Here is a 57,671-nt window from a genome sequence, read left to right on the forward strand (position 1 = left end):
TCGCCGTGACCGCCGGCCTGCCGGTGGCCGGACCCGCGCAGGCCGCACCGGCGGTGAACCACACCAACCCGCTGGTCAACCAGCGTGCCGATCCGCACATCGTCAAGCACACCGACGGCTACTACTACATGACCGCGACGGTGCCGGAGTACGACCGGATCGTGCTCCGGCGGGCCACCACCCTCCAGGGACTGGCCGGCGCCGCGGAGACGACGATCTGGCGCCGGCACACCAGCGGAGAGATGGGCGCCCACATCTGGGCGCCGGAGATCCACTTCATAGACGGCAAGTGGTACGTCTACTTCGCCGCCGGACGCACCGACGACGTCTGGCGGATCCGGATGTACGTGCTGGAGAACGCGAGCGCGAACCCGCTGTCCGGCTCGTGGACCGAACGCGGCCGGATCACCACGCCGTGGGACACGTTCAGCCTGGACGCCTCCACGTTCGTCGTGAACGGGGTGCGGTACCTGACCTGGGCCCAGCAGGAACCCGGCATCTCCACCAACTCCAACGTCTACCTCGCCCGGATGGGCGCCAACCCGTGGCAGATCACCGGCACGGTGACCCGGCTGGTGGTGCCGACGTACGACTGGGAGACCCGGGGTTACCGGGTGGCCGAGGGCCCGACGGTGATCCAGCGCAACGGCCGGGTGTTCCTCACCTACTCGGCGAGCGCCACCGACGCCAACTACTGCCTCGGCATGCTGACCGCGTCCGCCGGCGCGAACCTGCTCGACGCCGCCGCCTGGAGCAAGAGCCCGACCCCGGTGTTCGCCAGCAGCGCCGCCACCGGCCAGTACGGCCCCGGACACAACTCCTTCACCGTCTCCGAGGACGGGCAGAGCGACATCCTGGTCTACCACGACCGCAACTACCGGGACATCAGCGGCGACCCGCTCAACGACCCGAACCGGCGGACCCGGATCCAGAAGCTGTACTGGAACGCCGACGGCACCCCGAACTTCGGCATCCCCGTGCCCGACGGGGCCACCCCGGTCCGGCTGCGGTCACACGACCTGACGACGAGCTACGTCCGGCACTACGACTACCGCGCCCGCGTCGAGCCGAACGTGACGAAGCTGGCCGACTCGCAGTTCCGCATCGTCCCCGGCCTCGCCGGCGGCGGATCGGTGTCGCTGGAGTCCACGAACTTCCCCGGCTACTACCTGAGGCACCGCGCGTTCGCCCTCTACGTCGAACGCGACGACGGCTCCGCCCTGTTCGACAACGACGCGAGCTTCCAGCGCCGTCCCGGCCTGGCCGCGCCCGAGGCGCTCTCGCTGGAGTCGCAGAACTACAGCGGCCGGTACGTCCGCCACCGCGACGGACTGCTCCAGCTCGAAGCGGTGGACACCAGCGCCGACCGGGCCACTGCCACCTTCCACCTGGAGTAGGCGCCCGCAAACCGGCGTACCCCCTTTGGAGGTCCACGATGCTCAACCCCGCAGTGACGTCGCCGCCCGGCGCCCGACGGCCCCGGCGGGCCGGCCTGGTGCTGGCCCTGGTGGCGGCGGTGGCCGGCGCGATCGGCGTGGCGGTGGTGGCCGCGCCGCCGGCGCAGGCCGCCACCATCGACACCAGCGCCTGGTACGTGCTGGTCAACCGCAACAGCGGCAAGGTCCTCGACGTCCGGGACACCTCGACCGCCGACGGCGCGGTGATCCAGCAGTGGTCCCGCAACGACGGGGCCTGGCAGCAGTTCCGCTTCGTCAGCTCCGGCAGCGGCTACTACCGCCTGCAGAACCGCAACAGCGGCAAGGTCGTCGACCTGTGGGAATGGAACACCGCCGACGGCGCCGAGTACCGGCAGTGGCCCGACCTCAACGGCACGAACCAGCAGTTCCAGGTCCTCGACTCGGACAGCGGCTACGTCCGCCTGATCAACAGGCACTCCAGCAAGGCCCTGGAGGTCTGGGAGCGATCGACCGCCGACGGCGCCCGGATCAGCCAGTACACCGACCTCAACGGCGCCAACCAGCAGTGGCAACTGGTCCCGATCGGTACCGGCACGCCCACCACGCCGCCACCGGCCACCGGGTGCGGCAGCGGCTCGTACCAGGCCGAGGCCGTGTTGAACGGTGGAACCTGGACGGCCCGCAACGGATCGTCGACCGTGTACACCGGCTCGGACATGCTCGCCGCGATGCAGGCGGCGGTGAACTCGCTGACGCCGGGACGGACCGCGAAGCAGCGGGTGGTGGTGCGCGGCTCCGGCTCGATGAGCGCGGGCTCGCGGTTGTCGCTGCCGTCGTACACGACGCTGGCGGTCTGCGGCACGATCAACGTGACCGGCTCGGGGTCGGGCGACTACGCGCCGGTCTACTCCCGCGGCACCACCGACGTCGAGGTGCAGAACCTGACGCTCACCGGTGCTCCGCTGTACGGGATCTTCATGCGCAACGTGAACAACCTGACGCTCGGGCAGATCGACATGCGGCTGTCCGGCGGCCTGGGCGTGCGGATCGACAACCACGGTGGCGACCGGGCGGTCAAGGTGCGCAACGTGCGCATCGACACCGTGTACGTGTCGGGGACCGGCGCGCACGGCGTCGAGACGTACGGCGTCGACGGCCTGACGATCGGCACCGTCACCGCGCGCAACACCGGATACTCCGGTCTGCTGCTCAACGACACGATCAACGCCACAGTGGGCACCGTCGACGCGCAGGGCGCCGGCACCGGAACCGGCTACGCGGCGTTCCGGATGGCCAACCGCAACGGCCGGATCGGCAGCTCGTACCCGACGAACATCCGGGTCGGCACCGTGATCGCGTCCGGTGGCGGCCGGGGGATCTTCTGCGTGTCGGAGTCCGGCGGCGCGGTCGTCGACCGGGTGACGATCTCCAACACCGGCAACAACTCGATCCTCGTGGAGAACTGCTACAACGTCACGATCGCCGGGGTGTCCGGCACGGTGACCGGCGGCGGCGAGGTGCGCATCGCCTCCCGGACCGAGTTCCCGATCTCCTCGGGCATCCGCTTCCAGAACCTCACCGTCACCAACACCAACATCACCCAGAGTCCCTGCGGCGGAGCGAACAACACGATCAGCAACGTCACGCGGGTCAACTCGACGCTGACCTGGTGTTGAGCGCCGCAGGCGCACCCCCCGCACCACCCACCCACCACCACCGTCCACCGGAGGAGTCCCCGTGACAACGGCTCTCACCACCACCGAAAGGCGCCGGCGGCACCGCTGGCGGTCAGTGGTCGCCGCCGCCGGCGCCCTCGTCGTCGGCACCGTCGGCGCGGTCGTCGCATCGCCCTCGGCCCAGGCCGCGACCATCGACACAGGCGCGTACTACGTGCTGGTCAACCGCAACAGCGGCAAGGTCCTCGACGTCCGGGACACCTCGACCGCCGACGGCGCGGTGATCCAGCAGTGGTCCCGCAACGACGGGGCCTGGCAGCAGTTCCGCTTCGTCAGCTCCGGCAGCGGCTACTACCGCCTGCAGAACCGCAACAGCGGCAAGGTCGTCGACCTGTGGGAATGGAACACCGCCGACGGCGCCGAGTACCGGCAGTGGCCCGACCTCAACGGCACGAACCAGCAGTTCCAGGTCCTCGACTCGGACAGCGGCTACATCCGTCTGATCAACAGGCACTCCAGCAAGGCCCTGGAGGTCTGGGAGCGATCGACCGCCGACGGCGCCCGGATCAGCCAGTACACCGACCTCAACGGGTGGAACCAGCAGTGGCAACTGGTGCCGATCGGCGCTGGCAGCCCCGGCACGCCCCAGACCGGGCTGGTCGGCTGGGCCACCCAGAACGGCGGCACCACCGGCGGCGGCAACGCCGCCGTCACCACGGTGACCAGCGCGTCCGCCCTGTCCAGCGCGCTCGGGTCGTCCAGCGCCGCGGTCATCCGGGTGTCCGGCACGATCTCCTGCTCCGGCATGCTGCGGGTCCGCTCCAACAAGACGATCCTCGGCAACGCCGGCGCGACGATCTCCGGCTGCGGATTCACCGTCAGCGGCGACCGCAACGTCATCGTCCGCAACCTGAACTTCCGCAACTGGAACGATGACGCGATAAACGTCGAGCAGTCGGCCACCAACATCTGGATCGACCACAACAGCTTCACCAACGGGTACGACGGCGCTGTCGACATCAAGCGCGGCTCCGACTTCGTCACCGTGTCCTGGAACCGCGTCTACGGTCACGACAAGTCGATGCTGCTGGGCCACAGCGACGACAACGGCAGCCAGGACGTCGGGCACCTGCGGGTCACCTACCACCACAACTGGTTCGACGGCTCCAACCAGCGCCACCCGCGGGTGCGCTTCGGCAACCCGGTCCACGTCTACAACAACCTCTACAGCAACGTCGGCGGCTACGGGGTGGCGTCGACGATGAACGCCGGGGTGCTCGTGGAGGGCAACTACTTCGAGAACACCGCCGACCCCTACCACCGGGGCGAGGGCTCCTCCGGCCCCGGATCCCTGGTCGCACGCAACAACTGCTTCGTCAACTCGGGGGCCGGGCAGGCCGGAGGCAGCGTCGCCGGCATCCCGTACCCGTACACGATGGACGCCGCCTGCGACGTGAAGTCCGTCGTGACGGCGGGCGCCGGCGCCGGCCGGATCAGCGTCTGACCGCGCGCCGCCTGGCGCCACCACGTCACCGGCTGGGCCGGCCCGGGCTTTCTCGGGCCGGCCCAGCCGTCGGAAGCAGGGCCGGGCCGGGCTCTCATTGCGGGGCCGCCGAGGGGGTGACGGGATGAACTATCGGAAGAAGTTCCGGAAACAGAAAGCGCTAACAGAACACAGATGTACTGGTCGTCGACATTGTCACTAGAACGCTTCAACGGATAGTCTGTGCCGGTCGGGCGATCGAAGTTCGCCGAAACTTTCGACAAGCTACCGCTACGGAGAAGCGACATGACGACCGCAACAAAGAGCCCCGAAACAGCCGGGCCCCACGGCGGCGAGGTGCGCGGCCGTCTGATCCGAAATCCGGTTCTTCCCGGCTTCAACCCCGACCCGTCGATCTTGCGCGTCGGCACCGATTACTACATCGCGACGTCGACCTTCGAGTGGTACCCGGGTGTCCGCCTGCACCACTCGACCGACCTGGTGCACTGGCGCCCGCTCGGCGGCGTCCTCACCGAGCGGCGTCTTCTCGACCTCACCGGAGCGGGTGACTCCTGTGGCGTCTGGGCGCCCGATCTGTCCTATGTGGATGGCGAATTCCATCTCCTCTACGCCGACGTCGCCAGCTTCGCCAGCGGGTACTGGGATCCCCAGAACTACCTGGTGACCGCGTCCGACCTGGCCGGGCCCTGGTCGGATCCGGTGGTGCTGCACGGGCGCGGGTTCGACGCGGCGTTGTTCCACGACGAGGACGGCACGACCTGGATGCTGTCGATGACCGCGGACTGGCGGCCCGGCCGCGACCGGTTCGCCGGCATTCAGATCCAGCAGTACGACCGTGAGGCCCGTCGCCTCGTCGGCGCCGAACGGGTCATCTTCCACGGCACCACGGTCGGCGTCACCGAAGGGCCGCACCTGTACCAGAAGGACGGCTGGTACTACCTGGTGACCGCGGAGGGTGGCACGTCCTGGACGCACCAGGTGACAGTGGCCCGCTCGCGTAGCCTGTTCGGGCCGTACGAGGTCGATCCGGCCGGCCCGATGCTCACCTCGCACGGTCGTCCCGAGCTGGAGCTGCAGAAGGCCGGCCACGGCAGTCTCGTGTCCACGCCGGACGGGCGTTGGTACCTGGCGCACCTGACCGCCCGGCCGTACACCCCACTCGGCCGGTGCGTGCTCGGCCGGGAGACCGCGATCCAGGCCGTGCAGTGGCCGGAGGGGGAGTGGCCGCGCATCGAGGGCGGGGTACCGGCGGTGACGGTGCCGGTGCCGGGCGAAGCCGAGCCGGCAGAGGATCCGACGGAGGACCGGGACGACTTCACCGGGCCGGTGCTCGGCCCGGAGTGGTCGACGCTGCGCCGCCCCGCCACTGCGGACTGGGTGGACCTCACGTCGCGTCCGTCGTACCTGCGGATCCAGGGCGGGCAGTCGCCGGTCGGCCGCCAGCGTCCGAGCCTGGTCGCGCGCCGTGTGACCGCGCAGCAGTGCGAGCTGACCGCGCACATGCGCTTCGAGCCGGCCAACTACCGCCAGCTCGCCGGCGTCACCGCCTACTACAACACCCGCAACTGGCACTTCGCCTACGTGACCGCCGACGACGACGGGCGCCCGGTACTCGAGGTGATGTCGTCCGACAACGGCCGGCGGGCCATGCACGACGCGTGCCGCGTCGAACTGCCGGAAGCGGGGGAGATCACGCTGCGGGTCACCTTCGACGGTCCCCGTGTCACGTTCGCCTATCAACCAGCCGGCGCGGCGCACTGGATCGGGCTGCCGGCGGAACTGGACGCCACCATCCTCTCCGACGAGTACGCGGCGACGCTCGTGGACGGTGAGCCGGAGGGCTGGGGCTTCACCGGCGCGTTCGTCGGCCTGTGGGTACAGGACCTGGGCGCCGAAGGCGGATACGCGGACTTCGACTGGGCCTCGTACCGCTCCTGGTGACTAGTGGCCGGCCTGATCGCGGCCGGGTGTGTGCGCCGTCCCCGGCGTCCGCGCCCGGCCGCGTCGCGTTGCGCACCCGGTCGGTCGACGTCTCGGCGCGGCACGTGGAAACATGGTCGACGTACGTCGATCGATCGAACGGGGGATCATCGTGACGACGCAATTGTCAAAGGCCGCCGTCGTGCCGGGTCCGGCCGGGCATCCGCTCCTCGGCATGCTGCCGGCGCTGCGCCGCGACCTGCTGGGCACGATTCTGGACGGCTTCCACACGTATGGCGACGTGGTGGCGTACCACGTCGGACTGCCCCAGGGGCCGCGCGCCGTCAGCATGGACGTGGTGAACGTGCACCACCCCGACGGCATCCACCAGGTCCTCACCACGCCGCAGGTGTTCAGCCGCCGCGCGAGCGCGTACGAGATCCTCCGCGAGTTCATCGGCGAGGGCCTGCTGACCAGCGACGGAGACCGGTGGCTGCGACAGCGGCGGACGCTGCAACCGCTGTTCACGCCGCGCCGGGTGGCCCGCTACACCGAGCTGATGACCGAGGAGGCAGCCCGCGTCGCCGACGACATGGCGCTCACCACGGGATCCGTCGTGGACCTCTACCAGGTGATGCAGCGCTACACCATGCGTGTCGTCGGCCGGGCGCTGTTCGGCGACGACATCGACGAGGTCGTACCCCGTCTGCAGGAGCTCATGCCGATTCTGGGCGACCTCGCGCTGGCGCGCGCCCTGCAGGTGGTCAAGCTGCCGCTGAGCTGGCCGACGCCGCGGGCACGCCGGATCGGGCAGGTACGCGCGAGTCAGTACGAAATCGTCGACCGCATCATCGCCGACCGACAGGGCCGGGCGGTCGGGGAGGGCAAGGAGGATCTGCTCAGCCGGTTGTTCGCGGCCGAGGATCCGGAGACCGGGCAGGCGCTGTCCATCGAGGAGATCCGGGACCAGGTCCTGGTGTTCCTGCTCGCCGGCCACGAGACGACCTCGGCCGGGCTGGCCTTCACCATGCACCTGCTGGGCCGCCATCCCGACGTGCAGGAGCGGGTCGCGGCCGAGGCCGCCACGGGCGACGGGGAACTGGTGCGGGCCGCGGTCCTGGAAGGCATGCGGCTGTACCCGCCCGTGTACAGCATGGAGCGGATGTCCGAGACGGACGTCGTCGTCTCCGGTCACCGGATTCCCGCCAACACCAAGGTGGTACTCGCTCCCTGGGTCACGCACCGGCACCCGGAGTTCTGGCCCGAACCCGAGCGTTTCGAGCCCGACCGGTTCCTCGGCCGGCAGGAGCGGCCGCGCTATGCGTATTTCCCTTTCGGTGGCGGACCGCGTAGCTGCATCGGGGAACACTTCGCGCTGCTGGAGATGACCGTACTGCTGAGCGCGTTGCTCGCCCGCTATCGCGTCGACACGCGCGACGAGAGGCTGGAGCTCGTACCGATGGTCACTCTGCGTCCGGCCGGCGCGGTCCGGGCCACGCTGACCGTCCGGTGAACCGCGCCCTGGCTGATCCGACGGGGTCAGCCAGGGCGCGTCCGGCTCCGGTGAGGGTCGGTCGCTACGTGACCCGCGACCCTTCGCCCTTCGCGGCGGGCACCGCCTCGACGGCTGGTGGAGCGCCAGTCACCGCGGCGGGCCGGGGATCGGCGGCACGCCTGCGGGGCCTGGCGAACCGGCGCATCATCGGCCGTTCCACGCTGACGTGCAACAGCGACGCGAGGCCGAGCGTCACCAGGTACGCGCCGACCATGACGGCCAGCGCAGCGGCGACACCGAAGCCCTCCGGGGACATGTTGCCGGCGCCGTACAGCACCAGGATGTGGATGAGATAGAAGGCGAAGGACGTGTCGCCCAGCCAGCCGGCGACCGGCCCGCGCAGTGGTGAGCGGTGCCCCTCGACGTCGGCCCGGGCTGCGGCGGCCACCAGCAGCGCGAGCGGGACGACCATCGCCGCGACGACCGAGTAGAGCAGCGGCACGACCTCGGAGACGCCGTAGAAGGCCAGCGTGACAAGTGCGGCGGCGGGCAGGCTCAGCCGGAACCACAGGCCCTGCATGACGAGCCGGGCGATGACGATCCCGAGGAGGAAGTCCAGCATCCGGATCAGCGGAAACTGTTGCACGAACCAGAACTGCGGAAATGCCGCATCCGCATAGGTGTACGTCGGCTCGGCGGGAAGGAACGCCGTGGAGACGACGGGGGCGACGAGCATCGCGGCGACGATGCCACCGGCGATCCACCAGAGCCAGACGGCGGAGAGCCGCCGGAACCCGGCGAGCAGCCACGGGAACGACGCATAGAAGAAGATCTCACAGCTCAGCGACCAGCTCGGCGGATTGATTCCGTTGAAGATGAACTCGTCCGGAATCCAGCTCTGCACCAGCGTGATGTTCGCCAGCGTCGGCCACAGCGGCGCGCCGCCCCGGATCAGGACCATGAGAACGACGACCACGGCGCACACGACCAGATGGTTCGGCAGGATCCGGGCGGCCCGGCGGCGCCAGAACTGGCGCTTCGGCTCGTGCTCCGGAGCCGACCAGGTCAGGACGAAGCCGCTGAGGATGAAGAAGAAGCCGAGGGCGGCAGAGCCGGTCCGGCTGAGGACGGCGAACCACCAGTCGTCGATCCGGCCGTCGGCGAAGAAGCCGAACAACGTCGTGTGGGAGAAGAAGACCGTCACGGCCGCGATCCCCCGCAACCCGTTGAGCGTCGGCAACTGCCGGGCCATGCGGCCCGCCTGCTGTGTCATCGGCGGCCACCCTCCGTGGTGTCGGACAACTCCTGTCGGCGTACCGGCCGGCGCGTCCGGAACGCCTGCTCCGCGATGCCGGCCGCGCGCCGTACGCCGTCCAACTCCGCAATCCTGCGCTTGTAGTGCTGGGCCTTCGCCCGGTAGGCGGGGTCGCCGCTCACCCTGTCGACGGCCGCACGAAGCCGCCCCGGAGTCACCTTGTGCACCGGGATGAACTCGCCCGCGCCGAGGTACTTGAGCCGGGCCGCCACGCCCGGCTGGTCGTTGCCCACGGGTAGCGCGACCATCGGCACGCCGTGGGCGAGGGACTCCAGCGTGGTGTTGATTCCGGCGTGCGTGATGACGAGGGACGCCCGCGCCAGCAGGTCGAGCTGTGGTGCGTACCGCACCACGATCGGGTTGCCGGCCAGGTCGGCCGGCGGCTCGACATCCGTGCTGCCGAGGGAGACGACCAGTTGCGCGTCGAGTCCGGAGCACGCCTGGGCGATCGCCCGGAATATGTGCGGGAGGCGGTTCTGGAGGGTGCCCATCGACGCGTAGATCAACGGGCGACCGTCGAGCTTCTCCCACGGGAAGGACACCGGCTCGGTGCTGTCCTCGTCATGGAACGGCCCGGTGTAGTGGAACGTGTCCGGCAACCGGGTGCGCGGGAAGTCGAAGAACGGCGGCTGCTGGGTGATCTGGGCGAGGTCCGAGCCGTCGTTGACTCCCTTGACCGGCGGCAGGCCCCATGCGGCGCGACGTTCGTTGATCCGTTGCACCACCGGCCGGATGACCCAGGCGATCACCTGGTCGCCCAGCATGTTGCGCACGCGCGCGAGCAGTGAGGGATGGTACGGCCACGCCGTCATGAACGGTGGTACACCCGGCTCGGTGTTCAGCGCCAGCGCGTTGCAGACGTTCACGACCGGAAGGTCGAGGTGTTCCGCGACGGAGTTGCCCGCGCCGTAGACCTGGTCCACCAGCAGCGCGTCAATGCCGTGCCGCTGCACCAGCCCCGGTAGGTCCCGCAGGAGGACCTCGACCTCCCGTACGTAACCGCGGACGATGAAACGGATCGCGGCGAGACCGGTCAGCCGGCCCTGTTCCTCGGAGAAGCGGGCCAGTGTGCCGACCGGAAACTCGCGCTCGCCGATCGGTGCGAAGGCGAACCCGGCCGTGAACGACCTCGTCCCGGCGTCCGGCAGGGAGACCAGGGTGACCCGGTGGCCGCGTCGGAGCAGTTCCCTGCCGAGCGTCGCCATCGGGCTGAGCTGACCGGTGTAGTCGGGGACCACCAGTCCGATGTGGAACGTGTTCGGGGCAGGCATGTCTCGCTCCCTCGCTGGGCTCATACCACAGTCGTCAGACGCGACTGATGTATCGAAAACTCGGCCGGGGTACGTCCGACGATCTCGCCGTCCACCTCCACCGGCAGCGGACTGTCCGCGTCGACACGCACGGTGCGCACCTCCTGCCGGTGGATCGCCGGGTGTCCCGCGGCGGCGCCGCGGAACACCCGCCACATCAGCCCGGCCACGCCGGCCCGGCCCACGCCGGCCACCCGCACCGCGTCCAGGTAACCCGCCCGCGGCGGCTCGGCGCGGCCGAAGGTCAGCCCGCCGGCGAAGTACGGCACCTTGAGCACGGCCAGATTGGTGATGATCTGGTGCGACGGTTCGCCGTCGAGTTCCAGCCGCACCGCGACGGGCCGCCAGCGGGCCAGCGTCCGGATGCTGGACGCCGTCTCGGCGAGTTGGAGGTTGAGCCGCTTGAGGACCCGGTTGGCCGGTGTCTTCTCGGTGAACCGCTGGCCGATCACGCTGATCAGCCCGACCGTGCAGCTGACGAGGAAGTACCTGTGGCCCCGGGTGCCGTCGGGCCGGGTGAAGGTCACCTCGCCGACATCGGTCTCCCGGTCGCGGGCGCGGTCGAGCAGACCGCCGAGGTCGGCGACCGGCCGCAGGCCGCGGGCGAAGTCGTTGCAGGTGCCGGCCGGCACGTACGCCAGCCGCACCTTCTCCCCGCCCGCCACCAGCACCCCGTTGGCGACCTCGGACAGTGTGCCGTCACCACCGACCGCCACCACCGTGCCGTACCCGTCCTCCACCGCCTGTCGCCCGAGCGCGATGCCGTGCCCGGGGTGGCGGGTGAACCAGCAGTCCGCCTCGGGTAGCTCGGTGGCGATCCGCTGCTCGATCGTGCGCCCGCGCTGGACCCCGGAAGCGGGGTTGACGATGCAGACGGCCGGGCCGCGCTCACCGGCCGCCATGTGCCTGCTCCTTCGTCAGGTCCGCCAGGGAGTGGCTCAGCGCCTCCGCGAAGCCGACCCGTGGTGAATAGCCGATCGACCGGATCCGGCCGACGTCGTACCGCATTCCTCCGGCGACGGACCGGACCGCGTAACGGGTGAGCAACGGCCGGCCCGACCCGGTGCCGATGCCGGCGAGCCCGGCCAGTTCGGACAGCGCGCCCACGGCCAGCGCCGCGCCGAACGGGACCGACGAGGTCGGTGGCCTTGCCCCGATCCGCTCGGCCACCGCGGCGAACAGCCGCGCCAGGGTCAGGCCGTACGAGTCGCCGACGATGAACCGCCCACCCGCGCACCCGGGTGCGGTGCCGGCCAGCACGATCGCGTCGGCCAGGTTCGCGCTGTACGTCAACTCGATCGGGGGCGCGCCGCGGTCGAACTGGACGAGCTTGCCGTCTCGCAGTCCGCGCACGAGCTCGGGCAGGAAATTGCGGTCACCGGGTCCGAAGACCCAGGCGGGGTACACCACAGTGACGTCCAGGCCGTTTCCGTGGTACGACCACGCCACGTCTTCCCCGGCAGCTTTCGACAGCGGGTACGGGTATCGCGGCACCCGCCGCGGTGACGCCTCGTCGATGACCTTCGCGGCGTCGAAACCGAAGACGTCGACGGTGCTCAGGTAGACGAACCGGGAGACGCCGCAGCGTCGCGCCTCGTCCAGCACCGCCCGGGTGCCGTCCCGGTTCACCTGCCAGATGCGAGGGCCGGGCCGCCAGTCGGTCAGATCGGCGGCCGCGTGCACCACGAGGTCGACGCCCGCGCAGGAGCCACGCAGCGAGTCCGGATCGGTCAGGTCACCGAGGTGCGCCGCGTACGTCGCGTGGTCCGGTGCGGGCGTCCGCACCAGCCCTCGTACCGACCAGCCGTTCTCCGCGAGCGCGGCCGCGACCGCGCGGCCGACGCAGCCGGTGACACCCGTCACCAGCGCGACACGGGACCCCATCACGAGCCGCCCGTCAGCAGTGCACGCAGGTCGGCGAGCAACGACCCGGCCGGGTCGAGCGCCCGCATGCGCGGCAGCAGGGTGCGCAGGTCCCGGCGCTGGCCTGACTCGTCGATCAGCAGCAGTTCCGGGCCGGCGACGAACTGTCCCACGTGCGCGGGCTGGAGGCCGCGCTCCGACATCGCCCGGGAGCATCGCTCCGCGTCGGCCGGATCGATCGCGTACAGCAGCTCGAATTCGCCCCACTCCGCGGCAGCCGAGCACCACCGGGGCAGGCGGGCCGCCTCCGCGACGGCGGAGGCGATCGGCGCGTACACCTCGTCGTGCAGCACCACCTCGACCCCCAGGCCATTGAGCTCGGCCAGGCTGACCGCCGCGCTCAACAGGCCGTCGCTGGTGTCGATGCACGCCCGGGCGTACCGGCGCAGTGGATCGCCCGCGGCCACCCGCGCCTCGGGCAGCCACGGATCGCCCGCCGCCGTGCCGCCCAGCGCCAGGGTGCGGAATCCGACCGCGTTGCCGGCTCCGACCGGACCGGTCACGTAGAGCGCGTCACCGGGCCGGGCGCCGAGCCGGCTCAGGACGGAACCGCGGCGCAGCGTACCCAGGGCACACGAGGTGAAGCTCTCCTCGTTGGCCCAGTTCGTGTCACCGCCAACGACGTGGCAGCCGTAGCGTTCGGCGGCCTCGGACGCGCCGCGCCCGAACTCGCGGGCGTCCTCGAGAGTCCATCTGTCCCGGCGCAGCGAGCAGGAGACGAGCACGGCGACCGGGTCGGCGGCCACCGCGGCGAGGTCACTCACGCTGACGGTGGTGGTCAACCACCCCTTCGCGTACGGCGTGGTGGCGGTGGCCAGCTCGGCGCCGTCGTTCAACGTGTCGACGGTCAGTGCCAGGAGCCCGCCGGCGCCCAGATCGAGGAGTTCGGCGTCGGCCTCGAAGGCGTTGTTGAGCTGCCGGGGCGACCGGACCATGCACTCGCGTATCGCGGTGATCAGGCTGCCCTCGGCCGCGTTCAGGGACAGCCGGTTCCAGGCGGTGGAGGTCATGTCATGCCTGCCGGGAAGACTGGGTCGCGCGCAACGTCAGCTCCAGATAGGCCATCATCGGAACGGCGACGACGAGGAAGAGCGTCGGCCGGTGCAGCGCGCCGAGCGACAGGAAGAACAGCGTGGTCGCCCTGATGAACCAGACCAGCGCCTCGTACGCGCGGGTCTCCGGCGCCCTGATGAGCGTCACGAGACTCTGCGTGAACCCGAGCCCGGACGCGACGAGCAGCGCCCAGAAGACGACCTCGGCATAGGTGCCCGCGCGATCGGCGCCCGCCACGGCCGCCGCGCCCGCGGCCACCACGGCCACGACCGGGAACACCACGGCGATCCGGCTGGAGGCCCTGGTCCCGATGGCCACCGGCAGCGTCCGGTAGCCCGCGACCCGGTCGCCTTCGATGTCCTTGAAGTACCCCACGAGGCAGAAGCCACTGAACGCGACCGCGACGAGCGCCGTCTGGAACCAGGTCACCGCCGGGATGTCGAGCCATCCCGCGTCGGGTCGGACGGCCACGGCGCCGAGCACCGTGAACAGCGCCATGTCGACGCCGTTGACGAGGTTGCCCAGCATGGGGATGCGCTTGGTCCAGGAGTAGACCAGGTGACCGCCGATCGCGATGACGCTCCACAGGGCCAGCGTCGGTGCGACCACGACAGCCACCAGCATCAGCGCGGTGGACAGCGCGAGCGTCAGCCCCAGCCCGACGTGGGGGTTTATCAGCCCGGTGACGAAGGGGCGGTCCGGCGCGTTGACGGCGTCGGCCTTGCGGTCGAACCAGTCGTTCATCACCACGCCGACGCCGTATCCGAGGGTGCAGAACAGCAGCCCGATCACGATGCTCGCGGCGCTGGCCCCGACCGGCGGCGCCGTCATGCCGACCAGACCGGCCGACAGCGAGAAGGGCACGAAGTGGAGCCGCCACATCCGCGCCCAGGCCACCAGCAGGTCCCGGGTGCTGACTGCGGGTTCGAGCCGGCTGACGGTCATCGGTCCTCCAGGTGCATCAGGTCGCGGACTTCGGCGAACGCGGCGACGACGCGCTTGAGCTGCTCCGACGTGTGCGTGGTGGCGAAGCTCGCCCGCAGCCGAGGCGAGGCGGCTGGGGGGACCACGGCGTTGACGTACACGCCGCGGTCCAGCAGGCTGCGCCACGCGAGCAGGGTCTGCTGGACGCCGTCGAGCCGCACCGACACGATCGGCGTCTCACTCGGTATCGGGTCGTAACCCAGGGCGGTGAGCTCGCGACGCACGTACGAGGCGTTCTCGACCGCCTGCCGGCACAGCCACGGTTCCGCCCGCAGGATGCGCAACGCGGCGTAGGCGGCGGCCAGGTTCGCCGGCGGCGCGGATGCGCTGAAGATGAGGCTGCGCGCGTGGTGGCGGAGGTACTCGATGACATCCTCCGGACCGAGCACCGCGCCGCCGATCGACGCCAGCGACTTGCTGAAGGTGACCGTGACGAGGTCGACCTGATCGGTGACGCCGAAATGGGCGCTGGTGCCCCGGCCGTCGGCCAGCACGCCGATGCCGTGCGCGTCGTCGACGAGCAGGCGGGCGCCGTACTGCCGGCACAGCCGGACCACCTCGTTCAGCGGGCACAGATCGCCGGCCATCGAGTAGACGCCGTCGACCACGACCAGCCGGCCGGCGTCCGAGGGGCCGGCCGCCAGCTGCCGCTCCAGGTCGGCCATGTCGTTGTGGGCGAACCGGCGGGTCTTCGCCCGGCTCATGCCGCAGCCGTCGTAGGCCGAGGCGTGCGCCTCGCGGTCGAGGATGACCTCGTCGTGACGAGACAGCAGCGACGCGATGACTCCGACGTTCGCCTGGTAGCCGGTCGGGAACACCAGAGCGGCCGGCATGCCGAGGAACTCGGCCAGCTCGTGCTCCAGCTCCTCGTGCAGAGGTGTGTTGCCGTTGAGCAGCCGAGAGCCCGTACGCGACGACCCGTACGCCTCGATCGCCGCCTGCGCCGCTGCTTTCACCTGGGGGTGGGAGGTGAGTCCGAGGTAGTTGTTCGAGCCGCACATCAGGATGTCGCCGTCCCCGGTCTGCGCGACGGTCGCGTCCTGCCCCTCGAAAGGAGTGAAGTACGGGTAGAGCCTGGCCGCGCGAGCCTCCCTGCTCTCGGTGTACGACCGGCAGCGGCCGAAGATGTCCACTGTCACCACGTTCGCGTAACCCCTCTCGTCTGGTACCCCGTGTGCATCAGGTCATCGGGCGGACCTGCTGCCCCAGCTGTCGGCGAACTCGCTCCGGACGGCGGCGCACCGCCGACCGGTTCCGGCCGGCACGGAACCGCTGTGCGGAGGGAGGTGGGCGATCGGACGCGGACGGCGTACGGAGGCTCTGCGGGTGGGTGCCCGCCGAGGCGGGCCCGGGCTCTCGCCGCAGGGTGGCCGGACCTGCCCGGCGGCCTGGCGCAACGGCGCGCCGACACGCGGTGGCGGGTTCGCCCGGGTGAACGACGGCCGCCGGCCGCGGTTCGGCCATTCCGAATGCGAGCGGGTGATCCGGGCAGCGCGGCCTGCACTTCGATCCGGGGCCGGCGATATCAGCCGGCATCAGGCCATCAGGCTTGCGAAGGCTCTCGGAAGCCAGGACCAGAACCAGAAGACGCGCTTCTACAGCAGCCCGATGAAAACGGTATTTCGACGGCAACGCATAGACCGGTACCTCCCCCGTTCCGCTGTCGACATTCATCAGCGGCGAATCGCTAAGCGATCTCTCTGGGGCAGGATGCTACGCCGGATCCGCAGCGCGAGTCCACCCCGCTTCGGGCGCGGGTTCCTCCCGGGCGCGGGGTCCACGCCGGCTTCCGGTGCGGTGCGCAGGGCGGTGATCGAGGGCTTGAACAGGGGTCATCCGGCCGGTTCGACAAGATCAACGAATAGTCGTCAATGAATAACCCGCATCTTCGTTCCGGCTGCCCGGCTTTGACCGGTCGCGCATCGGGCAGGCGAATCGGCGGGAGAATGTGGATAATGATCGTCGTGGCGCATCGCAGCAGACTCTCGACGATCCTGATCGACGTGCCGGGCGGTGAGGCGCCCGCAGCCGCCGCCTTCTGGTCGACGGCACTCGGCGTTCCGGCACGTACAGTCCCCGACGAGCCGCAGTTCACCTCTCTGCACGGCGCGTTGCCCGGCCTGGTGCTCGCGATCCAGTCCGTGGACGAGCCGGCTCGATATCACGTCGACATCGAGACCGACGACGTCGAGGCCGAAGCACGCCGGCTGATCGCCCTCGGCGCTGTCGAGGTCGGCCGCTGGCTGGAGTGCATCACCTTACGGGCTCCGGGCGGTCATCTCGTGTGTGTCATCCCGTGCCACAGCGATCCGAAGACCTTCGAGTCCCTCTCCCAGGCGTGGGAGTAGGCGCGCGGCCACGCAGGCGTCCGCATGGCCCGTGTCATGCTCGAAGCGATGAGCACCCAGCGTCCGCGCGACCCACGTCCCCTCCGTCGGCCGCGCCGCCCCCTGGCCCGCGTCGCGTTGGTCGTCGGCGTCCTCGCCGCGTTGGGCGCCGTCGCTGTGGTCGTGGTGCCGCTGCTGCGGCCGCCGGGCCCGCGACCGGCCTTCCAGCTCCCGGTGGCCTGCGGTGAGACGTGGCGCCTGTCGACCTATCCCGGGCACGACGACTACGACATCGACCTGTTCCCGGCCCGGGGCGAGGCGTGGGGACGGCCGGTGCTGGCCTCCGCCGCCGGCACCGTCACCGTGGCCGGGGTCAACGGTTCCCTGGGTGGTCGCACCCCGCAGGACCCGAACGGGCCGAAGGGGCGCGGCGGCGGCTACTGGGTGAAGATCGACCATGGCGGGAAGTGGGAGACGCAGTACCTGCACCTGCTCGAACCGCCGCTGGTCGAGGCCGGTCAGCGGGTGGCCCGCGGCGATCAGCTCGGGCGGGTCGGCAGCACCGGGAACTCCGGCGCCCCGCACCTGCACTACGAGCAGCGCCGGGGCTGGGAGAAGGTGGAGGCCCACTTCGACGGCGTGCCGTCCGGCATCACGTCCGACGACCGCGAGTACACCGTCCGGCTGACGAGCGCGAACTGCGACCAGGGTCGCCGGTAGCCACGGTTCGGCGTACCACCGGGGTCGCGCCGGACGGCGGCGAGAGCGGTCCCGGCGATAGGATCACCGGCACCCGCCGCCCGTACCCGCTGGAGCCCCGCTGTCCCGGCCGCCCGCCACCCGTCCCGCCCGGCGTGCCCGCCGGGCGTTGGCGCTGGTGTGCCTGCTCGTCGTGGCCGGGCTGCCCGCCGGGTCGGCGCCGCTCGGCGAGCCCGGGTCCGGGACGCTGCGGGTGCTCCAGATGAACCTCTGCAACAGCGGCCGGGCCGGCTGCTACACCGGCCGGGCCGTCCGCCAGGCCGCCGAGGTGATCGCCGTCGAGCGGCCCGACCTGGTCACGCTCAACGAGATCTGCCGCGACGACGTGGAGACGCTGGAGCGCGCGCTGCGGGCCGCCCGTCCCGGCGGCACGGTGGTGTCCGCGTTCCACGCCGCCGGTGACCGCCCCAACGCCGCGCCCACCTACTGCAACAACGGCCAGCCGTACGGGATCGGGTTGGTGACCCGTCTCGACGCGCGCGGTGCGCGGCCCACAGTGCACCGCGGCACCTACCCGGCGCAGGATTTCGCCGACCCGGAGGAGCGGGTCTGGCTCTGCCTGCGGGCCGCCGGGCTGCTGCACGCCTGCACCACGCACCTGGCGAACACCAGCGGTCAGGTCGCGCTGGCCCAGTGCGCCCAACTGGTCGGCGCGGTGGTGCCGGCGATCCGCCGCGACGGCGGGTACGCGCCCACAGTGCTCGCCGGTGACCTCAACCTGCGCGTCGGCGGCACGCCGGACGTGCGGTCGTGCGTGCCGGCGGGTTACCGGCGGATCGACGACGGCGCCCGGCAGCAGATGGTGACGACGGGCGACGTCACGATCTGCTGCCACCGGCCGGTGGACATGCGCGGGACGACCGACCATCCGGCGCTGCTGGCGACGGTGTCGATCGACGGCGAGCCCGCGACGGACCTACGGTTTGCGGGCGAGTAGCCCGACGAACGTGTGGTAGGTGTCGGTCTGCTGCGGCGCGGGCGCGCCCGGATCCGGACGCCACTCGGCCAGCGGCACCAGCCCCGGCTCCAGCACCGTCAGCCCGTCGGCGAAGGCGAGGATCTCCTCGTCGGTACGCCAGCGGCCGGTGCCCAGCGACTCGTTGAAGACCCGCTCGACCTCGCGCGCCTTGCGGGAGCCCTCCGGGTCGCGCTCGCCTGGGTCGCGGAAGTGCGAGATCGCCACGTAGCTGCCGGACGGCATCGCATCGATCAGCTCCGCCGCCACCGCGCCCGGGTCCTCGTCGTCGCCGAGGTGGTGCAGGATCGCGAAGAGCAGCAACCCGATCGGCCGGTCGAAGTCGAGGAACCGGCGGACGTCCGGGTCGTTGAGGATCTCCTGCGGTGCCCGGACGTCGGCCTGGATCACCGTCGCGGTGCCCTCCGCGGCGAGCAGCGCCCGCCCGTGGGTCAGCACGATCGGGTCGTTGTCCACGTAGACCACCCGGGCGGCCGGGTTGTGCTCGGTGGCGACCTCGTGCACGTTGCCCTGCGTGGGCAGCCCCGAGCCGAGGTCGAGGAACTGGTCGATGCCCGCCTCGGTGACCAGGAACCGGATGACCCGGCGCAGGAACGCCCGGTTGGCCTGGCCGGCGGCGGGCCCGTCCGGCGTGATCCGCAGCGCGTGCTCGGCGACCTTCCGGTCGACCTCGAAGTTGTCCTTGCCGCCCAGGAAGTAGTCGTAGACCCGGGCGACGCTGGGAACGTTGAGGTCGATGCCGGGGGGTGCCGCCTTGTCGCGGGTCACAGGCGTCTCCATTCGATTCTGATCAGCGCCGCCCGCCGGTGGGGTTACGGGCGTTTTCGGGGGAGTGTAGCGACCGGACGGCCCGAATTGTGGCCCCGGCTGGTACCGCTCCCACGGCGTCGGGCCGTCACCAGCACGTTCACCGTGCGACACGCGGAACGCGCCGGACCGGAACCGGTTCGCCGATGTCCGATGTGGCGTTCACACTGCCATACTCGGCATCGGACATGTGAACATCGTCGTAAGGGTGATGGCGTGCGGTTCCGGGTGCTGGGTCCGCCCGGCATCGACCGGGACGGGCGAGGCGTGCCGCTCGGCGGGCCGAAGCAGCGGGCCCTGCTGGCCCTGTTCCTGCTGCGGCCGAACCGGTTCGTCGCCGCCGACTGGCTGGTCGAGGCGCTGTGGGACGGGCGACCGCCGGCCAGCGCCCACACGACGCTGCGCACCTACGTCGCCGGACTGCGCCGGGCGGTGGAGCCCGAGCGGTCCCACCGCGAGCCGGCGCGCGTCCTGCGCAGCCGCCCCCGGGGGTACGAGCTGCGGGTCGAGGACGATGCCGTCGACGCGATCCGATTCGGACGCCTGGTGGACCGGGCGGCGGACACGCTCGCGGCCGGGCAGCCGGCGGTCGCCGAGCGGACGTACGCCGAGGCGCTGGCACTGTGGCGGGGCGAACCGCTCGCCGGCGTCGGCGAGCTGAACGCGGTGCGTCCGGAGGTGGCGCGGCTGACCGAGCTGCGGCTCACCGCCGAGGAGGGCCGCCTGACGGCTGCCGTCGCGGCCGGCCGGCACGCGCCGCTGCTGGCGGAACTGCGCCGCTTCGTGTCGGCGAATCCGCTGCGCGAGGGGGCCCGCGCGCAGTTGATGCTGGCGCTGTCCCGGTCCGGCCGGCAGACCGAGGCGCTCGCGGCCTTCGACGAGGGCCGCCGGGTCCTCGCCGCCGAGTACGGCCTCGACCCCGGTGAGCAGATGCGGGCGGCGCACCGGCTGATCCTGGAGCAGGCCGTACCGGCGCAGCCCGGACCCTCGGCGGTGGCCGGCCGGCAGGTCGTGCGGGCGGCCGGGCCCGCGCCGGCGCCGGCCGAACCCGAACCGGGCCCGGCCGCGGAGTCGCCGCGGCGGCACGCGGACCCGCTCGTGGGGCGCGGCGCCGAGCTTGCGCTGCTGCGGGAGACGCTCGACGCGGCCACCCGGCGCGGCGGGCGGGTGCGGGCAGTGGTGGGGGAGGCGGGCATCGGCAAGACCAGCCTCGCCGCGGCGCTCGGCGACCGGGCCGCCACCGGCGGCGTGCCGGTCGTCTGGGGTCGCTGTCCCGACGTCGGGCAGGCGCCACCGTTCTGGCTGTGGAACCAGGTGGTACGCGCGCTCGCGGCGATGCCGGACGCCGGCGCCACCGGCTCGGCGAGCCGCCTGGGCGGGTTCGCCGCCGGATCGCTGCCCGGCCCCGCGGAAGGCGGCGGCCTCGACCCCACGGCGCGGTTCCAGGTGTACGAGGCGGCGTCCGGCCTGGTGCACGCGGCGGCCCGGCGGCACGGCCTGCTGGTCGTGCTGGACGACCTGCACGCCGCCGACCCGGACTCGCTGCTGTTGCTGCGCTACCTCTCCGCCGGGCTGTCCACGTCCCGGGCGCTGGTGGTCGCAACGCTCCGTCCGTACGACAACGACCCGGCCCTGGTGGCGACGGTCGCCGAGCTGGCGCGCGGCCGCGACTTCGGTCAGCTCCGGCTCGCCGGGCTGGACGCCTCCTCGGTCGCCACCCTCGTCCGGCGCCGGACCGGGGTGGCGCCGCCGGAGCCGGTGGTGGCCCGCCTCGTCACCCGCACCGGCGGGAACCCGTTCTTCCTCACCGAGCTGCTGCGGTCCCGCACCGACGCGGCGGCCGACGCGGAACTGCCGCCGAGCATCCGGGACACGGTACGGCTGCGGCTCGTCGGGCTGCCCGAGCCCGCCCGACGCTGCCTCGACCTGCTCAGCGTGGCCGGACACGACCTGGACCTGCAGGTGATGGTGGCGGCGCTGGACACCACCGCACCGGCGGTCGCCGAAGCGCTCGCCCCGGCGTACACGGCCGCGCTGGTCACCGAGGCGGGGCCGGGCACCGTCACGTTCCGCCATCCGCTGATCGCCGAGGTCACCTACGCCGAGCTGGTCCCGCCGCGCCGGGCCGCGTTGCACGCCCGGCTGGCGCGCGCGTACGAGCGGGCCGCCGGTGTCGCGCCGGCCGAGCTGGCCCGCCACTACGGTCAGGCGATCGGCCTCGGACACGGCGAGGACCACCTGCGGTGGTCGCTGCGCGCCGCCGACGACGCGACGCGGCGGGTCGCCTACGAGGACGCGCTCGGCCACCTCGAACGCGCCGCGCACCGGCTGGCCCCGGCCGCGCAGACCTCGCCCGACGCGGCGTCCACCGAACTGACCGTTCAGCTGCGCCGCGCGGCGCTGTTGCAGATGACCGTCGGCGTCGGCAGCGACGCCGTCGACCAGGTCTGCGCCCGCGCCCGGGAGCTGCTGACGCTCGTCGGGCCGGACACCGACCTCCGGCACGCGCTCTGGGCGCTGGGTGAGCTGGCCGCCAACCGGGCCGAGTTCGCGATCTGCGCCGACCTCGCCGGGCGCCTGGTGCGGTCCGCGGACGACGGCAGCGGGCTGATCGCCGTGGCCGGTGAGTACCTGCTCGGCGCGGTCGGCTACTTCACCGGCCGTCAGGCCGAGGCCGAGCGGCGGCTCAGCGCCGGCATCGAACGGCTGCGTACCGTCGACCGGGCGCTGCTGCGCCGGGAGGTCGGCCGGCGGCCGGTGCTGGCCTGCCACAACTTCCGGGCGCTCGTGCGGTCGATGCGCGGCGACCCGGCCGGCGCCCGGGCGGACATCGCCGACGCCGAGGCTCTCGCCGAGGAACTGGACGACCCGTACGGCCGGGCCAACGCGGCGCTCTACGCGGCCTGGCTGGCGATGCAGGAACACGACGTCGACGCGGCCGACGCCGCGGGACGGCGGTGCCGGGACATCGGCCGGGCCACCGGCCTGCCGCACATGACGGCGACCGGCGCGTACTTCCTGGAGTGGGCCGCCGCCCGCGCCGGCGACCACGGCCGGCTCGACGCGATGCGCGCCGCCGCCGACGGGTTCTACCGTCCCGGGTTGCGGTCCACCCGCACCATCACGTGTGCCGCGATGGCCGAGGCGTACCTGACCGCCGGTCGCGCGGAGACCGCCGCGACGCTGGCCGAGGAAGGGCTGGCCGTGGCGGACCGGTTCGGTGAGCGCGTCGTCGTCGCGGAGCTGCACCGGATCCGTGGGGTGGCGCGCCGCGACCGCGCGGAGTGGGACCTCGGCGCCCGGATCGCCGCCGACCAGGGCGCCGCACTGCTGCGGCAGCGGTTCGCGACGTTCTGACCGGTGTGGCGGCCCGCCTCCACGCCTTCTCCACACCCTTTCCACGCCGGGCTGGTGCCCTGGTCGGCGTCGGACGGCCGGAGCCGTCCGGGACCACGTTCCGAAAGGGCATCACGATGGGATCAGTTCAGCCGCCGGATCGCCAGGCCGTCCAGGAGGTCGACGTCGCCGTCATCGGCTGCGGGCCGGTGGGCGCGCTCACCGCGAACCTGCTCGGCGCCCGCGGCGTCCGCACGCTCGTCGTGGAGCGCAGTGCGACGGCGCACGGCCAGCCGCGGGCCTTCTCCTGCGACGACGAGGCGATGCGCATCTACCAGCAGGCCGGCCTGCTCGACGAGATCCGCGACGCCACTGTCGCGCCGCCGCTCGTGGAATACGTCAACGGCGCCGGCCGGGTCTTCGCCCGGATGGCGCTGTCCGAGACGGACTTCGGGTACGGGCACGCGCCGCTGCGCTTCTTCGACCAGCCGCGGCTGGAACACACGCTGCGTACCGGGCTGGACCGGTTCCCGCACGTGCAGCTCTCGCTCGGCACCGAGATGGCCGGCCTCACCCAGGACGAGGACGGGGTCACCGTGCTGCTGTCCGACGTGGCCACCGGGCAGCGGCGGACGGTCCGCGCCCGGTACGTGCTCGGCTGCGACGGCGCGCGCAGCGCCACCCGTGCCGCCGTCCGGATCCCGCTGTCCGGGGCGAGCTACGCCGAGCCGTGGCTGGCCGTCTCCGGCGACGTGCCGCCCGACGCGGTACGGGTCGGGGACACCCGGTTCGTCTGCGACTGGCGGCGTCCGGCGTTCGTGTCCCCGGGCGCGGCCGGCAGCTACCGGATGGAGTTCATGCTGCGCCCGGGGGAGACCGAGGACGAGATGCAGCGGCCCGAGACCGTCGCCGCGCTCGTCTCGCCGTACGTCGACCCGGACCGGTTCACAGTCACCCGCGCGGTGGTCTACACCTTCCACCACCTCATCGCGCGACGGTGGCGGGAGGGACGGGTGTTCCTGCTCGGCGACGCCGCCCACCAGATGCCGCCGTTCATGGGCCAGGGCCTGTGCAGCGGCCTGCGCGACGCGGCGAACCTGTCGTGGAAGCTGTCGCTGGTGCTGTCCGGCGTCGCCGACGCCGCAGTGCTCGACACGTACGAGATCGAGCGGCGCCCGCACACGGTGGAGATGGCGCGCACGAGCGTCCGGCTGGGGCACGTCTTCCTGGCCCGCAACCGGGTCACCGCCGGAATGCGCGACGCCGCGCTGCGGGCGGTGCAGACGATCCCCCGGGTACGGCGGTTCGTGGAACGCTTCGAGTTCAAGCCGGTGCCGGCGTACCGGCGGGGCCTGATGGCCGGCGGGCGGCGCGCCGGCGTGGTCGGGACGATGTTCCCCCAGCCGCGGGTCCTCGTCCCGGGCGCGCCCGGGGAGCGCCTGCTCGACGAGGTGCTCGGCGACGGTTTCGCCGTGCTCGGCCGCGCCGGCGTGGACAACCCGCTCGGAGCGTGGCGGCCGGGGCTGCCGGCGCGGTTCGTCGCGGTCCACCCGAGCGGTACGTCGCTCGCCGACCTGCCGGATCCGCTTGCCGGCTCTCCGGCACCCGGCGGGCCGGACCGGGTCGACGTGGTGGACGCCGAGGGGGTGCTCGGCGGGTGGCTGCGACGGCACGGCGCCGACCTGGTGGTGCTGCGGCCGGACCGGTTCGTGTTCGCCATGGTGGCTGCCGGTGGGATCGAGCAGGCCGGGCGGGACCTGTCCGCCGCGCTCGGCGCGCCGGACGGAGGCCGGAGCCGGGCGGACACCCCGGGACTCGCGGCGGCAGCCGATTCGTGACCGGACGCCCGGCAGTCGTGCCTCCCGGGGCCTCTCGTCGTCCACAGCGGACGGCACGGAGGTCACCCACCACCACCCGCCCTGGTCGTACCAGACCTCGTGGACGGGGCACGCCCTTGCCGGGATGCGTGCACGCGCGTAGGAAGAGCACCACCATCCACCACCGTCGTACCACACTCCGATGCCGAAGGAGACGCGCGTGCCCACCCCCAGACGGCTCCGTCTCGCCGTGTCCGCGCTGGTGACCGTATCGGCCGTGTTGCTCGGCTCCGGCGCCGCCGCGGCGCCGCCCGCGCCGGCCGCGAACCGGTCCTGCGACCCGATCGACCCGGCGGCCTGCCTGCTGCCGTTCCCCAACGACTACTTCACCGTGCCGGACCGCAGCACGCCGACCGGCAAGCGGGTGCGGTTCGCCGTCTCCGCGATGCCGGCGAACGTGCTCGGCGTGCCGATCGACCCGGCGGAGTGGAACCGGCAGGACGGGTTCAGCCCCGGCTCGCCGATCCTGGCGCGCGTACCCGGTCTCGACGCCACGCGGACCCGGATCGCGCCGGTCACCGACGTCGCGCGCTCGCTGGCGCCGGACGCGCCGATCGTGCTGCTCGACGCCCGCACCGGGCGGCGTACGCCGTACTGGGCCGAACTGGACGCGCACGCCGCCGGCAACCCGGACCGGCAGGTGCTGATCATCCGGCCGGCGGTCGCGCTGACCGAGGGCGCCCGGTACGTCGTCGGCCTGCGCGGCATGCGCGACGGCGACGGCGCGCTGATCCCGGCCCCGAAGTCGTTCCGCAGTTACGTGACCGGCGCGGGCCTGGACCGGCGTGACCCGCGCGCGCCGCAGATGAAGCGGATCCTCGCCGACCTGAGCCGGGCCGGCGTCAAGCGGCACAGCCTCTACCTGGCCTGGGACTTCACAGTCGCCAGCCGGCACGGTCTGACCGGGCGGATGCTGGCGGTCCGGGACGGCGCGTTCGCCGCGCTCGGCCGCCGCGCCCCCTCGTTCACCGTCACCCAGGTCACCGACTACACGCCCGAGCAGGACCCGCTGATCGCCCGGCAGGTGACCGGCACCGTCGCCGTGCCGTCCTATCTGACCGGTGACGGGGGACCGGGCTCCCGGCTGCACTACGGTCCGCCCGGCGGCGACGGCACGCCGCCGACGCCGAACGCGCTGCCCACACCGTCCGGCACGACGGTGGCGGCCGACTTCGTCTGCAACATCCCGCGCAGCGCGTCCGCCACGAAGCCAGCCCACCTGTCGCTCTACGGCCACGGGCTGCTCGGCCGGCCCACCGAGATCAACGCCGGCAACGTCAAGACGATGTCGCAGACGTACGACTTCACCTTCTGCGCGACCAGCTGGATCGGCATGGCGGCGGCCGACGTCCCGTACGTGGCGGGCGCCTTCACCGACCTCAGCGCCTTCCCGGCGGTGGCCGACCGGCTCCAGCAGAGCTTCCTGAACTTCCTCTTCCTCGGCCGGACGATGATCCATCGCAACGGGTTCGCCGCCCACCCGGCGTTCCGCGACGCCGCCGGACGGCCGCTGATCGACGTGGCCGGCGGGCTGCACTACGACGGCAACAGCCAGGGCGGCATCAACGGCGGCGCGCTGACCGCCATCGCTCAGGACTGGACCCGCTCGGTGCTCGGCGTGCCCGCGATGAACTACTCCACGCTGCTGCAGCGCAGCGTCGACTTCGCTCCGTTCCAGACCGTCCTGGACGGCTACTACCCGGACAAGATCGATCAGCAGCTCGTCTTCGGGTTGTTGCAGATGCTGTGGGACCGGTCCGAGGCCAACGGGTACGCCCAGCACATGACCGACCGGCCGCTGCCGCGTACCCCGGCGCACCGGGTCCTGATGCACGTGGCCTTCGCCGACCAGCAGGTCTCCACCGCGGCGGCGGAGGTGCAGGCCCGCACCATCGGCGCCCGCCTGCACACCCCGGCGCTCGCCGACGGCTGGTCACCGGACGTGCGCCCGTTCTGGGGCATCGCGCCGATCCGCAGGTACCCGTACGCGGGCTCGGCCATGGTGGTCTGGAACAGCGGCGCGGCGTACGCGCCACCGCCGACGAACCTCGCCCCGGCCGGACCGGAGTACGGCGAGGACTCGCACGAGTTCCCCCGCGCGCAGCCCGGCGCGCAGCGGCAGAAGGCCGTCTTCCTGCTCACCGGCAAGGTGATCGACGTCTGCCCGGGCCGGCCCTGCCCGTGACGTCCGGACCGGGCGTGCGATGGCGCACGCCCGGTCCGCCGCCGGGGGAGTGGCGCCACCGGCAGCGGCGCGCGGCGTCTGATCGCTGACAGGTGAATCAGCGATTGGATATCCCGCGTCTTTACGGCCAGATCCCGAACAAGACCTCATTATCCGGCTCTTCTCCGCAGTAGGAACTGTCTCCGATAAGGCGCCGATTCCACATGAGACGGACATGTCCCTCCAGTCCGTGATTGCGGCGCGGGTGGATGAGGCCGGCCGGCACGGGCTCCTGGGCGAGAAGTCAACCCCGTGGATCAGGGCAATTTTGAGGACTTCTTCCTCTTGTTTTTCCCCACTCCTTTCCTTTGGTCGACGCGCTTATCGCGCGCCCCGATCCGGGCGCGGAAGCCATTTCCGCAGGTCGCGTGGAGTGTCGTGAGCATACTGATCTTGGCTGCCCGGATTGGCGGCCCTGATTGGCGTGATCGACGGGCAACGCAGAGCGACGCCTGGTGTTATGCTGCGCTCCGGGGGAGGTAGTCTGGATGATGTCATCGGCTATCAGACGGGCCTTGGCCAGGAGTTTCAGGCCCGTACACGACGGCGTTTATTCCACTCGTCAATATGTGCGGCGAGGACGGCATAGGCGGGGCGGATGACGCCCGCCGACGCGCTTCTTGGCTGAAGCGCACCATCTGTCACGGGCATGGCGCAGCGGGGCACGTGGGCCGCCGTACGCGCGTTCGCCCGCGTTTTCCCTGCGGCAAGGCGCGCCGTTGTGTATGCCGTGATGGCCTACGGCCTGCGCTTTTGCGCGCTCCCTGCCGGGCGGGACGCTGCTCCGGGTCGACTGTCGGGTAAGTGGCGCGCAATTATCCGACAGTGGCAGAGCTGCGTTCACCTGCAGTTATGAAAATCGTTCCCGCCTGTCGGAGAGTTGGCGCTCGGTGCGTTGCTTGCGCCTCCTGGGAAAACCGAGTTACACAAACTTTATCAACGATCAGGGTTGACACTCGCCGATGAACGCCGGGATGCTGGTGCCGCCGCCGTCCTGGTAGTCGGCGGGACGAACGCGGATCCTTTCGCGAAGTCCAGAACGTGCTTTCCGGACTATTAACGTGGTGCGAACGCAGCATTAATCATGCATTCGTGCCGGACCTGCTGTGCCTTTACCGGACGTCAGAAGGAATCGGATCGTGGGCATTTCCCTGCCAGGACGAGGCGATGCGGCCGACCCAGTGCGACAGTCGGCCGGGTCCGCCGGTCGCGCTGGTCAACCGCCGAAACCCGGCACCCTGGTCGACCGGTTCCGTGCGGTCCTTCTCGACCGTCCGGACGGCGTGACCTATCGGTTCCTGGCCGACGGCGAGAACGACGAGGTCGCCATTTCCAACGCCGACATGGATCGGCGGGCCCGGGCCATCGCCGCCACGTTGCGAGAGCGCGTGAACGAGGGCGAGCGGGCGCTCATCGTCTGCCCGCCGGGCCTGGACTACCTCGCCGCGTTCCTGGGCTGCCTCTACGCCCGGGTGATCGCCGTACCGGTGTACCCGCCGAACCCGGTGCTGCTCAAGCGGACCCTGCCCCGGCTGATCGGCGTGATCCAGGACGCCCGTCCCGCTGTCGTGCTCGCGCCGGCGGAGATCACCGCTATGGCCGGCCAGATCACCGCGCTGGCGCCCGCGCTGGGCTCGCTCGTCTGGCAGGCCGTCGACCGGATCGACCCGGCCGTGGCCGACGGGTGGCGCGAGCCCGGCCTCGGCGGTGACGACGTGGCGTTCCTCCAGTACACGTCCGGCTCCACCGGGCGGCCGAAGGGCGTGGTGCTCAGCCACGCCAACCTGCTGGCCAACCTCGAGGTGACGAACCAGCGTTTCATCACCGACGTCGAGACCACCCGGCTGGTGAGCTGGCTGCCGCCGTACCACGACATGGGGCTGATCGGCGCCATGCTGCAGCCGCTCTACGCCGGGTTCCCGGCGACCTTCATGTCACCGACGTCGTTCCTCAAGCGCCCGCTCCGCTGGCTGCAGGCCATCTCCACCTACCGGGCCACGCTCAGCGGCAGCCCCAACTTCGGTTACGAGCTGTGCCTGGCGAAGACCACCGCGGACGAACGCGCGGCGCTGGACCTGAGCAGCTGGCGGCTGGCGTTCAGCGGGGCCGAGCCGGTCCGGGCCGAGACCATCGACCGGTTCGTGGCGGCCTTCGGGCCCAGCGGGTTCCGCCGCGAGGCCTTCTACCCCTGCTACGGCCTGGCCGAGGCGGCGCTGTTCGTCGCCGGCGGGCTGGCCGGCACCGAACCGGCAGTACGCCGGGTGCGTGCCGCCGACCTGGCCGACAACCGGGCGGTCGAGGCCGGCCCGGACGAGGAGAGCCGGACGCTCGTCAGCTGCGGAACGGCGGCCGCCGGGCACGAGCTGGTCATCGTCGACCCCGCTACCTGCGAGCGGCTCCCGGCCGGCCGGGTCGGGGAGATCTGGTTCGGCGGCGGCAGCGTCGCCCAGGGCTACTGGGGACGCCCGCAGGAGAGCGAGGAGACCTTCCGGGCCCGGCTCGCCGGCAGCGGCGACGGCCCGTTCCTGCGCACCGGCGACCTGGGCTTCCTGACCGACGACGGCGAGCTGTTCGTCACCGGCCGGCACAAGGACCTGATCATCATCGCCGGGCGGAACCACTACCCGAGCGACATCGAGGTGACGGTCGAGCAGAGCGATCCGACGCTGCGGCCGGGCTGCGGCGTGGCCTGTTCGGTGGAGGTCGACGGCGAGGAGCGGCTCGTCGTCATCCAGGAGGTCGGCGGCAGCCGCGCCCGGCTCGACGCCGAGCGCGTCGTCACGGCGATCCGCGGCGCGGTCGCCCAGGAGCACGGCCTCCAGGTGCACGACGTGGTCCTGATCAAGCAGGGCAGCATCCCGAAGACCTCCAGCGGAAAGCTGCAACGGCGGGCCGCCCGGCAGTCCTTCCTCACCGGCGACCTCACGGTGCTGGCGAGCTGGAGCGCGGCCGACCCGGAACACGTCACCGGCGGTGCGGGCAGCACGCCGGCACCGCCCCTGGCCGCGCCCGGTCGCGCCGAGGTCGAGCAGCGCCTCGTGGCGGAGCTGGCCGCCCGGCTGGGGATCAGCCCGCAGGCGGTGGACCCCACCCGGCCCGTCGCCACGTACGGGCTGCAGTCGGTGGAGATGGTCGGGCTCGTGGGCGAACTGGAGACGTGGCTGGGCCGTTCCCTGTCCGCGACCCTGATCTGGGAGTACCCGACCATCGAGGTGCTGGCCGCCCACCTCGGCGACCCGGCCGTCGGCTCCGAACCCGCCGCGCCGGTCGAGCCCACGGCGCCGGCCGATCCGGCCGCGACCACGGCGACCGGCGCCGAGGCGACCGCGGGCCACGCGGACGCGACCGACGAGGCCGTCGCCGTCATCGGCATCGGCTGCCGCCTCCCCGGCGGCGTCGACGGACCGGAGAGCTTCTGGCGCCTGCTGACCGAAGGACGCGACGCGGTCCGCGAGGTGCCCGCCGACCGGTGGGACGCCGACGAGCTGCACACCGACGACGCGACGACGCCCGGAAGGACGACCACCCGCTGGGGCGGCTTCCTGGACCGGATCGACCAGTTCGACCCGCACTTCTTCGGCATCGCCGCCCACGAGGCCGCCCGGATGGACCCGCAGCAGCGGCTTCTCGCCGAGGTGACCTGGGAGGCGCTGGAGGACGCCGGACTGGCCGCCGACGACCTGGCCGGCTCCCCGACCGGCGTCTTCATCGGCATCGCCACCAGCGACTACGCCCAGCTCACCCTCGCCGACCTCGACCGGGTCGACGCGTACACCGGCACCGGCAACGCGTTCAGCATCGCGGCGAACCGCCTGTCGTACCTGTTCGACCTGCGCGGCCCGAGCATCGCCGTCGACACCGCCTGCTCCTCCTCGCTGGTCGCGGTGCACCAGGCCGTCACCAGCCTGAGCCGGGGAGACTGCACGCTGGCCGTCGCCGGCGGGGTCAACGTGGTCCTGTCACCCGCGCTGGCGATCAACTTCAGCAAGGCCGGCGCGATGGCGGGCGACGGTCGCTGCAAGACCTTCGACGCCCGGGCCGACGGCTACGTCCGCGCCGAGGGCGCCGGCGTGGTGATCCTCAAGCCGCTGTCCCGGGCGCTCGCCGACCAGGACCCGATCTACGGGGTGATCCTCGGCGGGGCGGTCAACCAGGACGGCCGGACCAACGGGCTGATGGCGCCGAACCCGCACGCCCAGGAGGCGGTGCTGCGCAGCGCGTACGAGCGGGCCGGCGTGGCGCCGGAACAGGTCGGCTACGTCGAGGCGCACGGCACCGGCACGCTGCTCGGCGACCCGATCGAGGCCAAGGCGCTCGCCGCCGTGGTCTGCGCCGACCGCGATCCGGCGCGGCCCCTGCTCATCGGATCGGTCAAGTCCAACCTCGGCCACCTGGAGGCCGCCGCCGGGATCGCCGGCCTGATCAAGGCCGCGCTGGTCCTGCGGCACCGGCAGATCCCGCCGAGCCTGCACTACCGGCAGCCCAACCCGCACATCCCGTTCGCGCAGCTCGCGCTCCAGGTGGCCGACACCGGTCAGCCGTGGCCGGACGGATACGCGCGGGCCGTCGCCGGAGTCAGCTCGTTCGGCTTCGGCGGCACCAACGCGCACCTGGTCCTCGCCGAGCCGCCCCGGTCCGACCGGCACGCCTCCTCCGAAACGGCCGCCGCGCCCGGCCACCTCCGCCTCAACGGCAGCGCGCCCGCCGGAGGCGCCCCGGCGGACCCGGCCCGGCTGCTGACCATCTCGGCCCGTACCCCCGAGGCGCTCGGTGAACTCGCCCGGCGGTACGCGGCGAAGCTGGCCCCGCCCGGCGAAGGCGCGGACCTCGCCGCCGTCTGCGCCGCCGCCGCCGTGCGTCGCACCCACCACGAGCACCGGCTGGCCTGCGTCGGTGACTCGCCCGAGCAGGTACGGGACGCGCTCGTCGCGTACGCGGCCGGCACGGAACGGCCCGGGCTGTCGTGGGGCGCCCGGCGCGTCTCCCGGCGCCCGAAGCCCGTCTTCGTGTTCTCCGGCCAGGGGCCCCGATGGTGGCCGATCACCGAGGACCTGCTCGCCGAGCCGGCGTTCCGCGACACGTTCGCGCAGTGCGACCGGGCGCTGCGGCAGTACGTCGACTTCTCCCTGCTCGACCTGGTCACCGGCCGGGACGACGCGAGTCTGCTGGACGACCCGGCGGTCGCCCAGCCCGCGCTGACCGCCGTGCAGATCGCCCTGGCCGCGCTCTGGCGCTCCTGGGGCGTCGAGCCGGCCGCCGTGGTCGGGCACAGCGTCGGCGAGGTGGCCGCCGCCCAGGTCGCGGGCGCGCTCGGCATCGCCGACGCGATGCGGGTCGCCCGCCAGCGGGGCCGGGTCATCCGCGCCGCCATCGGCAACGGCCGGATGGCGGTGCTCGGCCTCCCGCTCGACCGGACCGAGCAGTTGCTCGCCGAGCGGCGGCCGGGCGCCGTCTCGGTCGCCGCCACCAACGGACCGGAGTCCACTGTGCTCTCCGGCGACGGCGCGGCCCTGGCCGCCCTCGCCGAGACGCTGACGGCCGAGGGGACGTTCTGCCGGATGCTCGAATCGGTCGACTACGCCTCGCACAGCCCACAGATGGAACCGCTGCGCGCCGAGCTCGGCGCGCTGCTCGACGGGCTCACCCCGGGGCCCGCCGCCGTGCCGATGCTCTCCACGGTCACCGCCGGGCCGATCGACGGCGCCGCGCTCGACGCCGCGTACTGGGCCGACAACCTGCGCCGGCCGGTGCTGTTCGACACCGCCGTCACCCGGCTGGTCGACGCCGGGCACGACGTGTTCGTGGAGATCTCCCCGCATCCCATGCTCGGCGGCGCGGTCACCGAACGCATCGCCCGCCAGCAGCGCGACGGCGTCGTCGTCGCCTCGCTGCGCCGCGACGAGCCGAGCCGGGCCACGGTCCTCGGTGAGCTGGGCCGCCTCTGGACCGCCGGCTGCCCGGTCGACTGGCGCCGGATGTACGGGCCGGTCGTGCCGATGGCCGCGCTGCCGGCGTACCCGTGGCAGCGGGAACGGCACTGGATCACCGACGAGTACCCCCGGACGCGGCGCACCGCCCACCGCGGGCACCCGGTGCTGGAGACGTACGTCCGGTCCGCCGCCGAACCGGGCGGACACCACTTCGGCGTCCGGCTCGACCTGGCCGGGTTCGGCTACCTGCGGGACCACGTCGTCGAGGACAGCCCGGTGCTGCCGGCCAGCCTGCTTCTCGACGCGGCGCTGGCGGCGACCCGGCGGCTCCTCGACGATCCGGCCGCGGTGGTCGAGCGGATCGAACTGACCCGGGTCACCCTCGTCGAGGAGCTGGCCGAGGCGGACACCGTCCAACTCGTCCTGCTCCCGGAGACCGCCACCGGCGGCACGCTGCGGATCTACAGCCGCGGACCGGACGACGCCTGGAACGAGGTGGCGCACGGCCGGTACGGCGCCGCGCAGCCGTTCCCGGCCGGCGCCGTCGAGCCGCTGACCACGGTCCGCTCGCGCTGCGGCGAGCAGCGGGACAGCGCCGAGCACTACGCCCGGCTGGCCCGGTCCGGCCTGCGCTACGGCCCCGCCTTCCAGGGCGTCGCCGCGCTCTGGCAGGGCGAGCGCGAGGCGGTCGCCGAACTGCGCGACCCGGCCGAGCTGACCGGCGCCCGGGAGCCGTACCTGGTGCACCCCGCCCTGCTGGACAGCTGCCTGCACGTGCTGGCGGCGGCCATGACCGGCGCCGACGCCGGGACGTACCTGCCGGTGGGGGTGGAGCGTTTCGCCCTCGCCGCCGGCCCGGGCGTACCCCGATGGGCGCACGCCACCGTGGGCGGGGCCGCCACCGACGGCCCGGAGATCGACGGCGCCCGGGTGGTGCTCTACGACGCGGCCGGCGACCCGGTGGGCGAGATCGCCGGCGTGCGGCTGCGCCGGCTGGCCGGCTCCGGCCCGGCCGACCCGGTCGGCGAGGCGCTGCTCGACCTGGCCTGGCAGGAGGCCACCGACGGGGCACAGACGCCGGAGACCGGCGGCTGGTGGCTGCTGCTCACCGGCGCCGACCCGGTCGGCGGCGACCTGCGGGCCGCGCTGTCCGGCCGGGGCGTGGACACGGTGACCGTCGCACCCGGTGACGCCTACCGGCAGGTTGCCCTGGATCGGTACGAGGTCGACCCGGCCCGGCCGGCGGACTTCGTGACGCTCCTGACCGACCTGCGTGCCGCCCGGCCGGAGCCGTGCGCCGGAGTGCTGCACGCGTGGAGCCTCGACGTGCGCCTCACCGAGCAGAGCCCGGCCGACCTGCCGGACACCCCACTGGACCGGCTCGAACTGCTCGGTCCGGTCGCCGTCACGCATCTGGTGCGGGCGCTCACCGAGGTCGGCGGCCGGTCACCCCGGCTGGTGCTGGCCACCCGGGGCGCGCAGGTGGTCGCCGCCGACGCGGGCGCGCCGGACCCGGCCCAGGGCGGCCTCTGGGGACTGGCCCGGGTGGTCGCGCTGGAACACGCCGAGCTGCGCCCCACGATCGTCGACCTCGACCCGGCCGACGGGCGGCACGGCGTTCCCGGCCTGGTCGACGAACTGCTGCACCGGCCCGGTGGCGAGCAGGTCGCGCTGCGCGGCGGCCGGCGCTACGTGCCCCGGCTGGTCCCGTGGCGCGCGCCCACGGCCACGCCGGCGCGTCCGCACCCGTTCGACCGGTCCGCCGCCGACGGCAACTACCGGCTGCTGTCGGTGCAGGGACACCTGGGCAGCCTGACGCCGGTGCTCTCCGCACGCGTGCCGCCCGGCCCCGGCCAGGTGCAGATCGAGGTGGCCGCCGCCGGACTCAACTTCAACGACGTGCTCAAGGCGATGGAGATCTGCCCCGGCGTACCCCCGGGCATCGTGCCGCTGGGCGGCGAGTGCGCCGGCCGGGTCACCGCGCTCGGCGCCGGAGTCACCGGCCTGAGCGTCGGCGACGCGGTGATGGCGGTGGCCCCGTCCAGCATGGCCGCGTACACCACCACCCGGGCCGAGCTGGTCGCCCCCGTCCCCGGCGGGCTCACCGACGAGCAGGCCGCCGCGCTGCCGATCGCGTTCCTCACCGTGGTGTACGGCCTGGAGTACCTGGCCCACCTCGGCGAGGGCGACACCCTCCTGATCCACTCGGCCACCGGCGGCGTCGGCCTGGCCGCGCTGCAGGTGGCCCGCCGCAACGGCGCCGAGGTGCTGGCCACCGCCGGCAGTGAGGAGAAGCGGGAACTGCTGCGCCGCCTCGGCGTCAAGCACGTGATGGACTCCCGGTCGCTGCGTTTCGCCGACGAGGTGCTGGCCCTCACCGACGGCCGGGGCGTGGACGTCGTGCTCAACTCGCTCACCGGCGAGGCGCTCACCCGCAGCCTCGGCCTGCTCGCGCCGAACGGGCGGTTCGTCGAGATCGGCAAGCAGGACATCTACGCCAACAGCCACCTCGGCCTGCGGGCGCTGCGGCACAACCGCTCGTTCCTCGCCGTCGACCTGGAACGCGCCTTCGCCGAGCGGCCGAAGCTGATCGCCCGCCTCTTCGCCGAGGTGCTGCGCGGCTTCGACAGCGGCGAGTTCACCGCCCTCCCGGTGACCACCTACGACTACGCCGACGCGGCGGCGGCGTTCGGTCTCATGGCGCAGGCCCGGCACACCGGCAAGATCGTGCTGCGGCCCGGTGGGCACGAGGTGGCCGCCGTACCGCCGGGGGAGGTCCCGGTCCGGCCGGCCGCCACGTACCTGATCACCGGTGGTCTCGGCGCTCTCGGCCTGGAGACCGCCCGCTGGCTGGCCGGTCGCGGCGCGCGGCACCTGGCGCTGCTCGGCCGCAGCCGGCCCTCGGCGTACGCCGGGCAGGTCCTCGACGAGTTGCGCGGGCAGGGCGTCGAGGTCCAGGTCCGGCAGGCCGACATCGCCCGCCACGAGGACGTCACGGCGGTGCTGGCGGACCTCGACCGGACGATGCCGCCGCTGGCCGGCGTCGTGCACGCCGCCGGTGTGCTGGACGACGGGCTGATGCTGCAGCTCGACCGGGCCCGGTTCCGGGCCGTGGCCGCGCCCAAGGTGGACGGCGCCTGGCATCTGCACCGGGCCACCCTGGACCGGGACCTCGACTTCTTCGTCCTCTACTCCTCGGCCGCCGCGCTGCTCGGCTCACCGGGCCAGGCCAACTACGCCGCCGCGAACGCGTTCCTGGACACGCTCGCGCAGCGGCGCCGGGCGCAGGGACGGGCCGCGCTGAGCGTCAACTGGGGTCCCTGGTCCGGGTCCGGCCTGGCGGCCCGCCCGGACCGTGGCGGCCAGCTCGCCGGGCAGGGCATCGTCGGCATCGACCCACGCGACGGCATCGAGGCGCTGGACCGGCTGGTGCGGACCCCGGCGGCGCAGGCGGCCGTCCTGCCGCTGGACCTCGACCGGCTCCGCACGGCCGCGGCCGGCGGGCTCGTGCCCGCGCTGCTGGCCGACCTGGTCGCGGTGGACACCCCGCGCACGGCCGAGGGCCGGGCGCGCTCCGGCGAGGTACGCCGGCGGCTGCTCACCGTCGAGCCGGGCCGCCGCCGGCGCGCCCTGCTCACCGGGCACGTCGCCGGTGAGGTGGCCCGGGTGCTCAAGGTGGACGCCGACCGGGTCGACGTCACCTCGCCGCTGGCGAACATGGGCTTCGACTCGCTGATGTCGCTGGAGCTGCGCAAGCGGCTGGAGACGTCGCTCGACGTCGAACTGTCCGCCACGCTCGCGTGGCGCTTCCCGACCATCGACGCGCTCGTACCGCACCTCGCCGAGCGGATGGACGTGGCGCTGGAGGCCGGGCCGGACGCCGACGTCTCCCCGGCGGGGACCGGCCCGGCGACCGCGCCCGGCGCGACACCGGCCGCCGGGACCGACGACCCGGCCACCGACCTGGAGCAGCTCTCCGACGACGACGTCGAGGCGCTCCTGCTGGCCAAGCTCAACCAGATCGAGGAAGGGCGTCAGGGATGACCACGACCGGGCAGCAGGCGCAGGCGCCGAACTCCACGCTCAAGCGCGCCTACCTGCAGATGGAGCGGATGCAGCGGCAGCTCGCCGAGTACGAGCGCGGCCGGACCGAGCCCGTCGCGGTCGTCGGCATGGGGCTGCGCTTCCCCGGCGGCGCGGTCGACGCGGAGAGCTTCTGGCGGATCCTGCGCGACGGCGTCGACGCGGTCGCGGAGATCCCGGCCGACCGCTGGCCGGTCGACGAGTTCTACGACGAGCAACCGCAGCAGCCCGGCAAGATGCGGACCCGCTGGGGCGGCTTCCTGGACCGCGTCGACCACTTCGACTACGAGTTCTTCGGCATCTCCCGGCGCGAGGCGCTGGCCATGGACCCGCAGCAGCGGCTCGCCCTGGAGGTGTCCTGGGAGGCGCTGGAGAACGCCGGGAAGGCGCCGACCGCGCTGGCCGGCAGCCGTACCGGGGTGTTCCTCGGCGTGTGCAGCAACGACTTCGCCACCGAGAACTTCCCCGGGCTGGAGGACATCACCGCCTACGCCAGCACCGGCACCGCGCACAGCGTGGTGACCGGGCGGATCTCGTACGTCTTCGACTTGCGCGGCCCGAGCGTGGCGGTGGACACCGCCTGCTCGTCCTCGCTGGTGTCGGTGCACATGGCGGTGCAGAGCCTGCGGTCCGGCGAGTGCGACCTGGCCCTCGGCGGCGGGGTGAACGTCGTCCTGTCGCCGCTGCCCAGCGTGGCCTTCTCCCAGTTCCCCGGCATGGTCGCCCCGGACGGCCGGTGCAAGACCTTCGACGCCCGCGCCAACGGCTACGTCCGCAGCGAGGGCTGCGGCATCATCGTGCTCAAGCGTCTGACCGACGCGGTACGCGACGGCGACCAGGTGCTCGCGGTGATCCGCGGCGGCGCGGTCAACCAGGACGGTCGCAGCTCCGGGGTGACCGCCCCGAACGGGGTGGCGCAGCGCGACGTGCTGCGCCGGGCGCTCGCGGCCAGCGGCGTCGCCGCCGAGCAGGTCTCCTACATCGAGGCGCACGGCACCGGCACCACGCTCGGCGACCCGATCGAGGTCGAGGCGCTGGCCGAGGTGTACGGCCGCGAGGAGGGCGCACCGGTCTACCTGGGGTCGTCGAAGACGAACGTCGGCCACGCCGAGGCCGCCTCCGGCATCGTCGGGCTGATCAAGGTGGTGCTCGCCCTGCACAAGGGCGCGATCCCGCCGAACGTGCACTTCACCGAGCTGAATCCGCACATCTCCTTCGCCGGCACCACGTTCGCGGTGCCGACCGAGTTGAGCGAGTGGCCGGCGGTCGCCGAGCGGCCGGTGGCCGGGGTGAGCAGCTTCGGGTTCAGCGGCACCAACGCCCACCTGATCGTGCAGGCCGCGCCCGAGCCGCCGGCCGTACCGTCGGAACCGGCGGTGGAGCGGCCCCGTTCGGTGCTGCCGCTGTCGGCCCGGACGCCGGACGGGCTGCTGGAGCTAGCCCGGCGCTACCAGCAGCGGCTGTCCGCCGACCCGGGCGCGGCGCTGGCCGACGTCTGCTTCTCGGCCGGCACCGGACGGGCCCACTTCCCGCACCGGCTGGCCGCCGTCGGCGCGTCCGCCCGGGAGGTCGCCGACCAGCTCGCCGACTTCGTCGACGGGCTGCCCGGCGACCTGCCGGTGGTGGGCGAGGCCGGCAGCGACGACGTGGTCTTCCTCTTCACCGGGCAGGGCCCGCAGCGCGTCGGCATGGCCCGCGCCCTCTATCAGACGCAGCCCACCTTCCGGCAGGCCGTCGACCGCTGCGACGAGATCCTGCGGCCGCTGCTGGACGTCCCGCTGCTGGACGTGATCTACCCGGCCGACCCGGACTCCGACCTGGTCTACCGCACGACCTACTCGCAGCCGGCGCTGTTCGCGGTGCAGTACGCCATGGCGCAGATGTGGCGCTCCTGGGGCGTCGAGCCGGTGGCGGTGCTCGGGCACAGCTTCGGCGAGTACGTGGCCGCCTGCGTGGCCGGCATGATGAGCCTGGAGGACGGGCTGCGGCTGGTCGTCGAACGCGGCCGGCTGATGTGGGAGCTGAACGGCAACGGCGCGATGGTGGCCGTCTTCGCCCCCGAGGCCGAGGTCACCGAGGTGCTCGCCGGGTACGCCGACCGGGTGTCCGTCGCCGCGGTCAACGGCCCCGGCACCACCTCCATCTCCGGTGAGCGGGAGGCGCTGGCGCGGATCTGCGCCGAGTTCGACAGGCGCGGGGTGAAGACCAAGCAGCTGCACATCACCACCTCGTCGCACTCGCCGCTGATCGAGCCGATCCTGCCGGGCCTGCGCGCGGCGGCCGACGCGGTGACGTTCACCCCGCCGCGCATCCCGCTCGTGGCGAACCTGACCGGTGAGCTGTGGCCGTGGGACACCGCCCCGGACGCCGACTACTGGTGCCGGCACGCCCGCCAGCCGGTGCGCTTCGCGGCCAGCATCGACACGCTGCGCGAGCTGGGCTACCGCACCTTTGTCGAGATGGGACCCGCGCCGACGCTGCTCGGCATGATCAGCGACAACCTGCCGGCGGGGGAGGCCCTGCTGGCGCCGAGCCTGCGGCCCAAGCACGACGACTGGGCGGTGCTGCTGCACACCGTCGCCCGGCTCTACACCGCCGGCGTGGACCTGGACTGGGCCGGTTTCGACCGGGACTACCGGCGGGCCCGGGTGCCGCTGCCCACCTACCCGTTCGAGAAGACGCACTGCTGGCAGGAGCCGCGCCGCACGCAGCGGCAGCAGCAGCGGCACACCGGATCGTCCACCGTGGACGACACCGGCGAGGACGGCGCCGCCGCGTACGCCGACGACGACCTGCTCTACCGGCTCGACTGGCAACCTGTCGACGCGCCCGCGCCGGCTCCCGACCCGGAAGCAACCCCGGCCCGGACCTGGCTGGTGCTCACCGACGGGACCGGGGTCGGCACCGGGTTCGCCGACGCCGTCGCCGCCCGGGGCGAGCGGGTGGTACGGGTGTCGCCGGGCCCGGCGTACCGCGTCGACGGCGCGCGGGCCGAGGTGCGCCTGGACGGCCCGGCGGACCTGAGCCGGCTGGTGGACGAGCTGGCACTCGACGGCGGCGAGCTTCAGGTGCTGCACCTGTGGAGCCTCGACGACACCGACCCGGACGGCACGGCGGACGCCGTCGCGCTGCTGCGGGCCACCGAGCGGGGCAGCCTCAGCGCGGTCCACACCGCGCAGGCCCTGGCCCGGGCGCGGGGCCCGGAGACGGTACGGCTCTGGCTGGTCACCCGCGGCGCGGTACGGCCGGCCGACGCCCCGGGCGGGCCGGTGTCGCTCGCGGTGGCCCAGTCGGCCCTGTGGGGCCTGGGCCGGTCGTTGCAGCAGGAGCACTCGGCGCTCTGGGGCGGCCTGATCGACCTCGACCCGGCCGCCGACCCGGCCACGCTGGCCGCGCGTCTGGTGGGGGAGCTGACCGCCCGCGACGCCGAGGACCAGGTCGCGTTGCACGGCGACCGGCGCTACGTGGCCCGGCTCGTCCGCCAGGCGGTGCCCGAGGCCGACGCCGCCGACGGGCCGTGGCGGCCCGACGCGAGCTACCTGATCACCGGCGGCCTCGGCGGCATCGGCCTGGAGGTGGCCCGGTCGATGGTGCGGGCCGGCGCGCGGCGGCTGGTGCTGCTCGGCCGCACCGTGCTGCCGCCCCGCGCCGAGTGGGCCGGCCTGCCCGCCGACCATCCGGCGGCGGCACGTGTCGCCGGGGTGCGCGAGCTGGAGGCGCTCGGGGCCGCCGTGCACGTCGCCTCCGTCGACGTCGCCGACGAGGAGGCGGTACGGGCGTTCCTGGCCGGCTACGACCGGGAGGGCCGGCCGCCGATCCGGGGCGTCGTGCACGCCGCCGGCACCGGTGAGGTGGCCCCGCTGACGGAGCTGACCCGGGCCGACCTGGAACGCCCGCTGCTGCCCAAGGCCGTCGGCGCCTGGGTGCTGCACCGCCTGTTCGCCGGCCGGGAGCTGGACTTCTTCATCCTGTTCTCCTCGACCAGCTCGCTGCTCAGCTCGCCGTTCGTGGCCGGGTACGCGGCGGCCAACGCCTTCCTCGACGCGCTGGCGGCGCAGCGCCGCGCCGCCGGACTGCCCGGTCTGAGCGTCAACTGGGGTATCTGGGAAGGGGTCGGCCTGGCCAACCGGGGCGCCGACGCCACCCCCGGGCTCAGCAAGGGCATGGGCACGCTGCGGCCCGGCCAGGCGCTGCGGGTCTTCCACCGGCTGCTGCGCCACGACGAGCCGCAGATCGCCGTGGTCCCGGTCGACTGGACCGAGTGGGGGCGCCGCTACCAGGAGGTCTCCGGTTCGGCCCTGCTCGCCCCGCTGCTGCGCGGCGACGGCCCCGCCCGGCCCGCCCGGCGTACGGCCCGGACCAGCCTGCTGCCCAGCCGCGCGCAGCTGCTGGCCCTGCCGGCCGACCGGCGCGCCGAGACGCTCACCGGGCAACTGGTGCTCACCGTCGCGGCCACCCTCGGCTCCGCGACGGCGTCGGTCGGGCTGGACCAGCCGCTGTTCGACCTGGGCCTGGACTCGCTCATGGCGGTGGAGCTGAAGAACGAGATCGAACGCCAGCTCGGCGTCTCGCTGTCCATCGCGGTGTTCCTGGAGGGCGCCACCCTGCGCACCCTCACCGAGCAGATCGTCAGCCGGCTGCCGGCCGGTGCGGACGACGGCGGCGCCGACGCGGCGGCCATCGGGCGGGTCGAGCGGTTCGAGGACGTCGCCTCGGAGCTGCTCGCCGAGCTGGAAGGCCTCTCCGACGAGCAGGCGCGGGCCGTACTGGGCCAGGAGGCGTGAGATGACCGACCTCGACGCACGGCTCGCCGCGCTCTCCCCGGAGAAACGGGCGCTGTTCGAGAAGCTGCTGCGCGAGCGGGGCCAGGCGCGGCCCGCCCGGCGGGAGAACGTCTTCCCGATCTCCGTGATGCAGCAGGGCATCTGGTTTTTGGAGCAGCTCCGGCCCGGCAACCCGGCGTACCTGATCCCGGCGGCGGTGCGCATCCGCGGCCCGCTGGACACCGCCCTGCTGCGGCAGGCGGTCGACGGGATCGTCGCCCGGCACGAGTCGCTGCGGACCACGTTCGAGCTGCGCGACGGGCGGCCGGTGCAGGTGGTCCACCCGGCGCTCGCGATCCCGCTGGCCGAGACCGACCTGCGCGGCACGCCGGCCGGCGGCGACGAGCTGGAGGCGCGGATCGTGGCCGCGCTGCGCGAGCCGTTCGACATCACCACCGGCCCGCTGCTGCGGCTGGCCCTGCTCCGGCTCGGTGACGACGACTGCGTGCTCGGTGTGGCGATGCACCACCTCGTCTCCGACGGCTGGTCCGTCGGGGTGCTGCTGGGTGAACTCTCCACCCGGTACGCCGCGCTGGCCACTGGTGCCGAGCCGGCGCTGCCCGAGCTGAGTGTCCAGTACGGCGACTACGCCGCCTGGCAGCAGGACTGGCTGCGCGGGGAGGACCTGTCGGCGGACCTGGCCCACTGGCGGGAGCACCTCGCCGGGGCGCCGGCCGTGCTCGACCTGCCGACCGACCGGCCCCGCCCGCCGGTGCAGGGCTTCCAGGGCGCCTCCCAACCGTTCACGTTGCCCGAGCCGGTGCTCACCGCGCTCGGCGCGCTCGGCAAGCAGCACGGCGCGACCACGTACATGGCGCTGCTGGCCGCCTTCGGCGTGCTGCTGCGCCGCTACAGCGGGCAGGACGACGTGGTGGTCGGCGTGCCGATGGCCAACCGGGACCGGGCCGAGGTCGAACCGCTCATCGGGTTCTTCGTCAACACCCTGCCGGTCCGCGTGGACCTGACCGGCAACCCGACCTTCACCGAACTGCTGGGCCGGGTCCGGGACGCCTGCCTCGGCGCGTACGCCCACCAGCGGGTGCCGTTCGAGAAGGTGGTGGAGGCGCTGAAGCCGGCCCGCGACCTCAGCCGGCCGCCGATCTTCCAGGTGGGGCTCTCCTACCAGAGCGACCCGCTGCCCACGCTGGCCCTGGCCGGGGTGGAGTTCGAACGGCTGCCGCTGCGCGCCCAGGGCGCCCGCTTCGACCTGGAGCTGCAGCTGTTCAACGACGCCGGTGGGGTCAGCGGCTGGTTCGAGTACGACCGCGACCTGTTCGAACCCGCCACCATGGCCCGGATGGCCGGGCACTACCGGCGGATCGTCGAGCTGGCCGTCGCCGGCCCGCACACGGCTGTCGACGAACTGCCGTTGCTGGACGCCGACGAGCGGGACGCGGTGCTGGCGCTGTCCCGGGGCGAGGCGCGGCGGTGGCCCGGCGCGGGCTGGGCGCACGAGCAGATCGCCGAGCGGGCCCGGCGTACGCCGGAACTGCCGGCGGTGCGGTTCGCCGGCCGCACCGTCGGCTACGGGGAGCTGCTGCGCCGGGCCAACGGGCTGGCCCGCCGGCTGCGTGCCGCCGGGGTCGGCCCCGGCGTGCGGGTCGGCCTGGTGCTGGAACGCTCGGTGGAGCTGGTGGTCGGCCTGCTGGCGATCTGGCAGGCCGGCGGCGCGTACGTGCCCGTCGACCCGGGCCTGCCGGCCCGGCGGGTGGCGCTGATGCTCGACGACGCGGACCCGGCGGTGGTGCTCACCCAGCGGCGGCTCGGCGAGAAGCTGTCCTGGGACGGGCCGCTGTGGTTCGCCGACGAGCTGCTCACCGACGACGTGCCCGCGGACGCCGCCGACGACCGGCCCACCCCGGTACGCGGCACCGACGTCGCCTACGTCATCTACACCTCCGGGTCGACCGGCCGGCCCAAGGGCGTGCCGAACACGTTCGCCGGCATCCGCAACCGGCTGCTGTGGATGCAGGACGCCTACGGCCTCGGCCCCGGCGACCGGGTGCTGCAGAAGACGCCGTACTCGTTCGACGTCTCGGTCTGGGAGTTCTTCTGGCCGTTGATGACCGGCGCGACGCTCGTCGTGGCCCGCCCGGACGGGCACCGCGACGGCGCCTACCTGGTCGACACGATCCGCTCCGAACAGGTCACCACCGTGCACTTCGTGCCCTCCATGCTCCAGGCGTTCCTGCGCGAGCCCGACGTCGAGCGGTGCGTGAGCCTGCGCCGGGTGATCTGCAGCGGCGAGGCGCTTCCCCGCGACCTGCAGGACCGCTTCTTCACCCGGTCCGCCGCCGAGCTGCACAACCTGTACGGCCCGACCGAGGCGGCGATCGACGTCACCGCATGGGCCTGCCGCCGTGACGACTCCCGGCCGGTGCCGATCGGGCGGCCGATCGCGAACACCCAGGTGTACGTGCTGGACCGCCATCTGCAGCCGGTGCCGGTGGGTGTGCCGGGCGAGCTGCACATCGGCGGGGTCAACGTGGCGCTCGGCTACCTGAACCGGCCCGAGCTGACCGCCGAACGGTTCGTCGCCGACCCGTTCGCCACGCCGGCGCCGACCGGCGGCGCGGCCGTCACCGGCGACCGCGACGACGACCGGCCGCCCGCCCGGCTCTACAAGACCGGTGACCTGGGCCGGATCCGTGCCGACGGCGCGATCGAGTACCTGGGCCGCCTCGACCACCAGGTGAAGCTGCGCGGCTTCCGGATCGAGCTGGGCGAGATCGAGGCGGCGCTGACCGCCTGCCCCGGCGTCACCGAGGCGGTGGTGGTGGCGCGTGCGCACGGCGGCGACACCCGGCTGGTGGCGTACCTGGCCGGGCCGGCCGTGCCGGCCACCGGTGAGCTGATCAGCCGGTTGAAGGAACGGCTGCCCGACTACATGGTGCCGGCGGTCTTCACCACGCTGGACGCCCTGCCGCTGACCCCGAACGGCAAGGTGGACCGGTCGGCCCTGCCCGAACCCGACCTGGCCCGCCCGGAGCTGCGCAGCCCGTACGTGGCGCCGCGCGACGAGCTGGAGCGGACCGTCGCCGGCATCTGGCGGGAGCTGCTCGGCGTGGAGCAGGTCGGGGTGGACGACAACTTCTTCGAGCTTGGCGGCCACTCCCTGCTGATGGCCGAGGCCCGCCTGCGGCTCGTCGCGGCGGCCGGCCGGGACGTGACGCTCGTCGAGCTGTTCCAGTTCCCGACCGTCGCCGCGCTCGCCGGTTACCTCAACCGGCCCGGCGCGGACGGCGACGGCCTGGGCGACGCCCAGGAACGGGCGGCCACCCGCCGGCAGTCACTGAGTCGACGTCGCCGCCGCTCGTCGGCCGCGCAGGCATGAACGGTAGGTGAGACAGATGTCAGACGACGTCGAGAACCTCGACCAGATAGCCGTCATCGGCATGGCGGGGCGCTTCCCCGGCGCGGCCGACGTGGACGAGTTCTGGGCGAACCTCACGGCCGGCCGGGAGGGGATCGCCCGCCTGTCCGACGAGGAGCTGCGCGCCGACGGCGTCGACCCGCAGGTGGCCGCGCGGGACGACTACGTGCCGGCCAAGGGCGTCCTGGCCGACGCGGACCGCTTCGACGCCGGCTTCTTCGGCTACCACCCCCGCGAGGCCGAGGTGCTCGACCCGCAGCACCGGGTCTTCCTGGAGTGCGTGTGGACGGCGCTGGAGTCGGCCGGCCACGATCCGAAGACCTTCGACGGGCGCATCGGCGTCTTCGCCGGGTCGAGCCTGAACTCGTACCTGCTGTTCAACCTGCTCGCCAACGAGCAGGCGGTGGACGCGGCCGGCAGCTACCAGACGCTGATCTCCAGCGACAAGGACTTCCTGGCCACCCGGGTGTCGTACAAGCTGAACCTGACCGGGCCGAGCATGACCGTGCAGACGGCCTGCTCCACCTCGCTGACTGCGGTGCACCTGGCGGCCCAGAGCCTGCTCAACGGCGAGTGCGACCTGGCCCTGGCCGGCGGCGTGTCGGTGAGCGTGCCGCTGCGCGGCGGCTACCGCTACGAGCAGGGCGGCATCCTCTCCCCGGACGGGCACTGCCGGCCCTTCGACGCGCAGGCGCAGGGCACCGTCGCCGGCAACGGCGTGGGCGTGGTGGTGCTGCGGCGGTTGACCGACGCCCACGCGGCCGGGGACACAGTGGACGCGGTCATCCTCGGCACCGCGGTGAACAACGACGGCTCGCTGAAGGTCGGCTACACCGCGCCGAGCGTGGACGGGCAGGCCCGCGTCGTCGCCGAGGCGCTCGCCGTGGCCGACGTGGACCCGGACAGCATCGGCTACGTCGAGACCCACGGCACCGGCACCGCCCTCGGCGACCCGATCGAGATCACCGCGCTGACCCGCGCGTACCGCAAGCACACCGACCGGGTGGGCTACTGCGCGATCGGCTCGGTGAAGAGCAACGTCGGGCACCTCGACGCCGCGGCCGGGGTGACCAGCCTGATCAAGGCGGTGCTGGCGCTGCGCCACGAGGCGATCCCGGCGACCCTGCACCACACCCGGGCCAACCCCGAGCTGGCGTTGCCGACCAGCCCGTTCTTCGTCAACACCGAGCTGCGGCAGTGGCCCCGGCAGGAGACGCCGCGCCGGGCCGGGGTCAGCTCGTTCGGCATCGGCGGCAGCAACGTGCACGTGATCCTGCAGGAGGCGCCGGCCCCGGCCGCGTCGGCCGCCGCACCGGCCGTAGCCCGGGTGCTGCCGCTGTCGGCCCGGTCCGCGCCGGCGCTGGCCGCCGCGGCCGGCCGGCTCGCCGACCACCTGGCCGCCCACCCCGACCTGGACCTGGACGACGTCGCGTACACGCTGGCCGCCCGCCGCCGGGCCTTCGAGCACCGTACGGCGGTGACCGGCCGGGACAGCGCCGAACTGGTCGCCGCGCTGCGGCGGGCCGCCGACGCCGGCACGGGCACGCCTGCCGGACGGGACGCGCCGGTGGCGTTCCTCTTCCCCGGCCAGGGCGCGCAGTACGTGGGCATGACGCGGGGCCTGTACCGCAGCGAGCCGGTGTTCGCCGCCGAGCTGGACCGCTGCGCCGACCTGTTCGCCGGCCACCTCGGCGAGGACCTGCGGGTGCCGCTGTTCGCGGCCGACGACGGGACCGGCGACGCGGCGCTGGCGCTGGCGCGTACCGCTGTCACGCAGCCGGTGCTGTTCGCGGTGGAGTACGCGCTGGCCCGCCTGTGGATGTCGTGGGGCGTCCGCCCGGCGGCGATGGTCGGGCACAGCGTCGGCGAGTACGTGGCCGCCTGCCTGGCCGGGGTGTTCTCCCTCGAGGACGCGGTGGCGCTGGTCGCCACGCGGGGGCGCCTGGTGCAGTCGATGCCGGCCGGGTCGATGCTCGCGGTGTTCCTGCCCGAGGCGGAGGTGACCGGCCGGCTGACCGGCGGCCTGTGCGTGGCGGCGGTGAACTCCACCGGTCTGTGCGTGGTGGGCGGCCCGACCGCCGAGGTCGACGCGCTGGCGCAGCGGCTCGCGGCGGACGGGGTGGCGTGCCGCCGGCTGCGCACCTCGCACGCCTTCCACTCACCCAGCATGGACGCGGCTGTCGCGCCGTTCGTCGACGCGGTCCGCCGGGTCGCCCTGCGCCCGCCCGCCACCCCGTTCGTCTCCAACGTCACAGGCGCCTGGATCACCGACGAGCAGGCCACCGACCCGGAGTACTGGGGACGACACCTGCGCGCGCCGGTGCGTTTCGCCGACGCCCTGGACGTGCTGCTCGCCGACGAGGAGCTGGTGCTGCTGGAGGTCGGTCCGGGGCAGACGCTGCGCAACTTCGTCCGCCAGCACCGCGCCTGGCACGAGCGGCGGACGGTGGCCGGATCGGTGCGGCACCCGGACGAGCCGCGCGACGACCAGGAGTACCTGCTGGCCGGGCTGGGTGAACTCTGGGCCGCCGGGACGCCGGTGGACTGGGCCGCCCGCGCCGGGGACACGCCGCGGCGGCTGCTGCGCCTGCCCACGTACCCGTTCCAGCGCCAGCGCTACTGGATCGAGCCGCGGCCCGGCCCGGTCCGGCCCGCGCCGGTCGCGGCGACCGGGCCGGACGCGCAGTGGTTCCACGTGCCCGGCTGGCGGCGGCTCACCGCGCCGGCCGCCGGGACCACCGACGGGGCGACCTGGGTGGTGCTCGGCGCCGAGCTGCCGCTGGGCGTGGCGCTGGCCGGGCGGCTGGCCGACGACGGCGCGACAGTGCTGCGGGTCAGCGCCGGCGACGAGCTGCGGGAGACCGGCGAGTGTGCCTGGTCGCTGGACCCGGCCAGCCGGGACCAGCACGCCGGCCTGCTCAAGTCGCTGGAGGTGGACGCCGGCCGGACGATCCGGGTGGTGCACCTGTGGAGCCTGACCGTGGAGCCGGGCGACGGCCCGGATCCGGACCGGATCGACAGCGCCCGGCGGGTCGGGTTCGACAGCCTGCTGGCCCTGGCCCAGGCGATCGGGGACGTGCAGCCGGGCGCCCCGGTGGAGATCGACGTGCTCAGCCGGGGCCTGTTCGCGGTGACCGGCGAGGAGGCCCTGCAGCCGGAGAACGCCCCGCTGCTCGGCGCCACCACGGTCATCCCGCAGGAGGTCCCGGACGTCACCTGCCGCGTGCTGGACCTGCCCGCCGCCGACCCGGCGCCCGGCCCCACGACCGTGCTGGCCCGGCTGACCGCGCCCACCGCCGACCGGGAACTGGCGCTGCGCGGCCGGCACTGGTGGGTACGCGACTTCGAGGCCCTGCCCGCCGACGCCGCCGGCGGGACGGGCGGCCGGCTGCGGCCCGGCGGCGTCTACCTGATCACCGGCGGTCTCGGCGGGGTCGGGCTGGCGCTGGCCGAGCAGATCGCCCGCTCGGTCGACGCCCCCGTGCTCGGGCTGCTGCACCGCTCGGCGTTCCCCGACTCGACGCGGTGGCCGGACTGGCTGGCCGAGCACGGCGAGCAGGACGACACCAGCCGGCGGATCCGCGGCGTGCAGCGGCTGCGGGAACTGGGGGCGCGGGTGGTGGTGCTGCACGCCGACGTCACCGACCGGGCCGCCCTGTCCGACGCGGTCGGACGGCTGCGCGCCGAAGGCGGTGGCCTGCACGGCGTCATCCACGCCGCCGGCTTGCCGTCGCGGGGACTGATCGCGGTCAAGTCCGGCCGGGACGTGACCGACGTGCTGGCCGCCAAGACCGTCGGCACGCTGCACCTGGACGCCGTCTGCGACGCCGACGGACTGGACTTCCTGCTGCTCTGCTCGTCGCTGACCGCGCTGCTCGGCGGGCCGGGGCAGAGCGACTACTGCGCGGCGAACGCCTTCCTGGACGTCTACGCCCAGTGGCGGCGAGCCACCACCGGGGCGCCGGTCGCGGCTGTCGCCTGGGACACCTGGCGCAACACCGGCATGGCCGCCGGCCTGGTCGAGCGGCTGCACGGCGGCGCCGCGCTGACCGGGCACCCGCTGCTGCAACGCCTCGTCTCCTCGACCGGCACGTCCCGGACGTACGCCACCACGCTCAGCACGGCCGACAGCTGGATCGTCGACGAGCACCGGATCATGGGCCACGGCCTCGTTCCCGGCACCACGTACCTGGAGCTGGTCCACGCGGCGGTCGCCGACCGGGCGGCCGGCCGGGTGGTGGAGCTGAACGACGTGCTGTTCCTGATGCCGGTGATCGTGCCGGACGGTCGGAGCCGCGAGCTGTTCACCACGGTGGAGGAGCGCGACGGGCAGCTCCGGTTCAGCGTGCAGAGCCGCGTCGACGGGGAGTCCGGCCGCTGGCAGGAGCACGCGAGCGGCACCGTGGCCTTCCACGAGCGGCCGGCGGACACGGCCCGGGACCTGGACCGGCTGCGCCGCGACTGCGCCGTCACCGAGGTGATCGACACCGAGGACGAACTGAAGCGGCGGCTGAAGCTCGACCGGGTGGAGCAGGGCGGCCGGTTGCAGTTCTCCTTCGGCCCGCGCTGGCGGTGCCTGCGGCGCATCGAGGCCGGCGAGCGGCGGCTGATGGTCACGCTCGAACTGGCCGAGGAGTTCGCCGCCGACCTGGAGCGCTACCCGCTGCACCCGGCGCTGCTGGACGTGGCCGGCGCGTCCGCCCGGATCCGCGCGCGGGACGTGTTCTACCTGCCGTTCACCTACCGCAGCCTGCGGGTCTTCGCCCCGCTGACCCGGGTGGTCCACTGCCACGTCGAGGTGGACGAGGCCGGTGACTCCGGCGAGACGCTCACCGTCAGCATCGAGCTGATCTCCCCGCAGGGACAGCTGCTGGCCCGGATCACCGACTTCACCATCAAGCGGATCAACGACATCGACGGCCTGCTGGAACAGGTGCGCGACGGCGCGGTGACCGCCGCCGGCACGGGCGCGGGCGAGGCGACGCCGGGCACCCTGCACGTGCTCAGCGAGGGAATGACCGCCGCCGACGGGATGGCCGCCTTCGACCGGCTGCTCGCCGCGCCCGAGCTGCCGGAGCACGTGGTGGTCACCGGCCGGGACCTCCCCGGGCTGCGCCGGCTCGCCGCCTCGATCACCCCCGCGCTGCTCGCCGGGGAGGTGGAGCAGATCGCCCCGCCCCGGGGCACCCATCCGCGGCCCGATCTGGACACCCCGTACGTGGCGCCGGGCACCGAGGCCGAGCGGACGGTGGCGGAGATCTGGCAGGAGGTGCTCGGCCTGGACCGCGTCGGCGTGCACGACGACTTCTTCGCCCTCGGCGGACACTCGCTGGCCGCCGTGCAGATCGGCGCGAAGATCCGCGGCCGGTTCGGGGTGGAGCTGAACCTGCGGGGCTTCTTCGACAGCCCGACGGTGGCGCACACGGTGACCGTGCTGGCCGAACCCGGCGGGCCGGGGGATCGGGGCGCCGACCGGATCGAAGCGGTGAGCCGGGACGTTCCCGACGACGAACTGGCCGGCCTCGACGAGCTGTCCGACGAGGAGATCGAGGCACAGCTCGCCGCCCTGCTCGCCGAGGACGACGGCGGGGGACGGGCATGAGCCGGCCGATTCCGCCCGCCCCGGCGCGTGCCCGCCGTACGCGAGCGCCGCACGTCCTGTCCGCAGCCGTGTCAGCTCACCCACACACCGAGGATGATCGCCAGTGACGACCACCGACCTGGGCAGCCTGTCCGCCGCCGAGAAGCGCGCACTGCTGGCCGAGCGGCTGCGGCAGAAGAAGCAGCGGCGGGAGTTCCCGGCCTCCTTCTCCCAGCAACGACTCTGGTTCCTGGAGCAGCTCTCGCCGGGCAGCGCCGCGTACAACATCCCCGGCGCCGTCCGCATCCTGGGCCCGCTGGACCTCGACGTGTGGCGGCGCTGCTGCAACGAGATCACCCGCCGGCACGAGGCGCTGCGGACCACGTTCACCGAGGTCGACGGCGAGCCCCGGCAGCTGGTCAACGCCGTCTGCGAGCCGGAGTTCACCGTGGTCGACTGCGCCCACCTGCGCGGACCGCAGGGCGAGGCGGGCATCCAGGAGCTGGCCCGGGAGGAGTTCACCCGCCCGTTCGACCTGGCCGGCGGGCCGCTGCTGCGGGTGCGGTTCCTCCGGCTCGGCCCGCAGGAGCACATCCTGCTGCTGACCATGCACCACATCGCGGCCGACCTGTGGTCCATGTCCGTGGCCATCGCCGAGCTGGTCGAGCTGTACGGGGCGTTCGCCGCCGGTCGCGAGTCGACCCTGCCGGACCTGCCGATCCAGTACGTCGACTACACCGTCTGGCAGCGGCAGCGGCTGGAGGGCGACGCGCTCGACGCCGACCTGGAGTACTGGAAGAAGACGCTCGCCGGGGCGCCGGCCGCGCTGGAACTGCCCATCGACAAGCCCCGCCCGGCGGTGCAGAGCACCCGGGGCGGCTCCCGGCCCTTCGCCCTGCCCGAGCCGGTGATGACCCGGCTGCGCGCGCTGAGCCAGCGGGAGGGCGCCACCCCGTTCATGACCCTGCTCGCGGCCTTCCAGGCGCTGCTGCACCGCTACAGCCGCGAGGACGACATCGTGGTCGGCGTACCGGTGGCCAACCGGAACCGGCCGGAGATCGAACGGCTCGTCGGCTACTTCGTCAACACCCTGGCGCTGCGCACCGACCTGTCCGGCGACCCGAGCTTCCGCGAGCTGGTCGGGCGGGTCCGGCAGACCTGCCTCGGCGCGTTCGCCCACCAGGAGGTGCCCTTCGAGCGGCTGGTGGAGGAGCTGGCCCCGCGCCGGGACCTGTCCCGCTCGCCGATCTTCCAGGTGCACTTCATCTTCCAGAACATCCCGATGCCCGAGTTCGACGTGGCCGGGCTGCGGCTGGAGCCGGTCGACGTGGAGAGCTCCACCGCCCGGTTCGACCTGGAGCTGCAGGTCTTCGACCGGCCGGACGGGCTGACCGGCTGGTTCGAGTACAACACCGACCTGTTCGAGCCGGCCACCGTGGAGCGGATGTCCCGGCACCTCGCGCAGCTGGTGGAGAACCTGCTCGCCGACCCGGACCGGCCGATCGACCAGGTTCCGATGCTCGGCGCCGACGAGGAGCGTGACCTGCGGCTGCGGTGGAACGACACCCGCCGGGACTGGCCGCAGCCGGTGTGCGTACCGCAGCGCTTCGCCGCCCGGGCCGCCACCACCCCGCACGCCCCGGCGCTGCGCACCGACCGGGAGAGCCTGACCTACGCCGAGCTGGACGGGCGCTCGACCCGGCTGGCCCGCCGGCTGCGGCGGCTCGGGGTGGCCCGGGAGACGATGGTCGGCATCTGCCTGGAGCGTTCGGCCGACATGGTCGTGGCGATGCTCGCCGTGCTCAAGAGCGGCGGCGCGTACGTGCCGCTGGACCCGGGTTTCCCGCCGGACCGGATCGCCTTCATGCTCGCCGACTCCGACCTGTCCGTGCTGCTCACCAGCAGCGACGTGCTGGCGGGCCTGGGCGGGGTGAAGGCGCAGCCGCTCTGCCTGGACCTGCTCGGTGACGAGCTGGCCGCCGAGTCGGCCGAACCGCTGGACGTCGACGTGCGCCCCGACGACCTGGCGTACGTCATCTACACCTCCGGCTCCACCGGCCGGCCCAAGGGCGTGCAGGTGCCGCACGGGGCGCTGGGCAACTTCCTGCTCGCCATGGGCGAGCGCCCCGGCGTCACCGCCGACGACGTGCTGCTGGCGGTCACCACGCTCTCCTTCGACATCGCCGGGCTGGAGCTGCTCCTGCCGCTGGTCGAGGGGGCCTGCGTGGCAGTCGTGAGCCGCCAGGTCGCCGCCGACGGGGAACGGCTGGCCGCCGCGCTGGACGCCTTCGGCGCGACGGTCATGCAGGCCACCCCGTCCACCTGGCGGATGCTGCTCGACGCCGGCTGGACCGGCGAGGCCGGGCTGCGGGTGCTGGCCGGTGGCGAGGCGCTCCCCGCCGAGCTGGCCCAGCGCCTGCTCGGCCGGTGCGCCGAGCTGTGGAACATGTACGGCCCGACCGAGACGACCATCTGGTCGGCGGTGGCGCGGGTCGGCCACGGCCCGATCTCCATCGGCGAGCCGATCGCCAACACCGAACTGCACGTGCTCGACGGCAGCGGCCACCTGGTGCCGCCGGGTGTCCCCGGCGAGCTGCACATCGGCGGCGCCGGCCTGGCGCGGGGCTACCTCGACCGGCCCGAGCTGACCGCCGAGCGGTTCGTCCGGCACCCCTTCCCGATCGGGCTGGGCGACCGGCTCTACCGCACCGGCGACCTGGTCCGCCGCCGCGCCGACGGGAGCATCGAGTTCCTCGGCCGGCTCGACCACCAGGTGAAGCTGCGGGGCTTCCGGATCGAGCTGGGCGAGATCGAGTCGGTGCTGGAGCGGCAGCCGCAGGTCAACCAGGCGGTGGTGACCGTACGCGAGGACACCCCCGGCGACCAGCGGCTGGTGGCGTACGTGGTGGCCGGCGCCGACGCCCGGGCCGAGGCGGCGGCGCAGTGGCCGCACGAGGTGGAGCAGTGGCGCGACGTCTGGGACGCCGCGTACGACGTGACGGAGACCGGCGAGGTCGACCCGACGTTCGACACCCGGGGCTGGAACAGCAGCTACACCGGAGCGCCGATCCCGGTGGCGGAGATGCGCGGCTGGGCCGAGGCGACCGCCGAGCGGATCCTCCAGGACGGCCCGCGCTCGGTGCTGGAGATCGGCTGCGGCACCGGCCTGATCCTCTACCGGGTCGCCCCGCACGTGCGCCGCTACTGGGGCACCGACATCTCCGCTGTCGCCCTGGACCGGCTGCGCGCCGACGTGCCGGCGCGGGGACTGTCCGGGGTGGAGCTGTTCGGCTGCGCCGCCGACGAGCTGGACGCGCTGCCCGACCAGCTCTTCGACGTGATCGTGCTCAACTCGGTGGCGCAGTACTTCGCCGACGAGGACTACCTGCTGCGGGTGATCGAGGGCGCGTTGCCCCGGCTCGCCCCGGGCGGCTCGCTCTTCCTCGGCGACATCCGCAGCCTGCCGCTGCTGGAGACCTTCCACACCTCCGTGCAGGTGGAGCGGGCCGAGGCGCAGGACAGCGCCGAGCAACTGCGCGAGCGGGTGCGCCGGGCCGTCGCCGACGACCGGGAGCTGGTTTTCGACCCGGGCTTCTTCACCGCGTTGCCGGCCCGCTTCCCCCGGCTGACGGGGGTACGGGTGATGCCGAAGCTCGGCTCGGTGAGCAACGAGCTGACCCGGTTCCGCTACGACGTACGGCTCACCGTCGACGGCGACGTCGTCGACGCCGGGGACGTGACGTGGCTGGACTGGCGCGACAGCGGGCTCACCGCGGCCGGGCTGCGCGAGCGGCTCACCGCCGACCGTCCGGCGCTGCTCGCGCTGCGCGGCGTACCCAACGCCCGCGTCGACCGCTGGGCGCGGGCGGCGACGGCGCTCGCCGGGGCGGACGGCACGGTCGCCGACCTGCGGGCCGAACTGGCGTCCCCTGTCGACCCGGCCGCCGTCGAGCCGGAACAGCTGCGCCGGCTCGCCGACGCGACCGGCTACCGGCTGGACCTGGACTGGTCCGGTCACGGACCGGCCGGTGACCTGACCGTCGTGCTGCGCCGGCTGGCCGGCGACGGCCGGCCGGAGACGCCGCTGCCCCGGCTCGCCGGGCCGCCCGCCGCCGAGCCGCGCTGGGACTCGTTCGTCAACGACGCCCTCGGCCGCCGGGCGAGGCGGCTGCTGCCGCGGCTGCGGGCCGCGGTCGGCGAGCAGTTGCCCGACTACATGGCGCCCTCGGCGTACGTCTTCCTCGACGCGCTGCCGCTCACCCCGAACAACAAGGTCGACCGCAAGGCGCTGCCCGCGCCCGAGTCGGGCCGGCGGCAGGTGACATCGGCGTACGTGGCGCCGCGCACACCGGTCGAGGAGGTGATCGCCGGCATCTGGGCCGAGACCCTCGGCGTCGACCGGGTCGGCGTGGGCGACGACTTCTTCGCCCTCGGCGGGCACTCGCTGCTCAGCACCCGGATGGTGGCCCGGGTACGGGAGGCGTTCGGCGTGGACGTGCCGTTGCACAAGGTCTTCACCGACCCGACGGTCGCCGGGCTCACCCGCGCGCTGACCGCCGACCCCGCGCAGCGGACCGTCGTGGAGAAGACCGCCGAGCTGCTGATCCGGCTCAGCGACCTGTCCGACGACGAGGTGCAGCAGGCGCTCGACCGCGCCGACGGAAGGACGCAGGCATGAGCACCAGGCGGTTCGCCCTGTCCGCGCAGCGGCTCGCGCTGCTGGGCAACCTGCTCCAGGAGGAGGGCATCGACCGCGCCCCGGCGCGGACCGTGCCACCGCGCGCCGACCGGGACGCCCCGGTGCCGCTGACCTTCTCGCAGAGCCGGATCTGGTTCCTGGAGCAGTTCGCGGCGCACACCTCCGCGTACGTCATCTCCACGGCGATGCGGGTGCACGGCGACTTCCGCGCGGACCTGTTCGCCGGCGCCTGCGCCGAGGTGGTCCGCCGGCACGAGTCGCTGCGGACGGTCTTCTTCGAGCGGGACGGACGGCCGTACCAGCAGGTGCGGGCCGAGCTGCCGCCGGACGTGCGGGTCGAGGACGTGCCCGGGGTGACGCCCGGGGAGGTCGACGCCGAGCTGCGCCGCCGCGAGGAGGAGCTGATCGGCCGGCCGTTCGACCTGGCCGCCGGTTCGCCGGTGCGGGTCCGGCTGCTCCGCTTCGGCCCGCAGGTGACCGGCGTGCTGCTCAACCTGCACCACCTCGTGTCCGACCGCTGGTCGATGGGGGTGCTGCTGCGCGAGCTGATCGACTGCTACCGCGCCCTGCTCACCGGCGGGCCGCACGGCCTGCCCGAGCTGCCGGTGCAGTACGCCGACTTCGCCCTCTGGCAGCAGGAGCCGGCCGCTCAGCAGGCGTGGGCGGCGGACCTGGCGTACTGGACGGGCCAGCTCGGCGGCGCGCCACCGGAGATCGGCCTGGTCGGTGACCGGCCCCGGCCGAGGGAGAAGAGCTACCGGGGTGACTCGGTGCCGGTGGAGATCCCGCCGGCCGTGGTGACCCGGCTGCGGGCGCTGTCCCGGCAGGAGAACGCCACGCTGTTCATGGTGCTCCAGGCCGCCTTCGCGGTGCTGCTGCACCGGCTCACCGGCGACGAGGAGGTGGTGGTCGGCTCGCCGGTGGCCAACCGGCGCCTGGTCGAGCTGGAGCCGCTGATCGGGCTGTTCATGAACACCGTGGCACTGCGTACCGACCTGCGCGGCGAGCCGTCGTTCCGGGAGCTGCTGCGCCGGGTCGGCGCGGTGTGCCTGGCCGCGTACGACCACCAGGGCATCCCGTTCGAGCGGCTGGTCGAGCAGTTGCAGCCGGAGCGGTCGGCGGCCGGCACCCCGGTCTTCCAGGTGCTGTTCTCGTACCAGAACGTGCCGTTCCCGTCCTGGCACGACGGGCCGCTGCGGGTCGAGCCGGTCTCGCTGGACGCCCGCAAGGCCGAGTTCGACCTGCTGCTTGACCTCTTCGAGGACGGCGACACGATCTGGGGGCGGCTGGAGTACAGCACCGACCTGTTCGACGAGGCGACCGCCCGGCGTCACGTGGGCATGTTCCACCGTCTGCTGCGGGGCCTGCTGGACGACCCGGACACCCCGATCGGCGTGCTGCCGCTCGTCGGCCCGGTCGAGCGGGACGAGCTGCTGGCGCTGGCCACCGGCCCGGCGACCGACGCCGCCCGTCCGCTGGTCGGTGACGCCTTCGCCGCGGCGGTACGCCGTGACCCGGCCGCCCCGGCGGTGCGGTTCGGCTCGCGTACGGTCGGCTACGGCGAGCTGGACGCGCTCGTCGGCGTGCTCGCCGATCGGTTGCGGGCAGCGGGCGTGCGCCGGGGCACCCGGGTCGGCGTGCGGCTGGACCGGTGCGTGGAGCTGGTCGCCGCGCCGCTCGCCGTCTGGCGGGCCGGCGGGGTGGTCGTACCGGTGGATCCGGGGCTGCCCGCGGACCGGGCCGCCGCGCTGCTGACGGCGGCCGAGGTCGCGTTGCTGCTCACCGCGCGCCCGCAGGGCGGCGTCCCGCGCTGGTCCGGGCCGACCTGCCTGGTGGACGACCCGTCCGCCGACCCGCGCGCCGTGCGCGGCGCCGCCGTGCCCGGTGCCCTCGTGCCGGACGCCGCGGCGCCGGCCGGCGCGGGCACTGTCACCGGCGGCGACCCGGCCTACGTCACCTGTCCGCCCGACGGTGTGCCGCGCACCACGGTGCACAGCCACGCGGCGCTGCGCGACCGGCTGCGCTGGTTGTCCGAGGCGGCCGGGCTGACCGCCGCCGACCGGGTGCTCCAGCAGGCGCCCCTGGCCGCCCCGGCGGCGGTCTGGGAGCTGTACGCCCCGCTGCTGAGCGGCGCGGCCGTGGTGCTGGCCCGGCCCGGCGGGGACCGCGACGCCCGCCACGTGGTCGGCCTGATCCGGGCGGAGCGGGTCAGCGTGGCCTGCTTCCGGCCCGACCTGCTCGCCGACCTGCTCGACCAGCGCGGGGTGGAGCGCTGCGC

The 57,671-nt window shown here is 73.4% G+C and carries 25 protein-coding genes (2 of these 25 only partly in view); 17 read left to right on the plus strand and 8 right to left on the minus strand.

Translation table 11 applies throughout. The annotated features are described in order from the left end of the window. From KBX43_RS00580 to KBX43_RS00600, 5 genes are all read left to right on the plus strand, one after another. Positions 1-1,397, plus strand: partial view of a family 43 glycosylhydrolase gene (locus tag KBX43_RS00580; RefSeq protein ID WP_247677019.1) — the 3' portion only. Its footprint begins 97 nt before the window's first position; 1,397 of the gene's 1,494 nt are visible here — the last part of the coding sequence; the start codon falls outside the window, past its left edge; the stop codon is at positions 1,395-1,397. A 38-nt stretch (positions 1,398-1,435) separates the two neighbouring features. Next, entirely contained in the window at positions 1,436-3,094 is a 1,659-nt protein-coding gene (locus tag KBX43_RS00585) for an RICIN domain-containing protein (protein WP_210882261.1), read from the plus strand. A 61-nt stretch (positions 3,095-3,155) separates the two neighbouring features. After that, on the plus strand, positions 3,156-4,598 hold the full coding sequence (locus KBX43_RS00590) for an RICIN domain-containing protein (protein ID WP_210882263.1): 1,443 nt from the start codon (positions 3,156-3,158) through the stop codon (positions 4,596-4,598). A 285-nt stretch (positions 4,599-4,883) separates the two neighbouring features. Beyond that, positions 4,884-6,539, plus strand: a complete 1,656-nt coding sequence (locus KBX43_RS00595; RefSeq protein WP_187692950.1) for a glycoside hydrolase family 43 protein — start codon at positions 4,884-4,886, stop codon at positions 6,537-6,539. A gap of 151 nt (positions 6,540-6,690) precedes the next feature. After that, positions 6,691-8,031 (plus strand): cytochrome P450, encoded by a 1,341-nt coding sequence (locus KBX43_RS00600; RefSeq protein ID WP_210882265.1) that lies wholly within the window; start codon positions 6,691-6,693, stop codon positions 8,029-8,031. Between the two features lie 64 nt (positions 8,032-8,095). On the opposite strand, the gene KBX43_RS00605 is transcribed toward KBX43_RS00600, so the two are convergent. The 7 genes from KBX43_RS00605 to KBX43_RS00635 are packed head-to-tail and all read right to left on the minus strand — an operon-like array spanning position 8,096 to position 15,737. Then, positions 8,096-9,286, minus strand: coding sequence for an acyltransferase (locus tag KBX43_RS00605; RefSeq protein ID WP_210882267.1), 1,191 nt, complete (start codon positions 9,284-9,286; stop codon positions 8,096-8,098). After that, positions 9,283-10,599: a glycosyltransferase gene (locus KBX43_RS00610; protein ID WP_043322978.1), complete on the minus strand. Its 1,317-nt coding sequence runs from the start codon at positions 10,597-10,599 to the stop codon at positions 9,283-9,285. The genes KBX43_RS00605 and KBX43_RS00610 overlap by 4 nt, the downstream gene beginning before the upstream one ends. 20 nt (positions 10,600-10,619) lie before the next feature. After that, on the minus strand, positions 10,620-11,540 hold the full coding sequence (locus KBX43_RS00615; protein WP_043322980.1) for a diacylglycerol kinase family protein: 921 nt from the start codon (positions 11,538-11,540) through the stop codon (positions 10,620-10,622). Continuing rightward, positions 11,527-12,522 (minus strand): NAD(P)-dependent oxidoreductase, encoded by a 996-nt coding sequence (locus tag KBX43_RS00620; protein ID WP_210882269.1) that lies wholly within the window; start codon positions 12,520-12,522, stop codon positions 11,527-11,529. Before KBX43_RS00620 ends, KBX43_RS00615 begins: the two co-directional genes overlap by 14 nt. Further along, positions 12,522-13,571 (minus strand): thiamine-monophosphate kinase, encoded by a 1,050-nt coding sequence (locus KBX43_RS00625; RefSeq protein WP_069088338.1) that lies wholly within the window; start codon positions 13,569-13,571, stop codon positions 12,522-12,524. The genes KBX43_RS00620 and KBX43_RS00625 overlap by 1 nt, the downstream gene beginning before the upstream one ends. Before the next feature lies 1 nt (position 13,572). Continuing rightward, a complete protein-coding gene (locus KBX43_RS00630; protein ID WP_043322989.1) occupies positions 13,573-14,559 on the minus strand; it encodes a UbiA family prenyltransferase in 987 nt (328 codons plus the stop codon). After that, a complete protein-coding gene (locus tag KBX43_RS00635) occupies positions 14,556-15,737 on the minus strand; it encodes an aminotransferase class I/II-fold pyridoxal phosphate-dependent enzyme (RefSeq protein ID WP_199744108.1) in 1,182 nt (393 codons plus the stop codon). Before KBX43_RS00635 ends, KBX43_RS00630 begins: the two co-directional genes overlap by 4 nt. An 816-nt stretch (positions 15,738-16,553) precedes the next feature. On the opposite strand from KBX43_RS00635, the gene KBX43_RS00640 reads away from it, so the two are divergent. The 3 genes from KBX43_RS00640 to KBX43_RS00650 all read left to right on the plus strand — a co-directional run bounded on the left by KBX43_RS00640 (position 16,554) and on the right by KBX43_RS00650 (position 18,621). After that, positions 16,554-16,946 carry a VOC family protein gene (locus tag KBX43_RS00640; RefSeq protein WP_043329945.1) on the plus strand — a complete coding sequence of 131 codons (393 nt, stop codon included), beginning with the start codon at positions 16,554-16,556 and terminating at the stop codon, positions 16,944-16,946. A 48-nt stretch (positions 16,947-16,994) separates the two neighbouring features. Continuing rightward, on the plus strand, positions 16,995-17,645 hold the full coding sequence (locus tag KBX43_RS00645) for a M23 family metallopeptidase (RefSeq protein WP_069088341.1): 651 nt from the start codon (positions 16,995-16,997) through the stop codon (positions 17,643-17,645). A 157-nt stretch (positions 17,646-17,802) separates the two neighbouring features. Further along, positions 17,803-18,621 (plus strand): endonuclease/exonuclease/phosphatase family protein, encoded by an 819-nt coding sequence (locus KBX43_RS00650; protein ID WP_307851452.1) that lies wholly within the window; start codon positions 17,803-17,805, stop codon positions 18,619-18,621. Here KBX43_RS00650 and KBX43_RS00655 read toward each other — a convergent pair. Continuing rightward, a complete protein-coding gene (locus KBX43_RS00655) occupies positions 18,601-19,428 on the minus strand; it encodes an SAM-dependent methyltransferase (RefSeq protein ID WP_043322995.1) in 828 nt (275 codons plus the stop codon). The two genes, KBX43_RS00650 and KBX43_RS00655, sit on opposite strands and share 21 nt — an antisense overlap. A gap of 255 nt (positions 19,429-19,683) precedes the next feature. Here KBX43_RS00655 and KBX43_RS00660 point away from each other — a divergent pair, with 255 nt between their 5' ends. The 9 genes from KBX43_RS00660 to KBX43_RS00700 all read left to right on the plus strand — a co-directional run. Continuing rightward, on the plus strand, positions 19,684-22,824 hold the full coding sequence (locus KBX43_RS00660; RefSeq protein WP_210882274.1) for a BTAD domain-containing putative transcriptional regulator: 3,141 nt from the start codon (positions 19,684-19,686) through the stop codon (positions 22,822-22,824). Positions 22,825-22,940: 116 nt separating this feature from the next. Continuing rightward, positions 22,941-24,641, plus strand: a complete 1,701-nt coding sequence (locus KBX43_RS00665; RefSeq protein ID WP_210882282.1) for a bifunctional 3-(3-hydroxy-phenyl)propionate/3-hydroxycinnamic acid hydroxylase — start codon at positions 22,941-22,943, stop codon at positions 24,639-24,641. A gap of 199 nt (positions 24,642-24,840) precedes the next feature. After that, the gene (locus KBX43_RS00670; protein WP_210882284.1) at positions 24,841-26,865 is read left to right on the plus strand and encodes a hypothetical protein; all 2,025 of its coding nucleotides are present in this window, start codon (positions 24,841-24,843) and stop codon (positions 26,863-26,865) included. Between the two features lie 1,322 nt (positions 26,866-28,187). Next, positions 28,188-36,878 carry a type I polyketide synthase gene (locus KBX43_RS00675; RefSeq protein ID WP_210882288.1) on the plus strand — a complete coding sequence of 2,897 codons (8,691 nt, stop codon included), beginning with the start codon at positions 28,188-28,190 and terminating at the stop codon, positions 36,876-36,878. Continuing rightward, positions 36,875-41,701, plus strand: a complete 4,827-nt coding sequence (locus tag KBX43_RS00680) for a type I polyketide synthase (protein ID WP_210882293.1) — start codon at positions 36,875-36,877, stop codon at positions 41,699-41,701. The genes KBX43_RS00675 and KBX43_RS00680 overlap by 4 nt, the downstream gene beginning before the upstream one ends. 1 nt (position 41,702) lies before the next feature. Next, on the plus strand, positions 41,703-45,074 hold the full coding sequence (locus KBX43_RS00685; RefSeq protein ID WP_210882294.1) for a non-ribosomal peptide synthetase: 3,372 nt from the start codon (positions 41,703-41,705) through the stop codon (positions 45,072-45,074). Between the two features lie 16 nt (positions 45,075-45,090). Then, complete coding sequence (locus KBX43_RS00690) at positions 45,091-50,715, plus strand: type I polyketide synthase (protein ID WP_210882295.1); 5,625 nt, start codon at positions 45,091-45,093, stop codon at positions 50,713-50,715. 103 nt (positions 50,716-50,818) lie between these two features. Continuing rightward, complete coding sequence (locus KBX43_RS00695; protein ID WP_210882297.1) at positions 50,819-55,372, plus strand: non-ribosomal peptide synthetase; 4,554 nt, start codon at positions 50,819-50,821, stop codon at positions 55,370-55,372. Beyond that, on the plus strand, positions 55,369-57,671 hold the 5' end (the start) of the coding sequence (locus tag KBX43_RS00700; protein ID WP_113973034.1) for a condensation domain-containing protein. The gene runs 2,389 nt beyond the window's last position; the window shows 2,303 of its 4,692 coding nt (coding positions 1-2,303); the start codon lies at positions 55,369-55,371; its stop codon lies off the right edge, out of view. The genes KBX43_RS00695 and KBX43_RS00700 overlap by 4 nt, the downstream gene beginning before the upstream one ends.

The organism is Micromonospora sp. C41, from assembly GCF_018070485.1.
Taxonomy (GTDB): Bacteria; Actinomycetota; Actinomycetes; order Mycobacteriales; family Micromonosporaceae; genus Micromonospora; species Micromonospora chalcea.

Excerpts from the sequence above, each read along its gene's own strand:
- KBX43_RS00640 (WP_043329945.1), top strand. The coding sequence starts at position 16,554 with ATGATCGTCGTGGCGCATCGCAGCAGACTCTCGACGATCCTGATCGAC.
- KBX43_RS00690 (WP_210882295.1), top strand. The coding sequence starts at position 45,091 with ATGTCAGACGACGTCGAGAACCTCGACCAGATAGCCGTCATCGGCATG.
- KBX43_RS00595 (WP_187692950.1), top strand. The coding sequence starts at position 4,884 with ATGACGACCGCAACAAAGAGCCCCGAAACAGCCGGGCCCCACGGCGGC.
- KBX43_RS00620 (WP_210882269.1), bottom strand. The coding sequence starts at position 12,522 with ATGGGGTCCCGTGTCGCGCTGGTGACGGGTGTCACCGGCTGCGTCGGC.
- KBX43_RS00665 (WP_210882282.1), top strand. The coding sequence starts at position 22,941 with ATGGGATCAGTTCAGCCGCCGGATCGCCAGGCCGTCCAGGAGGTCGAC.
- KBX43_RS00605 (WP_210882267.1), bottom strand. The coding sequence starts at position 9,286 with ATGACACAGCAGGCGGGCCGCATGGCCCGGCAGTTGCCGACGCTCAAC.
- KBX43_RS00585 (WP_210882261.1), top strand. The coding sequence starts at position 1,436 with ATGCTCAACCCCGCAGTGACGTCGCCGCCCGGCGCCCGACGGCCCCGG.
- KBX43_RS00685 (WP_210882294.1), top strand. The coding sequence starts at position 41,703 with ATGACCGACCTCGACGCACGGCTCGCCGCGCTCTCCCCGGAGAAACGG.
- KBX43_RS00625 (WP_069088338.1), bottom strand. The coding sequence starts at position 13,571 with ATGACCTCCACCGCCTGGAACCGGCTGTCCCTGAACGCGGCCGAGGGC.
- KBX43_RS00680 (WP_210882293.1), top strand. The coding sequence starts at position 36,875 with ATGACCACGACCGGGCAGCAGGCGCAGGCGCCGAACTCCACGCTCAAG.
- KBX43_RS00645 (WP_069088341.1), top strand. The coding sequence starts at position 16,995 with ATGAGCACCCAGCGTCCGCGCGACCCACGTCCCCTCCGTCGGCCGCGC.
- KBX43_RS00630 (WP_043322989.1), bottom strand. The coding sequence starts at position 14,559 with ATGACCGTCAGCCGGCTCGAACCCGCAGTCAGCACCCGGGACCTGCTG.
- KBX43_RS00615 (WP_043322980.1), bottom strand. The coding sequence starts at position 11,540 with ATGGCGGCCGGTGAGCGCGGCCCGGCCGTCTGCATCGTCAACCCCGCT.
- KBX43_RS00610 (WP_043322978.1), bottom strand. The coding sequence starts at position 10,599 with ATGCCTGCCCCGAACACGTTCCACATCGGACTGGTGGTCCCCGACTAC.